Source organism: Flavobacterium sp. UBA4197 (assembly GCF_002379575.1).
Lineage (GTDB): Bacteria > Bacteroidota > Bacteroidia > Flavobacteriales > Flavobacteriaceae > Flavobacterium > Flavobacterium inviolabile.
Genome location: NZ_DFUB01000015.1, coordinates 195,512 through 253,182 on the forward strand (window position 1 = coordinate 195,512; position 57,671 = coordinate 253,182).

Sequence of the window (57,671 nt, forward strand, 5' to 3'; positions counted from 1 at the left end):
ATTTTCTGTGTTTTTCAAATCAAAAGCACCATTTTTAATCTCTGCAGCTAACTTTTTACAACCGGACAGGTATTCTGCCAGTTCTGTCGACAATTTATCGTTGTTTCTTTTGTCGATCATCTGGCCCACATCCTTGTTCTTTAACCGGATTACAAAACGGTCTTCTTCAACCGGATCCACCAAAAGAGTGTTGTCTTTACTGGTGTATAACGTTTTGTAGAAATAAGCATTGTTAAAACCCAATGACATCGCATTCGATAACTTTTTCATGGCATCCCCTTTTACTTTCATGCCCTGGTAACGGGTTTCAGTACCGTCTTCATTGATAACATAAAAAGTAGTGTTGTCTTTTGCCGATAGGGTAATGGTACGCTCTTTTCCTTTTTCATTCAGGTATTTAACCGAAACGTTTTTACCATAATTGTCAATAGCATCTACTACCTGGGTATCGCCGGTCTGGTTAATATCCAGTTTTTCAAACTGGGCGGTTAACGTACCGCTGTATTTTACCCCTTTTTCATCAATGGCATAACCTTTCACGTTGTAAATGTTTTTACTTCTGTCTTTCGCCAGCTTTATTTTTTCATTCATCAGGTTGCGGTTGTAGGTTTTCGCCTGATGTCCTAAAGTAATATCGCGGTAAACCAGTTCGCCTACAAGGTCTTTGATGAAAATGGTATTATCGGGTCCAAAACGCTTTTCTGCCTGATAGGTAAACTTACTGTCGTTAAACAGGGTTACGTTTACATCATTATTGGCATTACCGGTAGCATTAGCCGTCGCCACCAGAACGTTGTCCAGATCGTAAATGCTGATGGTGTTATTGCTGCCAAAAGCGGTATAGCCAGACGAAATTGCTTTTCCTACAATAGTGGTACCGGCTGTTCCGCCAAAAAGGATCGTACCGTCGTTTTTAACAAAAGGTTTGTATCGGGCTATTTTATCCTGTTTGTCTTTTTTGGAAGCCACCGCTTCTACTTTTGCTTTCAGGGATTTATCGCTGATGCTTTCTCTTTTCGTGGCAAAGAAAGCCTCTATTTTTTGTTTGTTGAAACCGTTAGCGTCAAATAAACCGTATTTAACAGTTAGTAAATGCAGTACTATTTTCGTTGGGCTCAACGAATTGATCAGTACCTCATAAGGGATTTCTGTTTGCTGGGAACCGTCGGCAGAAGTAACAAGCAGCCATTGGTTGATAATGGTTTGCCCTTCCGACATGCCTTTGTATTCCACGGTAAATTGTTTTGCGCCGTTTAAGTCGAATAATTCATACTGGTCACGAACCTGATCTTTCAGGATGGCAACTTCTTTTTCATCAATCAGAACACGGTCTTTTTTTGTTTTGATCTTTTGGGAAAAAGAAATCAGGGGGCATAAAAGAAGGAGAAGAATAATTTTTTTCATGTTTGGATTTTAGGATTAATTGAGGATAATAACTAAAGCACCAAATATAGGATATAAAATTTCATAACATATTGATTTATATGTAGAAATAACGAAAAAAAACACTCGCGAATAACGAGTGTTTTTTAATATTGTATTTTGAGTGGCCTTTATACCGCGCCGGCTATCGCTGCAAAATCGTCAGCTTTTAATGCCGCACCGCCAATCAGTCCGCCGTCTACGTCCGGTTTTGAGAAAATTTCTTTTGCATTTTCAGGTTTAACGCTGCCACCGTACAAAATAGATACGTTTTCTGCCACTTCCTTACCGTATTTGTCGGCTATGGTCTGACGGATAAACTGGTGCATTTCCTGAGCCTGATCCGGTGTTGCTGTTTCTCCGGTTCCGATAGCCCAAACCGGCTCATAAGCCAGCACAATGTTTTCCCAGGCTTTGGCATCCAGATGGAACAAACCGTCTTTCAGCTGGTTTTCAACAATATTGAAATGCTGTTTGCTTTGGCGGTCTTTTAGTTCTTCTCCAAAACAAAAAATAATACGCATGTCGTGTTTTAAGGCTGTATCGGCTTTATTGGCTAATAACGCATCCGTTTCATGGAAATAAGCACGTCTTTCGGAGTGCCCCAGTATCACGGTGCTCACACCGATGCTTTTTAACATGTCGGCAGAAATTTCGCCGGTAAAAGCACCGCCTTCTGCCTGGTGCATGTTTTGTGCAGCCACGCCAATATTGGTGAATTCTAAATGTTGCACGGCCGAAGCCAGGTTTACAAACGTTGGCGCAACAATAATCTCTACCTCTTTATCAGCAGGAAGTTTGTCGATTAATTCGTTTAATAAGTCTTCGGTTTCAAATGCATTTTTGTGCATTTTCCAGTTTCCTGCAACAATACTATGTCTCATTATTTTAAAGTTTTTAATGTCGTAATCAGCGTTTCATCGTCAGCTTCAATAGCTTTGAATAACGCAATTTTTCCTTTTTTGTCCACTACCATATAGCGGGGAATCCAGTCCAGTTTTATCGATTTGCCAAAAGCACCTTTCATACCGTCGGTTAAGAGGTAGTGTTCTCCTTTTACATTGTATTTTTCAATACCTTTTTTCCAGGCTTCCGGTGTTTTATCGGCAGAAATGAAAAGGTACACTACATCTGTAAATTCATTTTGTAGGTTCACCACTTTCGGCATGCCTTTAATACAGTCCGGGCACCAGGAAGCCCAAACGTCAACCACTACGGTTTTGCCTTTGTATTTCTTTAAAACATCTTTAAAGCTGATCTCGCTACCCTCCGGGGTAACCATTTTGTAATCCAGACTCTCTTTGGAGAATTCTTTCGGTGTTTGTGCATTGGTACAGCCAATTGTCATAAACAAAGTTAAAACGAAGGCAATTATGTTTCTCATAAAATGGGGTTTAAAATTTATTTCAGCTATAAAAGTATAAAATCTTATGTGAAGAAAATGTTATTGTAATTTGATTTTCGGATCCAGATAAGCATAAATGATGTCTACCAGGATATTGATCACGACAAAAGTTGCCGCAATAACCAGAACAGCGCCCATAATTACCGGTAAATCCAGGGTATTCAAGGCATCAACAATTTCTTTTCCAAGGCCGTTCCATCCGAAGATATATTCGACAAAAACGGCTCCGGCCAACATGGAGGCAAACCAGCCGGATATAGCGGTAACCACCGGATTTAAAGCGTTTTTCAGCGCGTGTTTCCGGATAATGCGGATTTCACTTAAACCTTTGGCACGGGCGGTACGGATGTAATCCTGGCTCATGACTTCCAGTAAAGAGTTTCGCATCAGCTGAATCACAACACCCAAAGGGCGGATTCCTAAAACAACAGCCGGCAGTATAATGTTTTTCCACTGAATATAAGTTCCGTTTCCAAAATCGTCTACTTCATATAGGCTTCCGGTCATGTTTAAATGCGTATAACGGTGCAGCAGAAAACCAAAAAACCAGGCAAATAAGATAGCACTGAAAAAAGAAGGAATACTCATTCCTAAAGTGCTCACCAAAGCAATAAAACGATCCAGCCAGGTATCTTTATAAATGGCGGAAACCACACCCAGTATGATCCCGATAACAATCGCGATCACAATGGCAAAGAAAGCCAGAACTGCCGTATTGGGCAGGGTATCTCCGATAACCTGCGATACTTTCTTACCGCTTTTCTGGAAACTTTCCCTTAAATAAGGGGTTTTTAAAACCACCTGGTTGCTGCCAATGGCAAACAGGGAAACAGCATTGTATTTTCCTTCGGAAAGGAAGGTGTACTCATCGCTGTTTTTGCTGTGAAACGAAATGGGGGACAAGTCGTTCAGGTAGTAAAGGTATTGTGTTCCAACCGGTTTGTTGAAACCGTATTTCTTTTTAACCAGCGCCAGCTGCTCTGAATTTTCATTCTGATCGAGCATCATTCGTGCCGGATCGCCGGGCAGGACATTGAATAAAAAGAATATGACTGTTATCACTCCGAAAAGTGTTAACAGTGCATATCCGATTTTATGGAACAGGTATTGTATCATGTAAATGCTGTTTTATTTCAAAACAACATCGGCAATGTCATTCCAGTGCAGTTTCTGTACGATGGTTCCTTTTTCGAGAACAACAATGCTCGGGTTTGCTCTTTCAATCGTTTTTAAAGCGGTACCGTCACAGAAATAATAGTCAAACGTTAATTTGTTATCGGCTTTTGCTTTTTGGATCGTTTCATCATTTGAAGCAGTCATACCAATAACTTTATAGCCTTTTGCTGCCGCTTCTTTAGAGAATGCTTCCACTCTTTTTAAGCCTTCCGCATTTGCTTTGGTCAGATCATAAGAAATAAACATAATCAGTTTTGGCTCGTTCAGCATGGCTTCGGTAAAATTCTCCCCGTCTTTTTCAATGGAAAAATCGTGAATAGGCGGCTCGTATCCTTTAGAGATCAGTTTATCGTCACGACGAACAAATTCGGCACCAGCCGGCAGGTTCATCAGCTGTTTGTCTGTAAAAGTCTGTTCCGCTCCGTTTACTTTGTATACAAAATTCATTTCATAGACTGATTGCGGAGCGCCTTCCGGAATTTCCATTCCTTTCTGAATGTTGGTTCCTACTTTATAGGCTCTGAAATCTTTTAACGGCAAATGGTTCAGTACGTAATACCCCATAAACAAACACAGCGAATAGCTCACAAATACGGTTAGTGCACCAACAGTACTGCTAAACAGCGGTTTGATCAGTTTCTGGTTAAAGAATAAAATCAGGATGAATACTAACAGTACAATATCTTTAGTAAAGGATTCCCACGGTGTCAGTTTCAGGGCATCTCCAAAACAACCGCAATCGGTTACCTTGTTGAAATAAGCAGAGTAGAAGGTCAGGAAAGTAAAGAAGACAATCATGAGCAGCAAACTCCACATGGTAAATTTCGGTTTAAAGCCCAGAAGCAGCGCGACACCCAGAACCACTTCAAAAACCACTACAAAAACGGCAATGATTAAAGCGTAGGGAATCAGGAAAGGCATATTCAGGACATTCTCAGCAAAATATTCTTCCAGCTTGAAGGAAAACCCCATAGGGTCGTTTAGTTTTATTAAGCCGGATATGATAAATAAAATGCCGACGAACAGGCGTGAAAAGGAAACTAAATATTTCATAACGGTATCTAAAAATTAGTGTATTCGGTTGGATTTGGAAGGCATTGTAAAGCCATCCGTTTTAAGCTGCTTTTCCCAAATGGATTAACGCAAAAACAGCATAGTTCAACATGTCCTGGTAATTGGCATCAATACCTTCGGAAACCAGTGTTTTACCTTTGTTGTCTTCAATCTGCTTCACACGCAGCAGTTTCTGTAAAATCAAATCGGTTAACGAGCTCACCCGCAAATCGCGCCATGCTTCACCATAATCGTGATTTTTGGCTTCCATCAGTTCTTTGCAGATCTTTACTTTTTCATCATACAGGACAACCGCTTTGTCAATATCCAGATCCGGCTGGTCGGCAACGCCTAAATCCAGCTGAATCAAAGCCATAATCGAATAGTTGATGATTCCGATAAATTCGGAGGTTTCATCTTCATTGACTTTTCGAACCTCATTTTCCTGAAGACTGCGGATTCGCTGGGCTTTAATAAAAATCTGATCGGTCAGGGAAGGCAAACGCAATATACGCCACGCACTTCCGTAATCTTTCATTTTATTGCTGTATAGATTTCTGCAAATTGTAATAACCTTATCAAATTCCTGAGAAGTATTGCTCATTTTCTGTATATCTTTGTATGATAATTTTTTCAAAAATAAGGATTTTTTTCAGACGAAAGGAAATACTAAATCCGGAACGGCCTTTCTTTCCTGAAATCAAATTGTAATTAAATGACAATCAACTGTAAAGGTAAACTTATTGATTTGACTTCCCCGAAATGTATGGGGATTTTAAACAGTACGCCCGATTCGTTTTTTGACGGTGGAAAATATAAAAGCGACGCTGATTTTTTAAATCAGGTAGATAAAATGCTTACTGAAGGCGCAACGTTTATTGATATCGGTGCGTATTCGTCCCGTCCGAATGCCAATTTTGTGACAGAACAGGAAGAAATTGACCGTATTGTTCCGGTGGTTCGTTTAATTACCAGCCGGTTTCCGGAAGCAATACTTTCGATAGATACTTTCCGGGCTAAAGTAGCCGAAGCAGGTGTGGCACATGGTGCTGCAATCATTAACGATATATCCGGCGGTTTGCTGGACGAAAAAATGCTGGAAACGGCGGCAGCCTTACAGGTTCCGTATATCATGATGCACATGCGGGGTACGCCGCAAACGATGCATTCGCTAACGGAGTATAACGATATTGTTAAGGAAATGCTGCTGTATTTTTCCGAAAGGATAGCCCGGGCCAGAAGTCTGGGTATAAACGATATTATTATCGATCCCGGTTTCGGTTTTGCCAAGACCGTGGAACAAAATTATGAAGTACTGCAAAAACTGGAATTATTCCGGATTTTAGAATTACCTTTAGTATCGGCAATATCCCGGAAATCGATGATTTATAAAACATTGGATACTACTCCTGCGGAATCACTGAACGGAACCACCGTTTTGAATACGGTTTCCCTGCTGAAAGGAGCAAAAATTCTGAGGGTTCACGATGTTAAAGAAGCAATGGAATGCATACAACTGGTTGGTAAAATACAATAAGATATGATGAAATACGGAATGATTTTAGCGTTTTTGATGTTGTTGTCCTGCGGTAAGGACAAAGAGATTTTGTTACCCAAATCGAATACAACACTGGTTAAGGATATCGAAGATATTTCTCCGATTTATATTTTATTCCAGAAGAAAGGCAACGATACGATAGCCGAAGTAGACAAACAGACCATTATTTCCACTACAAACTGGGTATTCAATGTAGACAAGCGTCTTCCGTTGAAACAGGTGCTGCCGGAAGTGATCAAACTGCAAAACAGAAAAGGGCAGCAAAGCGGTAAAGACAAAAAGGAAAACTATTATTCGTATGCCGACAGTATCGGTAAGAATATGGCGTTTATTCCTTTTACCCAAGTGGTTTATTCTCTGGAAAAGCAAAAAGAATTTGAAGACCAGCAGGCGGCTACTCTGATTGTAAGATTTGACAAACACAATAAGCTGACCTGTAACGGCAGTGATTTAAAACTGTCAACCTTTAAAGAAAGCCTGCAGCATTTTTACAGTGACAAACCCATTGTTATTTACCTGCATTTTGACAAAGAACTACCGTATGAATTTTATATAACCGATAAAATATTCCTGGCTGGTTTAAAACTGAACAATGTTACGTTTTCGGCTAAGGAGTATGTTTATTGATGGTGATACGGCTCGTTGCGTAAAATGGTAAAACCCCTGTACAATTGCTCAATAAAGAACAGGCGCACCATTTGATGCGAAAAGGTCATGGAAGAAAGCGATATCTTTCCCTGTGCTTTTTTGTAAACTGTTTCAGAAAATCCGTAAGGACCGCCAATAACGAATACTAAGGTTTTAACACCGGAATTCATCTTTTTCTGCAACTCTTCGGAAAAACCGACACTGGAAAACGTTTTTCCGTTTTCGTCTAATAAAATCAGCTGATCGGTTGCCGAAAGCCGCGCTAATATCAGTTCCCCTTCTTTTTCTTTTTGCTGGCTTTCCGATAGGTTTTTGACATTTTTGATATCCGGAATGATCTCCAGGTCAAATTTGATATAAAACGACAAACGTTTGATATAATCGTCAATTAAAATCTGCAGGGACTTGTTGTCGGTTTTGCCAATAGCAAGAAGCTTTATATTCATTTTAGCGGTATTTCTGCAAAAATATAAAGAAGTTGGTCTTGAACCATATTCCTGCTGTAAAATCGTTGGTTTAGTTCGTGATGTGAACTTTTCTGGCAGATTTTATCCATTTGCCTTTAACCAGTTTTTCCTCTGTTATCTCAAGGGTGTTATCTTCAGAAAGGGAAAAGGATTCTTCATAGAAGTACACTTTAACCAGTTCTCCGTTCCGGTATTTATAATGCTCTGTTCCGTGAGTTCCGGCACTGGCCCGGTAAAAAGATAGTATTGTTTTGGTTTTGCTGTCAATCTGCAACTGCGGTAAGTAGGAAAGGATTTCATCAAATTCGAACTGTTTGGTTTTGGGATTGAAGATAAAGATGTTGGAGGTATTGTTCGGGCCGGCTCCGCCAGTGTAAGCGCTGGTGAGGATGTCGGGATAACCGTCAAAATTACAATCGATTAAACGGATAAATCCGCTGATGTTCTCTCCGGAATAACTGATTCCGCATGCAATGTCGAACTGCTGTACCCGTTTGTTGGTTTTGGTATCCATTACTTTGATCGCAATAGGAAGCAGCATGCCTTCTTCGGCGGTATCTGTCGTGGTGTTGACAAAGAAATAATAATCGGCTGTTTTTTCATTTTGGATAACCCAGTGTGGCGGGTACATGTCATCTTTCAGGATATAGCCGTTTGTTTCCACTAAATAGCTGCGGTATTGCGGTTGCTGATCATATAAATATCGCCCTACCGGACTGTCATCCCATTCTGTTTTTTGCGTAAACGTACTCACGCTGAACCAATCGTCATCGGCTTCTTTTACAGCCATATAGTCACCGTATTTAAGACTGCCGATTTTAGGTCCGGTATTGCTGCGGTGCTGGTATACCGGCACTTGAAGAGTATCGTTATTTCTGAGGATATCAATAAAATGGTGATTGAAACCGGTATGTTGTTCGAATTTTTCGGTAGGCTGGTTGATCGTCAGGTGGTAACGCTGTTCGACCGTTTTGCCTTTTGGCGTGATAATCGTATCCTGAGTGATTGTCTGTACAAGTGTATTGTTTTGGTCGTAGTAGTCCCCTTTTTTCAGCGGAACCCGGCAGGCTCCGATCCGGAAAGTATTTGGATAAAGCCTGAAATAGCAGGCGTCGCGCCAATAGTGATAATTAAAGTTCTGGTCGGCGGAATAATTCGTTAGTGTGGTGTCTTTAAGTGTGGTATAAAGACCTCCCAGGGTGTAATGTAACTGCTCCCGGCTGCCGTCTTTTAGTGTGGCAAATCCCAGATCGGTCTGTCCGTCATACGAAACTTCAGGATCAATAATAAAAAGGATCTTTAATTGTTTTTTAAGGGAATCTACCGCTACTATGGCATGCTGAATGTTTGCTTCTGTAAAACCGGGAATGTGCATGGCATTATAGGTAACCGAAGTATAATCGCGATAGAGGGATTTTTTAGAGGGAACAGCACTTAATTCCTGAATGCGGTAAATCCCGGAAGCGGGTATTTGAGAAAAAGCGGAAAAGGCAATAAAAAGCAGGCAGAATGAGTATAAAAATGATTTCATGGCATTTACGGATATAGTACTATAAAGATACTAAAAAGGAATCTTTTAGTGTACTGTAAATGCTAAGAATTAGCGTTCCGCCTCAATGATAATCAGTCTTTTAACACGAAGGATCAGTTCTTTCGGATTGAATGGCTTGGCAATGAAATCGTCGGCTCCTAACTTGAAACCGTTGGTAACCGTATTTTCTTCTTCTCCTAAAGCGGAAAGGATGATAACCGGAATGTTTTTGTAGTTTTCTTTTACAAAATTAGTAACCTCAAGCCCGGATTTAAAAGGAAGCATTACATCGGTAATGACTAAATCGGGTTGTAAGGACGGGATTTTTTCAATAGCCTCAGCACCATCTTTGGCTATCGTCAGGCTGTAACCTTCTTTTCTGAGGATAAACTCAAGGATATTAATAGTAAGATTGTCGTCTTCGACAATTAAGATTTTCTTTACAGAACTCATGGGGTAAATCTGTTAAAAATAATTGTGGTTTTATTTTTTGCAAAAATATAGCTAATTAACGTAAAGGAGGGCGCTTTTTTGTTAATTAACATAATGTTAGTGCATTAAAAACGATATTGCAGGCTAAAATTGATTTCGGTTTCGTTTTGTTTCCGTCCCGGTGCATATTCCTGGTTGTTGTAATTTACCAGTATGCCGGTCAGGTAATGCTCCCCGAAAACGCGGTAATAGCCGGCTCCGATTCTATAGGAATTCAACGCAATCCGCTGTTCCAGCTGCCCCTGTATGGATCGTTCATCCGGAGAAGTGCCGTAACCCAGTAACACGGTGGCATAATCAAATCGCGTATTGAAATAGTAACGGGAAGTCAGCGTAAAAGCCGGGTATACTTTGCTGTCCTGGTTTTGAATATAGGTTCTTAAATTAAGCCAGTAGGAGCCCAGGTATTTGCCGACACCAATAACGGCAGCCTTTAGATTTTCGTCTATGGTCTGGGTGTAGCGGATGCCTAAATCAGCCTCCCAGCCTTTTTTAAAGTTGTAGTAAAAAGAATAACCCAGTCGCCATTTCGGAAAAACGATATCGTCGCTATAGGCCACTCCGGCATAGGAATAGGCATTCTTTCCGGTAAAGAAATAGGTTTCCCCTTCATATTGTACACCGTTGGCTATGGAAGCGCCTTCAGACAGACGATTGGCATAATTCACCCGTCCGATCAGTGAGCCCCATTTGCGTTCCCGGATGTATTGCAAACTTCCCAGGTGCCACGGACCTACACCGGCACGGTCAAAAACAGTCAGGCTATAATTCACGCCAATGCGGTCTGTATTGTTCTTGGTGTCCATCAGGAATAACTGCTGTCTGATACCGGCATCGGCAGGAAATTTCTTTTCCAGCACTTTCAGGTAATCATGAACTTTGTCGTCCTCTTTTTGTAACTGGTAGATGGCCAGTTTTTTTAAATAGTAATTTTTATTTTCCGGATACAGTTCGATTGCCCGGTCTGCTACTTTTTCGGCAGCGGTGTAATTCCTGGCATCGATCTCCAATTGCGTAAGGTAGCCGAAAGCCTCTTCATATTTTTCATTTTTGGCAAGCACGTGCTGATAGTAAAACCGGGCACTGTCAACTGCCTGCGTCAGCTGGTAAGCGCGTCCCAGTAATAAATGGAAATCGAGATAATCCGGCGCTAATTTGATTCCCAATTGCGCTTTTCGGATGGCTTCGGTATAATTTTTATTCGGATTGATTTCTTTGGCGGCACGCACCAGTAAACTGTCTGTATCGATTTTCTGTGCCATGGTTTTACCGGCTGTGAAAATAAAAACAGTTATAAAAAGTATCCTGAAAAATTTAGTTTGTTTCATGCTCTTTTGTTGTTTCACTTTTAAAACCCAGTCGGGGCATATCACCCCATTTTTGTTCTTTCTGTCTGAAAAATTGCCAATATCCTTTCAGGGAAGCATAAATGTTTACCGGATGGTAAGCAAAAGGCTCTATAAAAGCCATTCCGATCAGGATCAGTATTTCTTTTAAATTGGCATAATTGCGATACAATATTTCATCTAAAAAGATAGAAACCAGGGTTAGTATCAGATAGAATAAATATACAAATAAAGTAATGTAAAACAGAAAAATATAGTCAATATCCAGGATGTAAAAGCCTATTAATAATGAGAAAATACCCAAAACTTCGAGGATGGGAACCATGAACTCAAACGTAAAGAAATAGGGCAGTACCAGGAAAGCGGTTCTTCCGTATTTCGGGTTGAAAAACATGGTGCGGTGAATGTAAAGGGTCTGAACCAGTCCTCTTGCCCATCGGCTGCGTTGGCGGATCAACACCTTGGCAGAAGCCGGAACTTCGGTCCAGCAAAGGGATTCCGGAATGTATTTGATGGCAAATTTTTGTTTGGTGTCATACATATACTTACGCATACGGGTAATTAACTCCATATCTTCCCCCAGTGATTTGTGCCAATAACCGCCGGCTGCAACGGCAACTCCCTTGTCAAACATCCCCAGTCCGCCGGAAACAAGCAGCAGCCCGTTAATCTGGCTCCAGGCCATTCTTCCGAACAGGAATGCACGAACATATTCCAGCTCCTGGAAACGGGCGAACCAATTGGTCGGGAAATGGATTTTAACCAGAAAACCGTCTTTTACTTCGCAGGAATTGGAAATCCGGATACCGGCTCCGGTTGCAATCACTTTGCGCTTGCTTTCCATGAACGGTTTTGCCAGCTTGATAATGGTATCTTTCTTTAAAATACAATCCACATCGGTACACAGGAATAGCGGATGCTTGGCGGAGTTAATCCCGGCATTGGAAGCATCGGCTTTACTTTTTCCGTTCTTTTTGTCCACTACCAGCAGTTTGGAATAAATCGGGTTGGTAGATTTGTAATGACCGTAAACTTTCTGGGTTTTTATTTTTTCTTCATAGTAAAAATCGACCTTAACAAGCTGAAATTCACGGATGAGTTTTTCTAAGGTGTCGTCTTTACTGCCGTCATTCACAATGATTACCTCAAAATTCGGATAGGTAAGAGAAAGCAGGGATTTTACATTGGAAACAATGGTAGCCCCTTCATTATATGCCGGAGCCACTACCGAAACACCAATCATGTTATTGGATTTTACCAATAAATCGTCATGAATAAAATATTTGGCATTAAGGTGTTTCTTAATGGCAAAATAGGACAATATCGCCAGAAAGAGGTAAAACAGTATATAACTGGACGAAAAAACCGCGACAAATGTTTCGTAGAAATTTTCGAAAATCTCCAAATAAACTCTCGAAATCATAGGTAAGGATTTTTAACGTGTTTTTTAATTTTAATGACCTCAAAATTTTCTTTGAAGTTTGATTTCAGGTAAGAAGAATCAATCGCATCCAATGTCCTTACGGCGTGTATTTTTGTTTCGGCATTAATGGATCGGTGCAGGTAATCGTCTATAAAGGCAATGGTTTTGGAACTGCCGATAACAGCCAGAGTCTGCAAAATAGCAATTTTATTAGCATTATCCTCACTGCCGAACAGATCGATAAGCCTGGATTCGGCTTCAAGAAGATACAGTTCCTTGATGGCAATGATAACTTCCTGCCGGATCATTTTATTTTCGGAGTTCAGTAATTCCAATAATGCCTCCTGTTCTGCCGTATAGTTGTAATACACCATAAAACGGATGCCTAATTTCACGATAGAAGGGTTTTGGGCCGTAATCCAGTCCTTGATGTTTTTAGGAATCGGGAACTTTTTATGATGGAGCAGGTCCATTACTTTCAGCTCATCAATAAGCGAGATCTCGTATGGATAGGTGCTTAAAAAATCCAGTTTTTTTGAAGTCAGGGAAATAAAGGCGATAAAGGCATTCGAACGCAGTATCGTGTTTTTATGATCCAGGAATTTTTTAACGTAATTTTCTCCTTCTTCATATTCCAGGATCTGGTAATGGTAAATTCCTTTGCATTTCACATACCAGCGGCTACTGTGAATCAGCTTTTTGCTGAAATGCTGCAGGCCGAAACTTTTGTAAATATCCAGGATTGGAGCGGTTACTTCGCCTTTGATGTTTTGTTTCAGTTCAATGATACAGTTGGTCACCATACTTTTGCACCAGGCCTTGCGAAACGGGATTTCTTTTTTAAAAGCGGCAATCCGGCTGTCGTAGTTTTCGGCATCGGTAAAAAGCAGCTTCGTCAGGAAATCGTTTATCTTTTGTTTTATGGCTTTCCGGTACTGCCGGTTATAGCCATAGGCAATACGATCGCTTATCGTTACCGTTATTACAATAATAAGAAACAGAACTAAAACGGGGACTAAAAAGTTAATTAAATAGTATTTAAATACTTCCAAACTAATAATTTAGGTGAGCGGCAAAGATAGTTAATTTTAGCGTTTTCCGGCGTTAAAATTTTCTAAAAAGCCCTGAGTTATATAGCGGAATGCCCTATTTTACTGGAAATGAATAAGACATACTGCCGTTGGTGAAAATATGAAATTGAAAGATTTTACTTATTTGTGAATATATTGTGAGTTAAGAAAAGGCTTTGTTACAGATGAAACTGTTTTTTAGATATTACCACTTTTAAACGGATCAATATAGAGGCAATTCCGGAACATTTCAATTTGTTGTAAAGCAAGATAAATCCTTGATTGATCGTAATATTTATACAAATATAAGTACGAAAAATATTTATAAATAAAAGATGCCTTTTGATGAGTTCCATTTTTTTTTGAATATTTTTGGAACAATAAAACGCAGGAACCTTTATAAATCTATCGCACGGAATAGGTTTATTACAGGAAGCGTTGTTTGGTGTATATAAATTAGCTTCAATTTTAAAATGATGATATATAAATATCTGACATTTGGTATTGCCATAACGTTTATTTCCTGGATAGTGGGAATGGCTGTAAATGCTGTTTTGAGAAAAACGGAATACTACAATAAAAGCCTGTCAAATCTGAATTTCATTGAAAATGAAAAATGGAACAAGTTTATTGGACTTGGCATTTTCAAGTGGATTGTAAAGAATACATTTTTTAAATTTTTCAATCAGAAACTGAAGCTGAAAAAGAAAATTGAAAAGACCGAATTAAATAATTTACGGAATGAAATGACCATTTCTGAAATAGACCATTTAATCGGATTTGGTTTTGTCGCTGTTTTCGCCTTAGTGAAAGTCTGGAATTCCTACTACTTATTTGGCTTGGTTATTATGATCGTTAATATATTGATGAATTTATATCCGTCTTTATTGCAACAGGAAAATAAAAGAAGAATTGACAAACTGATGAAAAAACTGTAGCTGGCAGGAGGTAGGAGTACTTCTGTTAAGCATTTGTACAAATTAACACCGGTTTCCGCTACATTGCCAAACGGCAACGCTAACAATATTTATGAACCTTATAATATTAAAATAAAAAATGAATGATAAGATTAATGTATTAATTATTGTGACGATAATCTCCTTGTTCATTTCATTATTTCTTGTCTTTTTTCTGCTTACAGTGAAAACAAAGCACAAGATAAGTAACACTCTTTTTGCTGTTTTTTTACTACTAACCGCACTGGATAGCATTGATCCTTTATTAAGCTTAGTGGTTAATAATCCTTCAAATCCGGGCATGCTTAAAAATACATTTGCGTTTCTGCAGCTTCCTGTTTTTTATCTGTATGTGTTATCGGTTAGTTATTCCGATTTTAAGCTTAAACCAAAAGATGCAATACACCTGCTTCCGTTTTTAATTGTAAATGGAATTTTGCTGCCTCGTTTTTACACGGTAGACCTTGCTTCTAAAATCAGTTTTCTGAAGCATCGTCAGGATATGATCGAACTACAGCTCACGCATATTCTATTTCATATTCAGGTTGTGGTATACATGATTGCCGTTTTTATGATATTACGAAAAACCAAAAAACTATATCTTGAAAATAATGCCGGCACAAACATCAATTCCTATAACTGGTTGTTTCAGTTTACGATTGTACTGACTGTTTTATACCTGATTACCCTTGTAAAAAACATTTTTAAATTTTCGGATTATCCAAACATCTCCGAGTGGATCAGAATCGGACTCTTGTTATTCCAGCTGTTTATCATTTGCTGGTACTTATATAAAGCACTGAACAATCCCGGTTTGTTCCGGAATATAGATTCAAAACTAAAACTGGTCAAGGATATCATTTCGGAAGAAAAAAAGAGTGAGCAGGTAACGGTAAATGAAAAAGAGTATGATGAAGAGTTGCTTAAATTAAAGAAGTATATGCTTGAAAAAAAGCCATTTCTCAATCCTTCATTAACAATTCAGGATGTTTCTAAAGATATTGAAATTCCTGTCCGGGAGTTGTCGCTTTTAATCAATCATAAATTAGAACAGCATTTTTACGATTTTGTGAATACCTATCGCATCGAGAATGCGATGGAGATTTTAAAAGATGCTACAAAAAGTAAGCTGACTATTTTAGAAATTCTGTACCATGTAGGTTTTAATTCCAAATCTTCTTTTAATACGGCTTTTAAAAAACACACCGGTAATACACCTACGGCTTATCGTAAGGGTTTGTAAAACAGGTTTTTGTAATTATTCGTACGGTTGTTTTGAGTTACTCGTACTTATTTTTCCGGACAAATGCGTTCGACTGTTTTTATTCGGTCGCATAGTTTTCGTTTCCGTCACATATTTGTATCGAAATAAAATTTTAACTAAAACACGATACAATGAAAACAACTATTTATTTACTGACTCTCTTAGTAATAATTTCCGGATGTCAAACGACCCATATAGGATCCTCAAAAAAACGGGACTATAGCTTTCTTACCGATAGTTTGAAAATTGAACAGCAATTGGAGAAATATAAACTGGCAGGATTTAGCCTTGTTGTTTTTGAAAATTATAACATTGTCTATTCCAGTCAATTTGGGGTGAAATCAATTAATTCTAAAGAAAAGATCGATGAAAATACGGCATTTTCTACAGCATCAATTGCAAAACCAGTAACAGCACTTCTTTGTCATATACTGGAAGAGAAAGGATTAATTAATTTAGACACTCCTATAGACAATTACCTGAAACGCTGGCATTTGCCAAAAAGCAGGTTTACTGAAAATAATAGCCCAACCTGGAGACAATTTCTTAACCATACAGCGGGCACAAGTCAGAGTGGATTTGAAGACCATTATGAAGGGGAAACAATTCCAACCATAAAACAAAGTCTTTTAGGACAGATACCAAGGTATAATAAAGAAATTGAATTCCTGTTTACGCCCGGAACCGACTGGAATTACAGCGGCGGCGGTTATGTAATTATCCAGATGGCATTAGAAGACACTTTTGAGAAACCTGTTGCGGAACTTGCGCAAACCTATATTTTTTCACCTCTTGGTCTGAAAAATACAACAATGATACAGCCTGATGAGAATGGATTTCTGAAAAATGTAGCGATGGTTCACGATAAGGATGGAAAAGTTATTAAAACAGGCTTGCCAATCACGCCGCAAGTTGCAGCATCAGGATTATGGTCTACACCGGGTGATTTAGCAAAACTTGCTATTGAGATACAAAATGCTTTGCGCAATAAAAATAACAAAGTGATTTCTCATAGTATTGCAAAAAAAGTAACGGAAGTAACTGCTTTAAAAAATGCTGTTGGTGGCTGGGGATACGGCTGGCAAAAGTCCGGTGGTTATAATAATTACGATTGGTTTATGTGTAACGGTTCCAATACCGGAGTTGGAGGTAGTGTTTTTGCGACTATGACAGATGGAAACGGCTTTGTGTTTCTTGCGAATGGTGAAAAACCGAATCGTATTCCTGTGATGAATCATACTCAAAGAAAGATTCTGACACTGATGGACTGGAACAATAAAACGCCTGATGAAGCGACTCAGGAAATACCCTTGAGTTTAAAAGAAAAACTAATCGGAACGTATGACGATTTCCTTTACCAGCAGGGAATGGAAACCAAAATAGTAGAAAGAAATAACCGTCTTTATGTTGAATCGGCAATTTTAGAACATTTTAAAGGAAAAAATGATAATGAATTGCTTTATCTGAAAAACGGGTTATTTAAAATTGTAGATTATCCGAACGTATTAAAGTTCGAATTTAATAATGGAAAACCACATTCCGTTATTTTAACAAGAAATAATCTGAATGCTAAAGTTGAACTGGATGCTAAAGTAAAATAACTGTTGCACCAAGATTTGATAATGAGCGTTTTGTTATGTTTTTATGGCGTATAAAACGCTCATTGAGTGATTTTGGTTTTATTTCTAAAAGACTTGAACGTAATTGTTTAAGTCTTTTGTTGTATTGTTAAAACCCTTCAAAAACGCCTAATCCAAACAAAGCGAAATCATATTTTACAGGATCCAGAGGATCCATTTTTCGAAGATTTAAATCGAGTTCTGCTAATGCTTTACCGTCGTTTTGCTTTCGCGAAAGCAGGGCTAATTTCCGGGCTACGTTTCCTGAATGTACGTCAAGCGGACAGGAAAGTTTAGCAGGCGGAATATTTTTCCATATTCCTAAATCGACACCTTTATTATCCTGGCGAACCATCCAGCGCAGGTACATGTTGATGCGTTTGGCTGCGGAATTGTTTAACGGATCGGAAATGTGTTTTTGTGATCGTGGCAAATGTTCAATTTCAAAAAAAACTTTTTTGAATTCGTGTATGCTTTTTTGCAGACTGTCTTCTTCCTGATTTTTTGAAAAAACAGCTTCCAGACCGCCATGATTTTTATAGATGTGCTGCAATCCTTTTACAAAACTGCCAAAGTCTTTTCCGTTAAAGGTACGATGCACAAAGCTCTCAAGCCTTGCGATATCGTCATCGGTATGGCTCATGATAAAATCATACGGCGAGTTGCCCATCAGTTCCATCATGCGGTGCGCATTTTTAATGATCATTTTGCGGTTTCCCCAGGCAATGGTAGCACTCAGGAAGCCGGCAATTTCGATATCTTCTTTTAGCGAAAATAAATGCGGGATCTGCACCGGATCGCTTTCAATAAAATCAGGATTGTTGTATAAAGCCACCTTTTCGTTTAAAAAAGACTGCAATTCCAAAAAATCCATAGGCAATGTACCGGTATTGATTGTCGACATTTGAAGGCTATTTACTGATTAAACCGTCGACCATCACGAGTTTGCGGTCGGCCATATTGGCAAGCTCCTCATTGTGGGTAACAATAACGAATGTCTGTCCGAATTCATCCCGTAACTTAAAGAAAAGCTGGTGCAGGTTTTCGGCAGAATGGGTGTCCAGGTTTCCGGAAGGTTCATCGGCAAAAATAACGGCAGGCTTGTTAATTAACGAACGGGCCACGGCAACACGCTGCTGTTCCCCGCCGGAAAGTTCTCCCGGTTTGTGGTGCATGCGGTGGTACAATCCCAGATAGTTCAGCAATTTGGTCGCTTCTTCTTCCGTTTCCTGTTTGTTTTTTCCGGCAATAAAAGCGGGAATACAAACGTTTTCCAAAGCTGTAAATTCCGGCAGCAGCTGATGGAACTGGAAAATAAAGCCCAATTGCAGGTTGCGGAATCTGGAAAGTGCTTTGTCATTCATTTTTAAAACCTCCTCATTGTTGATAATCAGCGAAGTTCCGCTTTCAACGGTAGGTTTGTCCAGGGTGCCTAAAATTTGCAATAAGGTCGTTTTTCCGGCACCGGAAGCCCCAACAATGGAAACAATCTCTCCTTTTTGAATGTGTAAATCCACACCCTTCAATACATGAAGTTTATCGTAATATTTATGAATGTTTTTTGCCTGTATCATTTTCTGGAATTTGTACAAAGAAACAAAGATTTTGAGTAAAAAGAAATCTAAACAGGGATATTATTCCGTAGATATGGAAACCGGTAGCCGGCGAACATAAAGTTTCGTTAACAAACAAAATCGGATTTTTTAATTGGTTAATTTTGATAAAAAGTAACGTTATGAAAAGTATTTTTGCCTTATTATTTGCATTGACGGCGGTTTCGTGTCAATCCAAAGAAAAAAAACTTTCAGCAGAAAAAAACAAAGAAATTGAAATTATGGATGAACAAAAAGGATTAGAAGTGGCTACGGTAGCCGGAGGTTGTTTCTGGTGTACAGAAGCTGTTTTTCTGGAGTTAAAAGGAGTGAAAAAAGTGGTTTCCGGCTATACCGGCGGTACCCTTAAAAATCCAACCTATAAAGAAATCTGCACCGGAACAACCGGACATGCGGAAGCCATTGCAATTACCTTCGATCCTAAGCTGATTTCGTATGACGATATTCTGGAAGTGTTTTTTGCAACACATGATCCCACAACATTAAACCGTCAGGGTGCCGATGTGGGTACGCAGTACCGAAGTGAGATTTTCTATAACAGCGAAGCGCAGAAAAAGGCGGCTGAAAATTTTATAAAACTGCTGAATGACCAGAAAATTTATGGTAAAAACGTGGTAACTGCCATTTCCAAAGCCGGTATTTTCTATCCGGCAGAAGATTACCATCAGGATTATTACAACCAGAATAAGTCCCAGCCGTACTGTATGGCAGTCATTAATCCGAAGCTGGAAAAGCTCCGCAAAAACTATCCGTCGAAGCTGAAATAATTTTGGCACCGAATTTGCGTTATTAACTGTAAATTAATACTATAAAATGGCTGATATTCAGGTTAAAACGGCTTCCGACAGCAAACAGCAAAAACTAATGCTCAGTATTTTGTTTGATGCCATCGGCTGTATGACGTATTTACTTCCTTTTCTGGGAGAATTTGTAGACATCGCGTGGGCGCCTGTAGCCGGATTTTTGCTGGCAAGGATGTATAAAGGAACCGTGGGAACCGTTGGAGGTATCTTTGCTTTTGTTGAAGAGTTAATGCCCGGACTGGACTTTATTCCCACATTTACACTCACGTGGATTTATACGTATATGATTAAAAAACAGGAATAAAACAAAAGAGGCTGCAAAGCCTCTTTTTTATTGTTTGAAAAGGAACCCGAGTCCCATATGACGGAGCATTTTTTTTACAAAGTTCCAGAAAAAAGTAAACTGCCCGAAGAGCGTTCCGATGATCACTAACAGTACTTTATAAACCGGAAGTATAATGATAAGCCGCAAAGGCCAGTACAGCCAAGGCGTTAAATTGTCTTTGGTGATACCCAGCCATTCTACTAACGGTTTTGAAAGATAAGAAGCTGTTGACCCGGTTATCGCAAATACAATAAAGATGATGACTATCTGAAAGTTAGAGGAAACACCCCATCGCTGTTTTAATTTTTCCATGGCTATTAGAAATAGGCTCAAAAATACAACTTTTATGGTCGCGGAGCAAAGACTCCAAGCCGAATATTGTTTTTTAATTGGAAATAGACTAAATAATTATAAAGCATATAATTCACTTCATAGCCGTAATCGGTACCGCTTCTGTAATCAATAGCCATCTGGAATAAATCTTCCTGTCCTCTTCTGGGGGAAATCACATGGGTATTCCATTCGGTTACCCACGGAATGTTGCGGCTTTCCAGATAGCTTTGGGTGTAAAATCCTCTTGGTTTCGCTCTGCCGATCAGCCAGGAATTAAAGCCGGGATCAATAATGATGATTTCATACTGTAACTCGTCATTAGCAATACGAATCGTGTCGTTGTTCGCTGCAGCTGCGGCAGTTCCGGTTTGGGATATTCCGGTAGGCTGCCTGGGTGTACTGCAACTGAACACGCCAATGCATAAAACGATAATTCCGATGATACCAAAGTTTTTCATAAGACAGAATTTCCCATAAAGTTACCAAAAAGATGCCGGAAGCGCTATTTTTTTAACAAAAAAGCCTGGCGTATGCCAGGCTTTTGAAACGTATGTGTTTTGCTTATTTACCGAACAATTTTCCTAAAAGTCCGCCAATACCACCTTTTTTACTAACAGCTGCCATGGCATCGCTCATATCGACTTTTCCGTCGTTATTCTGGTCCAGGCCAAATTGCCCGCCATATTTTGAAATGGCGTCCATCAAACCGGAACTGCCGTTTCCGCCGGAAATAGCGTTAACAATATCCGAAATCTGAAACCCTTGTTCATTCGGATCCTTTGCCTTGTTCACTAAGGAGCCTAATACATTAGGGATCAAACTGCCTGCCACACCGGAAGCCGCTTTGGTACTCAAACCGAATTTCTGACCTAAATCGCCGGTTAACTGTTCGGATAATTTCTGAACAACAGGATTGGAACCGGACGAAGCATTGTTGCCCTGGAACAAACCGGCTAACTGGTCAATTCCGCCTTCGGAAGCAATTTTCTGTAATCCCGAAAAAATAGAACTGCCGGCTTCAGCCATCACGCTTTCGTTTAATTCGTTAGGAACGGCATTGTTTTTTACAATGGCATCGCCTCCGTATTGCTGTACTAATTGGGTTAATTGTTCAAGCATATCGTTTGATTTATAGTTGGTTATCAAATGTAAACAAAAAAACGTTCTGTTAAGATTGTGAATTTGTTTTTAATAAACTGATAATCTGTTCTGCCAGTTCGGTACCGATGCGTTCCTGCGCTTCAATGGTAGCCGCACCAATGTGGGGCGTCAGTGAAATTTTAGGATTCATCAAAACCTGGATAGCAGGAGTAGGCTCTTCTTCAAAAACATCCAATCCGGCAAAAAGCACCTTTTCATCATCCAAAGCATCAATTAAAGCGACTTCATCGATCACACCGCCACGGGCGCAATTGATGATGCCGACACCTTCCTTCATCAGGTCAAATTCTGCTTTCCCGATAACATAGGTATCCTGAGCCGGTACATGCAGGCTGATAAAATCGGAATGTTTCAGAACATCTTCAATCGGTTCGGTTTCAATGTCCACATTGATAAACTGACCGTTGTAAAAGTCCACTTTAATGGTCGCTTCATCCACATATTTATCGGTTGCGATCACTTTCATACCCAAACCTAAAGCCATACGGGCAACTTCACGGCCAATACGGCCGAAGCCGATAATACCGATCGTTTTGCCACGTAGTTCAATTCCGTTTGCATACGCCTTTTTTAGGTTATTGAACTGAGTGTCGCCATCCAGCGGCATGTTCCGGTTAGCATCGTGAAGAAAGCGAACGCCGGAAAATAAATGTGCAAATACCAGTTCTGCTACAGATTCCGAAGAAGAAGCGGGTGTGTTGATAACGTGTATTCCTTTTTCGCGGGCATAGGCAACGTCTATATTGTCCATACCTACACCGCCGCGGCCCACCACTTTAAGCGTCGGGCAATTGTCGATAATATCCTGGCGTACTTTTGTCGCGCTGCGAACCAGCAGTACGTCGATTTCGTTTTTATTAATGTAATTAGCAACCTGTTCCTGTGCAACTTTTGTTGTGATTACTTCAAAGCCTCCTTTTTCCAAAGCGTCAATACCGCTTTGCGAAAGGCCGTCATTAGCTAATACTTTCATTGTAAATAATGTCGTTAATTTTTTTAAGCGATTCTTTCTAATTCTTTCATGGCGTCTACCAAAACCTGTACGCTTTCCAGCGGAAGGGCATTGTACATGGAAGCGCGGTATCCGCCTACAGAGCGGTGACCGTTTAGTCCGGAAATTCCGGCTTCTTTCCACAGTTTGTCGAAAAGTTCTTTATGTGTGTCATTTTCCAGAAGGAAAGTCGCATTCATGATCGAACGATCTTCGGTAACTGCCGTTCCTTTAAATAACGGATTGCGGTCTATTTCGCCATATAATAAAGCGGCTTTGGCTTCATTTACTTTTTCGATAGCGCTGATTCCGCCCAGGTTTTTAAGCCATTGCAGCGTTAATAAAGAAGTGTAAATAGAAAAAACCGGCGGCGTGTTGTACATGCTTTCCTTGTCGATATGCTGCTGATAGTTCAGGATATTGGGAATGGCTCGGCCGGTATGGTTCAGGATACTTTCTTTAACAACAACCAGAGTCGTTCCGGCTGGTCCCATATTTTTCTGGGCACCGGCATAAATCAGGTCAAATTTTGAAAAATCGATTGTACGGGAAAAAATATCGGAACTCATGTCGCATACCACCGGAACCGATGTTTCCGGGAACGTTTTCATTTGGGTTCCGAAAATGGTATTGTTGCTGGTACAGTGAAAATAATCCGAATCGGCAGCAATAGTATAGTCTTTGGGAATATGATTGTAGTTTTCCGGTTTTGAAGACGCTGTGACAATCGTTTCTCCGAAAGCTTTGGCTTCTTTAATCGCGCCGCTTGCCCAGGTACCGGTATCCAGATAGGATGCTTTTCCGTTTACTTTCATCAGGTTATACGGGATGCGAAGGAATTCCATACTGGCACCGCCCTGTAAAAACAAAGCCTGGTAGCCTTTTCCCTGTAAGCCTAAAAGTTCAAGAGCCAAAGCCCTTACTTCTTCCATAACGGCAACAAATTCTTTACTTCTGTGGGATATTTCCAATATGGATAAGCCGGTATTGTTAAAATCTAAAACGGCTTGTGATGCTTTTTGAAAAACTTCTTGTGGTAAAATGCAGGGACCTGCGCTGTAATTGTGTTTTTTCATTGGGGAAACTAATCTTTAAAAACTTGAATAACGACTTCTTTGTCTACTAAATCGGTAAATTTACCATTGTAACGGGTGGCTTTAACCAGATGGTTATCAATCCAGTGATAATTACCGCCCCGGGGTTTGCCCATCAGGATACTGTGGTATTTAAAACCGTGCTTTATCAGCCATTTTTCCGTAACCTCACGGTGCTCTTCGGTGCGCGAGGTGAAAAAACAGATAATATGACCTTCATCATACCATTTGTTGATTGTTTCAAGAGCATCCGGGAAAGGAAGACAAGTTTCCATTCTTTCAGGTTCTTCATTGGGAATATCGTCGGTAATGGTACCGTCAATATCAATGAGATAGTTCTTAATCCCGTCTTTGAGTACAGGACTAACATTGTTTTTGTGTTCTAGTTGCATTGAGTGTGTTTAAGACTGTAAATTTCCTAAAAAAAATAATCTTAATCACAAAAGAAAACGAGAAAGTTAGATTTTTATTAAAAAAGCAATCGTGTCCACATTATCTGCATAATCCCAAAGTTTAGGCTTCTGGGTTTGCCCGAAAATAACACTATCCTCAATAATGCTATTTGATACAATGCACTGAAGCTGATCTTTTTCGGAGTTGAGTTTCTCTGTTAAAGCAGCAATGGAATCGTAATATTCATAGAAAACAGACGAAATAGGAGAGGCATAGCTGGAATCTTCCTTGATTGTCAGGAATTCATTGTCCAGAAGCTTGAAGCCGCTCATCAGAAAAACCGCCTTGTTATAATCGTAATTGTTGGTGTATTTTTCATAATAGATAACATCCCTGTATTCATACATGGCTTCAAAGAAAAGCGTGAAATCATAGTCTTTCGGCACAAATAATTTCGAAACGTTACGGCAGCCCAGGCCGAAATAACGGAAAATATCTTCACCAAGCCCGATCAGGTCTTCTTTGCTTTCCTTTCCGTTTAAAATAGCAACGGAATTTCTGTTCTTGCGAATGATGCTCGGCTTGTCTTTAAAATAGTATTCAAAATAACGGGCCGTATTGTTGCTTCCGGTAGCGATTACCGCATCGAAATTTTCCAGTTTCCCGTCTGTAAAAGTGATATAATCGGCTAATTCCGGCTGTATGGCAATCAGATAACCGGCTAAAAAAGGAAGCAGCTTCTGATCGTTGGATGATGTTTTAATCAAAACCTTGTGGCCGGACAGGATAACCGACAAGAAATCATGAAAGCCAACCAGCGGAATGTTTCCGGCAAGAATTAAGCCCACCGTTTTGGGTTTTACGGCAGTGAAATCATAGCGGGACAACCATTTGTCAAGCTGTTCTTCGGTCAGGGCTTCTGCCCATGACTGTATTGCAAAATAAACCTGCTCCGGAGTGAACCAGCCATTATGGGATTGCGATAATTCAATTAGTGTGATAAAGTTATCATAGAATAAGGCATTGTTCTTCACATCCGGTTTTTGCTCATTTCCGTTTATCGAAAACTGATTTAAAAACTTTCCTAATTCAATAAAACTTGTTTTTTTATCGCTTTGTGTCATGAGTGGCTTGTTTATGAATGGTTTTGATTGTAATTTTGTGCAAAAATAATAAAATTAGCTATGGCAATCATTATAACAGACGAATGTATCAACTGTGGGGCTTGCGAGCCTGAGTGTCCAAACACGGCTATCTATGAAGGGGCAGACGATTGGAGATATAAAGACGGTACCAAATTAACCGGTAAAATAGTGCTTCCGGACGGAACAGAAGTGGATGCGGAAGCAGCACAGACGCCCATTTCGGATGATATATATTATATTGTTCCGGGCAAATGTACGGAATGTAAAGGTTTTCACGAAGAACCGCAATGTGCGGCAGTATGTCCGGTGGATTGCTGTGTTCCGGATGATAACCATGTGGAAAGTGATGAAACACTTTTACAGCGACAATCCTTTTTGCATAACGAATAAAAAAAAGCCTCAAGATTTCTTGAGGCTTTTTTTTGTGCTTTCCGGATTAGTTACGAATGATTTCTGCTTTTTCAAACGTTACCGTATCGGCTTTTTCATCGTATGTTTCCATGATCAAATCACCGTTGGCATCAAAATGGCCAATGGAAATTTTGTTTTTATTTTTTACAATATACGTATTGTTAGACGTTTCTCTAAGAACTGCCAACTGTTTTTTGGTGTCCGGATTGATAATAGTGTATCCCACTTTATCAAGCAATACCTGGTATTTCTGTCCTTTGTAGGTGTAATAAGCAGAGCGGTCTACATCTACATAACGGGTAACACCGTCAACAGTAACTTTAACTTTAGAAACAACCTGAGTTGGTCCTAACTGCATTTCTTTGTTTAAAGATTTGGAATTGGCATCTTTTAATTCAACGTCCTGAACTTTTTCTAATTCCTCGGTTTTAACGATTTTTTTCTCGCCTTCAGAATCCTTTATTGTTCTTACGGTTGTTTTAACTTCAGACTGAACATTTGTGTTTTGGGCGTATATACCCGCAGAGAAGAATAGTATTATTAAACTTAAAATTGATCTTTTCATAATATTTTTTTATTTTAAGGTTACTATTTAACAAATATAAGCTTTAAAAACGGAAATATTAAACAATTTGTATTAAAAAATTTATAAAAAAACGTTTTTTTGCCAATAAAATGTTAAAATAAAAGTAGGTTGAAGTTTGGCTAATAATCAATATATTTGCAGACTTTTAAAAACTCATATACATGAAAGCTGGAATCGTAGGATTACCTAATGTTGGGAAATCAACCTTATTCAATTGTTTGTCGAATGCAAAAGCACAAAGTGCTAACTTTCCGTTTTGTACTATTGAACCGAATATCGGTGTGGTAAATGTTCCGGACCCGAGATTGGAAAAATTGGAGGAATTAGTGAAGCCGGAGCGTGTACAGCCAGCTACAGTGGATATTGTGGATATTGCCGGTCTTGTAAAAGGAGCCAGTAAAGGAGAAGGTTTAGGAAACCAGTTTTTAGGAAACATCCGCGAGTGTAATGCGATCATACACGTTTTGCGTTGTTTTGATAATGATAATATTGTTCATGTAGACGGTAATGTAAATCCTATCCGTGACAAAGAAACAATTGATATCGAATTGCAGCTGAAAGATCTGGATACCGTTGAAAAACGTTTGGAAAAAGTAAAAAAAGCGGCAAAAACAGGAAATAAAGAAGCGCAGGTTGAGGAAGCATTGCTATCCCGAATCCGTGAAACATTATTGGCAGCGAAATCTGCCCGTACAGTTGTACCGCAAAATCATGATGAGGAGGCTTTAATGGAAGGTTTTCAGCTGATTACGGCAAAACCGGTTTTATATGTATGTAATGTAGACGAAGGTTCTGCGGCAACAGGAAACAGTTATGTAGATCAGGTTAGAGAACTGGTAAAGGATGAAAATGCGGAGGTTATTGTTCTGGCAGTAGGAACGGAAGCGGATATTACAGAGTTGGAAAGCTATGAGGAACGCAAAATGTTCCTGGAAGATTTAGGTTTAACAGAACCGGGTTCGTCAGTATTGATCCGTGCGGCTTACAAATTGTTAAACCAGCAGACGTATTTTACGGCTGGTGTTAAAGAAGTACGTGCCTGGACGATCAACGTGGGTGACACGGCGCCAAAAGCAGCCGGAGTAATCCACACTGATTTTGAAAAAGGATTTATCCGTGCTGAGGTTATTGCTTATGATGATTATGTAGCCTTTGGTTCGGAATCAAAAGTAAAAGAAGCCGGAAAATTAAGAGTGGAAGGAAAAGAATATATCGTTAAAGACGGTGATGTAATGCACTTTAGATTTAATGTCTAATTAACGGAGTAAAATAAGATAAAAAGCGAAACAATTGTTTCGCTTTTTTTATGGCGTCTGCTGAAATCGGTATGGCTAATTTTAGTAATTTTAGACGGAAAAAAATATACCTATGAAAATTATCGCTTTCGCTGGCAGTAACAGCCATAACTCTATAAATAAGAAACTGGTAACCTATGTTGCAAATTTGTTTGAAGATGCAACTGTTGAGGTACTTGATTTAAACGATTATGCCCTGCCGGTATTCAGTGTCGATTTAGAGCAGGAAATAGGGAAGCCGCAACTGGCAACGGATTTTTTGGAGAAGCTGGCTTCTGCAGAAATGATCGTGGTTTCACTGGCCGAGAATAACGGTAATTATTCCGTAGCGTTTAAAAATATTTTTGACTGGAGTTCCCGGCAGCTTAAAGATGTTTTTCAGCAAAAAGCGGTTTTGCTCATGGCGACTTCTCCGGGTGCAAGAGGTGGGGCAAGTGTGTTGGAAATAGCCAAAAACAGCCTGCCGAGATATGGTGCTAATATCGTGGCAACATTTTCATTACCGGGTTTTTATGAAAATTTCGATGTGGATAAAAAGCAGATCTCCAATCCGTTGTTTGACAACCAGATTAAAGATATTGTAAAAGAATTCAGTTTTTAATAGAAATGGTCTTTAATTTGATAGTATTTCCTGTAATAGTGAAATAGTATTAACAAAACCGGATTTTTATCAGGAATGGTTGTATTTAAAAAATGCCTCAGGATTTTGGGCTGGACAGTTGCCGGAATCACAGGATTTCTATTGCTGTATGTCATAGCAGTATTGGTATTGTCCCGGATTACTGTTAACGATACGGAAGTGGCTAACGGACAGCGGGATATTGCTGTTTATATACTGACCAATGGGGTGCATACGGATGTCGTGGTACCGGTAAAAAATGAGGTCAGGGACTGGACAAAAGAAGTGCCTTTCCGGCAAACCAGATCTAAGGATAGTATTATGAATTACCTGGCTTTCGGATGGGGTGATAAAGGATTTTACCTGGATACGCCCGAATGGTCCGATTTAAAAGCCGGTACGGCTTTTAATGCTGTTTTTAACCTGGGAAGTTCGGCTATGCACACCACTTTTTATAAGAAAATGATGGAAGGGGAAGACTGTAAAAAGATAATGCTGTCCAAAGAAGATTATCGGCAGCTGGTTGCTTATATTGCCGGTAGTTTTCAGCGGGATGCAAACGAAAAAGTACTCTGGATACAGCATCGGAGCTATGGTAAAAACGATGCTTTTTATGAAGCTAACGGTGCTTACAACCTGTTTTATACCTGTAATACCTGGGCGAATAATGCTTTAAAAGCGGCACGGCAGAAGGCAAGCTGGTGGGCCGTTTATGACAAGGGAATATTTTGCCATTATAACTAATATACTATGAAATTTAAAAAAAATATCAGAAACATACTGTTGCTGTTTATAGCCAGTTTTATCGCGTATTTTCTGGGCGCAAATTTTCAATATAACATAAAGTACAACTGGATACATAAAACAGGTGTCTATTTAGGATATGCCTTGTTGTTTCTTTCGGTTTTTGCTTCCGTGACCACAACGCTGGAAATTGCAAAATCGGATGAGGTAAAACCTAAAATGCTATGGATTTTGCTCGCGGGAATTCCGATTTTATTCTGTTTTGTAATATTTATACTATCTTTAGTAGCGTTTGATTTGAAGCTTTTTTGATTGTCAGAGAATCAGTTGTTTACAAATTCTGTTTGATAACTTTATTGCTGCGCTCTTTCATTTTTTCGGCAGAAATGCTATATTAGCAGAAAATCCAAAATTTCTTTATGCTAGAGCAAAATCAGTACACCGAAGACAATATACGTTCACTCGATTGGAAAGAGCATATCCGTATGCGTCCCGGAATGTATATCGGAAAACTTGGGGACGGATCTTCACCTGATGACGGTATTTATATTCTTCTGAAAGAGGTTCTTGACAACTGTATCGACGAATTTGTAATGGGCGCCGGAAAAACCATTGAAGTCACGGTAAAGGACAAAATGGTAACGGTACGCGATTATGGCCGTGGGATTCCATTGGGTAAAGTGGTCGATGTTGTTTCGAAAATGAATACCGGGGGAAAATATGACTCCAAAGCGTTTAAGAAATCGGTAGGTCTGAACGGGGTCGGTACCAAAGCCGTAAATGCCCTTTCCAACTATTTCCGCGTGGAATCTGTCCGCGACAACCAGCAGAAAGCAGCCGAATTCTCTGCCGGAAATTTAACGCTGGAAGAAGAGATTGTAGAAACAACCAAACGCAAAGGAACAAAAGTATCCTTTATTGCGGATGAAACCATATTCAAGCATTACAAGTACCGTAACGAGTACATTGTTAAAATGCTTAAAAATTACTGTTACCTGAATACCGGATTAACCATTATTTACAATGGCGAAAAATTCTATTCGGATAACGGTCTGAAAGACTTACTGGAAGAAACCATTTCGGAAGAAGACATGATCTACCCGATCATCCACTTAAAAGGGGATGATATTGAAGTCGCATTAACCCACAGTAAAACACAATATTCAGAAGAATACTATTCGTTCGTAAACGGGCAGAATACCACTCAGGGAGGTACCCACTTAGGAGCTTTCCGTGAAGCTATTGTGCGAACGATCAAAGAATTTTACAATAAAAACTTTGAAGCGTCCGATGTGCGGAAATCCATTGTTTCGGCTATCTCGGTAAAAGTTGAAGAGCCGGTTTTCGAATCGCAGACCAAAACCAAACTGGGATCGACCGATATGGGGCCAAATTCACCGTCGGTACGTACCTATGTCAATGATTTCGTAAAAACAAACCTGGATAACTTCCTGCATAAAAACCCGGAAGTAGCCGATTTGTTACTGCGCAAGATTCTACAGGCGGAAAGAGAACGTAAAGAACTTTCCGGAATCCGGAAATTAGCCAAGGACCGTGCAAAAAAAGCCAGTCTGCACAACCGTAAACTACGCGATTGCCGCGTGCATTTAACCGATATTAAAAATCCGCGTTATCTGGAAAGTACCCTGTTTATCACGGAGGGAGATTCCGCATCGGGTTCCATCACCAAATCAAGGGATGTGAATACGCAGGCGGTATTCAGTTTGCGTGGAAAACCGCTGAACTCGTATGGGATGACTAAGAAAATCGTATACGAAAATGAAGAATTCAACCTGCTTCAGGCAGCCTTGAACATTGAAGAAGATATGGGCGACCTGCGGTACAACAACATTGTAATTGCTACCGATGCCGATGTCGATGGTATGCACATTCGTTTGCTGCTCATCACGTTTTTCCTGCAATTCTTTCCCGAACTGATTAAAGCGGAACACTTGTATATTCTGCAAACGCCGTTATTCCGGGTGCGTAATAAAAAGGAAACAATTTATTGTTACAGTGAAGACGAACGGGTAGCCGCGATAGAAAAATTAAAACCGAAACCGGAAATAACCCGATTTAAAGGATTGGGAGAGATTTCTCCGGATGAGTTTAAACACTTTATCGGCGAAGACATCCGTCTGGATCCGGTAATGCTGGATAAAGCAACATCCATAGAAAAATTACTGGAATTCTATATGGGAAAAAATACACCCGATCGTCAGGAATTTATCATTAAAAACCTGAAAGTAGAATTGGACGTGGTTGAGGATAAATAAAAATCGAGTTTCAAATTTCAATTTTGAATTAAGCATATAAATGGACGAAGAAAATTTAGATCCAATAGAAGAAGGGCAGTCACAAGGGGAACAGTTTTATAATAATCAGGAAACAACTGATAACGATACGATTACGAAAGTAACCGGAATGTATAAAGACTGGTTTCTGGACTATGCTTCCTATGTTATCCTGGAACGTGCAGTTCCGGCAATTGAAGACGGTTTTAAACCGGTACAGCGCCGTATCATGCACTCTATGAAAGAGCTGGATGACGGGCGTTACAATAAGGTTGCCAACGTGGTAGGACATACCATGCAGTATCACCCTCACGGAGATGCGAGTATTGGTGATGCGATGGTACAGATTGGTCAGAAAGATTTATTGATCGACACGCAGGGGAACTGGGGAAACATCCTGACCGGTGATGGTGCGGCAGCTTCGCGTTATATTGAAGCCCGTATCAGTAAATTCGGATTGGAAGTATTGTATTCGCCAAAAATTACCCACTGGCAGCTGTCCTATGACGGACGTCGTAACGAACCGATCAATTTACCGGTAAAATTCCCGTTACTGCTGGCACAGGGTGGTGAAGGTATTGCCGTAGGTCTTTCTACAAAAGTACTGCCGCACAACTTTAACGAACTGATTGATGCTTCGATAAAAATATTAAAAGGAAAACCGTTTACCCTGTATCCGGATTTTCCAACGGCAGGTATCGCCGATATGTCGGCCTATAACGATGGTGTTAGGGGCGGGCGTGTACGCGTACGTGCCAAGATTTCACAATTAGACAAACAAACACTGGTTATTTCCCAGATTCCTTTTTCGACCAATACCACAACGCTGATTGACAGTATTTTAAAAGCGAATGAAAAAGGGAAGATAAAAGTTAAAAAAATTGAAGACAATACGGCTGCCGATGTTGAAATATTGATCCATCTTCCGCCGGGTGTTTCACCGGATAAAACAATTGATGCGCTCTATGCCTTTACCGGCTGTGAAACATCTCTGGCGCCTTTAGGCTGTGTGATCCAGGATAACAAGCCATTATTTATCGGTGTTTCTGAAATGTTGAAAATCTCAACAAACAGAACGGTAGAATTACTCAAGCGAGAACTGGAAATCCAGTTGGAGGAACTTGAGGAACAATGGCATTTTGCTTCTTTGGAACGTATTTTCATCGAAAACAGGATTTACCGTTTAATTGAGGAAGAAGAAACCTGGGATGGTGTGATTAAAGCCATCGATAAAGGGCTGGCACCACACGTTACCCATTTGAAACGCGCGGTAACCGAAGAAGATATTGTTCGTTTAACGGAAATCCGGATCAAGCGTATCTCGAAATTCGATATTGACAAAGCACAGGAGAAGATCGAAGCTTTGGAAGGAGATATCGCACAGGTAAAATATGATCTGGAACACCTGATCGATTTTACGATTGCCTATTTTACCCGATTAAAAGAACGTTACGGAAAAGGAAGAGAACGCCAGACCGAGATTCGCAGTTTTGACACCATTGAAGCGACGAAAGTAGTGCTTCGAAATACAAAACTATACGTAAACCGTGAAGAAGGGTTTATTGGTACCGGACTTAAAAAAGACGAGTATGTTGCGGATTGTTCCGATATTGACGATGTGATTGTTTTCCTTCGCGACGGTAACATGATGATCTCCAAAGTAGACGATAAAAAGTTTATCGGGAAAGACATTATTCACGTGGCGGTATTCGACAAAAACGATAAAAGGACAATATACAACATGATTTACCGCGATGGTAAATCCGGACCTTCCTATGTGAAACGTTTTAATGTTTCCGGGGTAACCCGTGATAAAATGTATGATCTTACGAATGAAACGAAAGGATCGCAGGTGTTGTACTTCTCCCACAATCCGAATGGAGAGGCCGAAGTAGTGACCGTATTGCTGCGTCAGGTGGGCAGTATTAAAAAACTGAAATTCGATCTGGATTTTGCAACCCTGACCATAAAAGGACGGGGCAGTAAAGGAAATACCGTTACCAAATATCCGATTAAAAAAATAGAACTGAAAGAAAAGGGCATTTCTACCTTAAAACCAAGACGCATCTGGTTTGACGATACCGTACAACGATTGAATGTCGATGGCAGGGGAGAGCTTTTAGGAGAATTCCGTCCGAATGACCGGTTGCTGATCATCAATCAGTCCGGAAAACTAAAAACCATCGTACCGGAGCTTACCACGCATTTTGATGAAGATATGGTGGTACTGGAAAAATGGGTTCCTAAAAAACCGGTTTCGGCAATTTATTATGACGGCGAAAAGGAACGCTATTATGTGAAACGATTCCTGATTGAAAACGAAAATAAAGAAGAGGTGTTTATTTCCGAGCATCCTAACTCGCAGCTGGAAATTGTTTCGACCGATTACAGACCGGTAGCAGAGATTGTTTTTGCAAAAGTAAAAGGTGTTCAGAAAGAGAACCAGACGATCGACCTGGAGCAGTTCATTGCGGTAAAAGGTATAAAAGCCTTAGGGAACCAGCTAACGACAGATAAGCTTAAACAGGTTAACCTGCTGGAATCGCTGCCGTATGATCCGCCAGCGGAAGAAATCCCGGAAGAGATTGAAGTTCGCGGCGAAGAAGATTTATCGGATGAAAATGTACAATTGGAAGACGACGGTCAGATTACGCTGACGTTAGACTAATAAAAAAGCCCTCAATTGAGGGCTTTTATTTTTTATTTGCGTTTGCGGATTTTCATGTTGACAAATTCTACTGCCAGCGAGAAAGCAATGGCAAAATAGAGGTAGCCTTTCGGAACCGCACCAATGTGCTGTCCGGCTAATGTAGCCTCCGATAAGTGCATACTTTCCGTGATTAGCATAAAACCGATAAGGATTAAGAATGCCAGTCCCAGAATCTGAATGGAAGGGTTTGAGTTTACAAAGTTTCCAACAGGAACTGCGAATAGCATCATAACACCAACCGAAATAATTACCGCAGTAATCATAATAACTAAGGCACCGTTAAGACCGTTTGTCATTCCCACAGCAGTAAGGATACTGTCTACAGAGAAAATAAGGTCAATCAGTAATATCTGGAAAATAACATTTCCAAACGATTTGGCCGCAGCCGTTTTGATGTTGTGCTCTTCTTCCCCTTTATGGTCCACTTTTTCATGGATTTCTTTGGTACTTTTATAAATCAGGAATAAACCTCCTAATAATAAAATAAGTGCCTGACCGGTAAAATGCCCGTTAAACCAGCCCCAGTTTACGCTGAATAAAGGTTCTTTCATGGCAATTAGCAACGTGATCCCGAATAATAAGCCTATTCTCATGAACATGGCTAAGAACAATCCGATCCGGGTAGCTTTTTTTCGTTTCTCTTCCGGTAATTTTCCGGTAACGATCGAAATAAAGATAATGTTGTCAATACCCAATACGATTTCAAGGAATGTTAAAGTTAATAAAGCGATCCACGCATCCGGATTTAAGAATACTTCCATTTTAGTTTTTTGTTATTTGGTTTTGGTTTAAAATACAGCTGTTAAACGTAAATTAATCGATTTTTGTTACAGTTCCTTTCTGTTTTTTTGGGTCGCCCACAAAAGAGTACTCAAAAGTATAGCCTTTGTTGCTGGTAGTCAGTATTTTCATACTGATGGCTTTTTTATCCTGCATGTTCTTCGGATGCAGTTTTTGCAGGACAAATTCACAATCATTGGTCCAGCGAACGGAAGCCGTGTCGGTTTTTCCGTTAAAGGTCTCGATTTGCAGGCTGTCGGTTCTTTCAAATACGGATGTCATGTGTTTGCCGTCTATTTCCTGGGAAAATTCAAATTTTCCGGTTCGGAAATCCTTGCAGTTACGTTCCTGGTTGTAGCAGGAAACAAAAACAATAATAAAAGAAAGTAGTGCTGTTTTTTTCATTGTAATTTTTTTAACTCTTCGTCGGTAAAGTTTCGTATGGTTTTCTCTTTGGAGAATTTTTCGGCATTATAGGCGTTGGATTTGTTTTTAGGAATCGAAAGACTGTCCCAGTTTCCTTTTTTCAGCATTTTAGCATAAAAAACAATTTGTCCAACATGGTAAGGATAATGGGCTAACTGACGGTTGATCGCTTCCGTAACGGTATGCCCTTCATTGCGGATATAGATAATTTCCGAAAGCTGTTCCGGCTGCAGGCTGTTTAAAGTGTCAAGCAGGCAATTCCAGCCTTTGTCCCAGGCTGCCTGTAACTCCTCTTTGGTCATAACCGATTCTTCAAACTCTTCATCACGGTTGCGCCACGCTTTCTCCCCATCAGTGGTCAGGAAGTCGGTCCATCGGGAAAGCATATTGCCGGAAAGATGTTTGACAATCATGGCAATGGAATTGGTATCGTCATTTAAAGAAACAAAGAATTGTTCCGGTTCCAGCTGCTCCATGGCTTTTTCGCCTATAGTCTTGTAGTATAGAAACTGTTTTTTGACACTTTCCAGATAGTTGCTGTTGATTTCCATGATTATGATTCTTTATCAAACATGCTACTGGTAATGGTTCGCAGTCCCAAAAACATAAACCACATTGCGGTAATGCAAACTAAAATCCCCAAACCAAGTACCGGATAAAACAAGGGATTATTTTGATTTTTAAAAGAGCTGTTGATAATAACAGGTCCTAAAAACAGTAACGGTAAGGCTCCGGCCAGATACCGGATCCCTCTGCTTAATACTTTTTTGTTGGTATGCATGATTTTGTGTGTTAAGTTTCGCTAAATACGATTGTAATTGTCAATGGCTTTACGGACGTTCTGGTGTTCTTCCAGCAGTTTTTGCGCCTCTTCATAGGTAACATTAATCTCGCTCATAATCATCCGGATACCTCTGTCTACCAATTTGTGATTGCTCAGCTGCATGTCCACCATTTTATTGCCTTTCACTTTGCCCAGTTGAATCATCGTTGCGGTAGAAAGCATGTTTAAAACCAGTTTTTGTGCAGTACCGGCTTTCATACGGGAGCTTCCGGTAACAAATTCCGGCCCTACAACAACTTCAACAGGAAATTTTGCCGTTTCGGCTAAAGGACTTCCCTGGTTGCAGGTAATGCATCCGGTGGTAATATTCAGCTGATTGCATTTTTCCAGGCCGCCAATTACATAAGGAGTCGTTCCCGAAGCGGCAATGCCAATCACGACATCGTTTTCGGTCATGTTCCATTCCGACAGGTCTTTCCAGGCCTGTTCGCGGTCATCTTCGGCAAACTCCACCGCTTTCCGGATCGCAGTGTCGCCACCGGCTATTAATCCGATTACCAGGTCGAAAGGAACGCCAAAAGTTGGCGGACATTCGGAAGCATCCACAATTCCCAAACGGCCGGAAGTTCCGGCACCTATGTAGAACAAACGGCCGCCGTTTTTCATTTTGGCAACAATCTCGGTTACCAGAACTTCAATTTGCGGCAGGGCTTTTTCAACAGCCAAAGGAACGGTTTTGTCTTCGTTGTTGATGTTTGTCAGTAATTCCGAAACGGACATTTTTTCTAAATGTTCATATTTCGAAGCTTGCTCGGTGATGCGTGTAAATGACATTGGTGAAACGAAATTAATAGTATTGCTATATTTTATTGATCAGGCTAACAAGAGGGTTAATTGCCCTTTGCCTATTGCCTTTTATTTATTGCTTTTGCCTTTTTATTACCAGTTATCAAATTTACATAAAATAAGCCAGGATTATCCCTAATATAATGGCCGTTAACTTAGCCATATTGAATTTATGGCCTTCGCTGCTTTCAAAAATAATAGTGGACGAAATATGGAATAAGATACCAATTACAATAGCGGTAATCTGACTGTAATATTCGCTGATAAACGGTAAATATCCTGCTAAAAGGGTTCCCAGTGGTGTCATGGAGGCAAATACCATCATGAAAATAAAGATGGCCGTTTTATTCAGGTGCGAATTGATAAAAAAGGTGGTTAATATAATCGCTATCGGGAAATGGTGAATGGCAATTCCCCAGGCTAAATCATGGTGATGGCTTACCGGTAAACCTTCCAGTAAGGCGTGTAAACACAAACTGATGAATAACGACCACGGAATGTGGTGCATGGTTTCATGTCCGTGAACATGCCCGTGTTCGGCACCTTTCGAAAAATATTCCAGTACGATCTGGAAGACAATCCCGATCATGATAAAAATCCCGACAGGACTGTGGGCGTGATCGTGGCCTTCGTGGGCGTGATTGCTGGCTTCATAAACTTCCGGCAGCAAATGGGAAACCGTCAGCGCCAGCAGGAATGAGCCGCTGAACGCTAATAATAACTTTAGATTCTGTTTATTTTTCGGACGGAAAAAGGTTGCCGCAACATACCCTATAATTACCGATAGTAAAGGAATTAAGTATAGCATATTATTTGAAAATCATTATAAGTCGTTCGGAATCGTTTTTTAAAAATTTACGCAGTTTGTAATCGCCAAATACATCCAGTAAGAATATACCAGCCTCTTCCATCATGGCTTCAAAATCGGCAAGTGTAAGTGCCTTTACTTTTTCTGTAAAATGGAACTGTTCGCCATTGTCTTCAAAGCGGATTTCTTTATAAATATGATTGTCCTTTTCATAACGCTGAATGTGGAAATCGATGCCTTCCACTGTTTTTACTTCTTCCGGCACCAGGTTATTGACCACATGTGTTACGTTCATAAAATCAATAACGGCAAAACCATATTCCGATAAGCTGTCTTTAATTGCCTGTAGCGTAGTCAGGTTGTCGGCGTCACTTTCAAAATAGCCGAAGCTGGTAAAAAGATTAAAAATAGCATCAAATTTTTGTTCAAAAGGCAGACGCATGTCGTGTACCTGAAAATGCAGCGTGTCGTTGGTGTATTGGGAAGCGCTTTTAATGCTGTTTTCGGATAAATCGGCTCCAGTCACATCATAACCCAGCTGATTCAGATAAACCGAATGACGTCCTTTACCGCAGGCTAAATCAAGGATTTTAGCATTTTCCGGCAGGTTAAGGTAGTGGGTCAGGTTATCCATGAATACTTGCGCTTCAGAGTAGTCACGATCCTTATACAGTATGTGATAATAAGGGGTGTCAAACCAGGAAGCATACCAGGTAGTTGTATCTTTTTGCATTTTTTTAGAATTTCAAAATAGTTTAATCAGCGTACTAATTAAAATTAATAATTATTGAGTGTGGTAAACGAAAGTGTAATAAGTTTTACACAAGCCAACAAATTTAGTGTATTTTTGCGGATGTAATTCCAAAATTGCAGTAATTGCAGTATTTGATTTTGAAATTATGATTTGTTTATAGGAATTTTAGTAGAGAATGAAAGACTTTAAAATGGTAGCCAAAACTTTTTTTGGCTTTGAAGAAATATTAGCCAAAGAATTAGCGGTTCTTGGAGCGCAGAAAGTGGAACAAGGAACCCGTATGGTTAGTTTTGTCGGAGATAAAGGCTTCCTATATAAGGCAAACCTGGCGTTGCGCACGGCTTTAAAGATTTTAAAACCGATTTATCATTTTCGTGCGTTTAACGAACAGAGTCTGTACAAAGGAATTCAGGGTGTTGACTGGTCGCAGTATATGTCTGTTCACCAGGCATTTGTTGTGGATGTAACTCTGCATTCGGATTATTTTAACCATTCGCAGTTTGTATCACTGAAAGTAAAAGATGCTATTGTGGATCAGTTTCGTGAAAAATTCGGAAAACGTCCGAATATCAACAAGGATTTTCCGGATCTGAGAATTAATATTCACATTCAAAACGACCAGTGCTCGGTTGCTTTAGATAGTTCCGGGGATTCGTTACACCACAGAGGATACAAGACCGCAACGAATATTGCACCGATTAATGAAGTACTGGCAGCAGGAATGCTGTTGCTTTCCGGTTGGGAAGGGCAGGGCGATTTTTTAGACCCGATGTGTGGTAGTGGTACCATAGTGGCAGAAGCAGCAATGATTGCCTGTAATATTCCGGCAAACATTAACCGTAAGGAATTTGCTTTCGAACGCTGGAATGACTGGGACAATGATTTGTTCGATCAGATCATGAATTCTTTGATGAAAAAAACCCGGGAATTCCATTATACAATCAAAGGATACGACAAGGCGCCTTCGGCAGTTGCCAAAGCAAAAGACAATATTATTAATGCCAACCTGGATGATTATGTAACCATTTCGCAGGCAAACTTTTTTGAAACCGAAAAAGAAACCCGCGGACCGTTGCACATGGTGTTCAATCCGCCTTACGGCGAAAGACTGGATATCGACATGGAACGTTTTTACAGGGAAATCGGCGATACCTTAAAGCAAAATTATCCGGGAACACACGCCTGGTTTATCACCGCTAATATTGAAGCCCTGAAGTTCGTAGGTTTAAAACCTTCGCGTAAAATCAAGCTGTTTAACGGTAAGCTGGAAACCCGTTTCGTAAAATACGAAATGTATGAAGGCAGCAAAAGAACAAAATTTCAAAATCAGAATAACGAATAAAAACCTATAGTATGGCTATGAAACCACAAGTAAAAGCTTTTATATTTCAGTTAACAGGATTTGCTGTTTTGTTTATATTGTTTCGTTTTTTAATAGACGCCTATACTAACCTGCAGGGATTCTGGATTCCGGTTACGGCTTTTGTAGTATCAACTTTGCTGGCACCAAAATTTCAGGCTGTTAAAACCAATGACGGCGAAAAACTTTTTATGAAATGGATTTTTATGAAAGGTATCCGAGAGATTAAATAAAAAGCCAAGGCTTTTAAAGTTATATAAAATCCCGATAGTACTGCTGTCGGGATTTTTGTTTTTATCTTCAAAACTTTTTATAAATAGTTTGTAATTATATGTTGAAATGTTATTGAAGACAATCGAAATTATTCATTACTCTATTCAAACGAAAACCCCGATACTTTTTATAATCGGGGTTTTATTCTTAACCTGATTGATTTTAATACTGGCAGGAGGCGAATTGTTTTGTATCGCCCTCAACTTCATACAGACTGGTTACTATAGACACGTATAGACCGATATATCCGTTTTGCATTTTAAATTATTTCTTTTTAGAGCTAAACCGAAAATCCAGGTCATAAATACATAGTTTTATAGTATCAATATCCGTAAATAAAACACCAAAAGTCCGTAAGACGCATGCTTATAAATACGTATTTTTATACGTATTGCAATATTTTACGGAAAGCCATAAATATTTTTATCTGGAGAAACATAATATTTGCGATTATTAATAATTTAAGAAAATGAGCCATAGAAAATTACACGCCTGTTTTCCTGTAATGATTTTGATTGTATTTGTCCTGTTCGGTTGCGAACTGGAACGGGATGCAATCAACAAGAAAAGCTATCAGGAAAAGATAAGCATAAGAAACAGTACGTTTGATATGCTGCTGAAAGAAGAACAATTTAGTACAGCCCTTTCAAAACTAAATAAAGGGAAACAGAAAAAAGGAAGTATCGAAAAAACTGTTATGGAAGATACACACGGATTTTCGATTATGCCTGATATTGCTAAAGTGATTCAGGACGATGCATATACCACCTATACATTTCAGATCAAACGCGAAATCAGCAATCCCACTTTTTTTGAAAACCTTGTCATTAGTATGGATTCATTGAATCAGGCGAATGCGTATCTTGTCAAATACACACCTACAGTACCATTAACACCAAGTGAGGAACATCATTCTTTTCATTTCAAAGGCACGGTTAATATTAAGCAGATTGAATATGACATCACGCCAACTGCAAAAGAATTAAATTGCGTAACGGCAACTGTTTGGATGTGCAATCAGGCATGGACAGCAGGAGGGTCAACAGAACCGCATGTAGCTACACAGTATTGCAATGACTCAAGTCACCTTTTTTCAGTTACGACTGTGGATTGCAGTATGTCTATAGGCGGTGGTGGCAATAGTGGTGCGGGTGGTTCGGGGGACGGTGGTTTTGGCGGCGGCTTGGGTGGTGATGGCGGCTCAACAGGTGGAAATACTGGTGGTGGTCATTCCGGCGGCGGAAGCGGCGGTAGTAATAGCAATACAAATCCTCCAGTTGTAACAGCACCCATATTAGACGAAATTGAAAGTACTGCTCCACCGTCAGGATGCAAAACGATTACGAAGCAATTGGAAAAATTTCCGAACCTGAAAGAAAAACTTATCGACCTTGCAGGAACAACATCACAAAGTAACGAAAACGGCATATTTATTGATAAATCAGCAACAATACAAACATCCAATCCCGTACAGACAATTCCGCAGGGTATTGGCGGTATGATTGATATTAATATGAATCCAAGTCAAAAATACGTGATGCTGGCACATACGCATGATGCATACGGAGGAAATGGAAACGGCACATATTCTATATTTTCGTGGGATGATATGGCTGTTTTAAGTCGCTTGGTACAAAATGATAAAATTGATACAGGTGATTTTGTTTTCTATGTTATAACAGCAGATGGAACAAGATATGCTCTTACAATTGATTGCACACTCTGTATTGACAGTTTTAGGTATCCACGCACCAATGCACAAGGAACCATACTGGACATGAAAAAAATTGCAGAAATGGAAAAACTATTTAAAAAATATTATGGAGCCAATGGAACCATTAAAGTAAATTCAAATGTCGAAGATGATAAAAAATCATTTTTAGAGTTTATAAAAGAAGCCAAGTTAGGACTTAATTTATTTGAAGTTGATGCAACATTTTCAGATTTTCAAAAACTGGAATTTGATAGCAAAACATCAAATATTATTAAAAAGCCTTGTTCCAACTAAAATATTCAATTATGAAAAAAATATTTAAATTTAGTGTGTTGTTTTTTCTTTTTTCTTTGTCCGTACAGGCACAACAGGAAAAAATTGAAGCAATTAGCCAATATTTCAATCCCAATTTTAAAAAGAGTATTCTGCTCACTTATTACTATAAGGATATTAATGATTACTTTACTCCATTCATAGGTAAGTGGATTTATCAAAACGGCAGTCAAACCTTCGTTGTGCAATTCACTAAGCAGGAAAAGGTACTTTATCAATCCAGTGGTAATTCAAAATATTTCATGGATGAATTGATCGGACATTACAAACTGGTTCAAAATTATGGGGCTACAAATGAACAAATCATATATACATCTCAAATCAATGCAGGAAATTCAATAACCCCTTGGGTGACGATTATATTTGGTGCGCCATTACAACAATATCTCTTGGATGGTACTATTTATGACGTGAATACACCTTATACGGATGATAATCCACTTGGTTTAAAAGGCATACTTAAAATGAGTATCAGCCCATCCAATACAAACAGCGCGCAATGGAATATTACACTTCCGTCCGGTCTTCATAATTCGGCTAATACAGGTATATTCACAATACCAACCAATGTCACATTAACAAAGGTCAATTAGATATATAAAGTTAGCCCAAATTTTTTGAGCTATTTAAAGTTGATGAAATATTTCCAAAAACTGGAACTTGAAAGCAAGACATCAAACATAATTAAAAAACCATGTCCAAATTAAACATATACACCATGAGAAAAATATTCAGTCTTGGTTTGCTATTATTCGTTGCTTCTTTCTCTTATGGCCAAGTAGAAAAAGTGGAAGAAATGCGGCAACACTATAATCCAAACTTCAAAAAAAGCTCTTTATTCATTTATTACTACAAGGACATCAACAACTATTTTACGCCATTCATTGGCACATGGATTTACCAGAACGCCAATCAAACCTTTGTTATACGGTTCTGGAAAGAAACCAAAGTTGATTATACTGAGGAAGCCCCGAAATATTATACAGACGAATTGCGAGGGCATTACAAGCTTGTACAAAATTACGGTCAGCCGAACGAGCAGATAATTTATACCTCACAAAAAAACATTGGCAATTCAATTACACCATGGCCGACCATTGTGACAGCCAATCAACCAATCGAATCGTTTATAATGTCGGGGTTTGTTTACGATGTTGCAGGTGCTTTAAATCCGAATTACCCGACAGGAGTAATGGGAGATTTGGACATGAGAATAAATCCTGCTAATCCAAATACGGCACAATGGAAAGTTACATTACCCCAAGGAATGCGTGGGATGGATCAGCCAAGTACCTTTACAATACCAACCAACGTCACATTAACAAAGACCAATTAGAAATTCTTATTACTCCGGATGAAAAGATTACTATTTTTATTGGTATTGTTTTTATTTTCGTGTACATCACAGGAAAAAATCATTTCTATAAAAGAGAGTTATACTGTAGAGACCCAAAAAGACCGTAAAATACGTTACTACTTTAAGAGCACTCAAAATTATTTTGAACCGTTTGCCGGTACTTGGATTTAACAGGATTTGCTGTTTTATATTGTTTCGTTTTTTAATAGACGCCTATACTAACCTGCAGGGATTCTGGATTCCGGTTACGGCTTTTGTAGTATCAACCTTGCTGGCACCAAAATTTCAGGCTGTTAAAACCAATGACGGCGAAAAACTTTTTATGAAATGGATTTTTATAAAAGGTATCCGAGAGATTAAATAAAAAGCCAGGGCTTTTAAAGCTATATAAAATCCCGATAGTACTACTGTCGGGATTTTTTTACGGATTTAATATAACGTATTGTGAATTTATGAGGTGTTGTAAGCAAATACAACAGTTATTTTAACGGGTGTTTTATTTGTAATTATTAGTGATGATTTGTTGGTAGATTTAAAAAAGTATGAAAAATTTTAAATAATTTAAAATATATAAGAAAATTACAACAAAATAAATTAGATTTACGTTAAAATTAACAAATAACAAGTTGGCATGAAAAAGCTTCTTCTTTTTTTATTAATTCTTAACGGAGTGCTCTTAAACGCACAGAACGATAGAATACTTTTTACTTACGATGCGGCCGGAAACCAGATTAAACGAGCCATTTGTATTAATTGCAGTACAGGAAAACAAGCAATTAATAAATCGGATCTGACAGCTGCAGATTTAATTAAAAGCGATATCTCCGATAAAATTTTCTACTATCCGAATCCGGTTCAGGAGGAATTATATGTAAAATGGATTTTAATAGAAGATAAAAAAGTTGAGAATATTTCGGTTTACAACATGAACGGGGCATTACTTCAAAAATTCACTGATTTTAAGACCGATAATTTGCAGCGTATTCCATTTTCGGATTATCCGGGAGGAATGTATATAGTAGCAATACTATATAATAACGGCGAAAGGAAAGATTTGAAAATTTTGAAAAGATAAGTAATGAGAAAAATTATATTTACCACATTAAGTATTGTTTGTTGTTTGGCTGTTAATGCTCAGGATTTAGGCGGAACAAAAGTTGCCGGAACCAGGCCTATTGAAAGAAAATCCACTACTATCGAAGAGGGGCAGATGGATGCAACGACAACACTAACGCCAAGCTTTCCCGGACCTACTGGTAACTCAGCAGAAGTGGGAATTACTGAAGGAGCATTGTCGGTTTCATTAACAGGAGCGGCAACCTATAATATACCTATAGCAGTTCCGCCGGGAATTAACGGAGTGGTTCCCCAGATTAGTTTAACTTATAGTAGTCAGGAAGGAAATGGACTTGCTGGTTATGGCTGGAATATAACAGGGATTTCCAGTATTACAAGAATTCCTTCTAATAAATTTCATGACAATAATATTAGTGTAATTAATGGCGGTACCGGCGATCGGTTTGCATTAGATGGACAAAGATTAATCCCTAAAGATGGCGGAAATTATTATAAACCCGGAGGTGGACAGGGAGTAAAATATGAAACCGAAAATTTCTCCAATATTAAGGTTACTTCTTATAATATAACAAACAGTCCGGTAAGTGTGGCGGAGTTTAAGGTTGAATATCCTGACGGGTCTGTTGCCATATATGGTGGCTTTTCTACTCATGTGTCCACCACCACCTGGGCCTTGAAGTATTGGGAAAATCCACAGGGAGTACGCATTAGTTATAGTTATGTGCTGGAAAACAATAATTTAAGGATAGCCAGTATAAAATATGGAACTATGGGAACCATTGCTCCCATAAACGAAATACAGTTTGTATATCAAAACCGGCAGCGACCGGAACAAGCTTATATTGGAGGGCAAAATATTCTGAATGACAAAATACTTAAAGAAATTAAAGTTATTGGAAACGGGATCGGATTCCGAAACTATTATTTGGCTCATGATATTACCTCATTGGGGTATGAAAGACTGATCAGCATTACCGAAAAGTGCGGAGATAATTCAGCAGGTTACAATCCTACAGTTTTTAGTTATGATAATACACCTGAATCTATTGCATATAGTGCTATGACAACAAGTTTGTCTGTTGGTAGTATAAGAGTGGATAATTCGGCAACGGTTTCCGGAGATTTTGACGGTGATGGCAATATGGATTTTTTATTATATCCGACAAACGGGGATAATGCCAAGAAAAAATTCTGGCTTTTTACAGAAATAGCCGGCGGATCGTTAAACATGGGATGGGAGGTGCCTTGTGGATCTTTTGAAGAAATTTTTCCATCAACATGGTTAACATGGAACAACAAGCTGGCTCCGTTTCAGGGTATGACAGCAGTTCAGAGCGCACCGATGGTACCCTATATCAATAATCTGAATATAAATACGTACTATCTTGCTCCTTATGGGGTTTACCTGCAATATCAAAAAGCAATTCAATTTCCGGATTTATTAAAGCGAAAGTACCTTAGTGGCGATTTTAACGGCGATGGACTGACAGATGTTATTGCTGTAGACTGGAGTGGAACGTCATCCAATAGAAATGCTTATTTTATTGATTTAGACAGAAGGAAAACGACAAATTATATGAACCTTGCAGGGGTTATTGCCAATGTTTCATCTGAAGATAAACTTGAAACCGGGGATTTTAACGGTGATGGAAAAACAGATATATTGTTTATAGATGGCAATAATGCTAATTATTCTGCCAAGGTGTATACGCTGAATAGTGATAATCAGCTTGTATTGTTATGGAGTACAGTCATTAAAAATCCGACAAAAATAGTTTTATTCGGGGACTATAACGGAGACGGAAAAACGGATTTCATGCTTCCTAACGGGAATGCTTCGTCATCCTCATATTGGTATAAATATACTTCCACCGGAACAGCGTTTATTGAGGAAAATCAAAGTTATCCCGGATTAGAATATTGGACTCCTTATGGAATAGACATCTACCATTATATTCCATCGGATATTAATAATGATGGAAAAACAGATATACTTTATGTTACTTGTAGCGGCGATTCAACAAGCAGTTCCGGATTAGGAAATATAAGAGTTCGTCCTTTTATAAATAAAAATGGAGTCTTTGGTCAGGTATACGGGCAGTATTATGCCGGAAATACAGGAAATATACCAGGAATTAACAAATTTGCTCTTCCGATTTTTTATACATCAAATCAGCCCAATAAGAAATTGGAAATTGCCTTTGCAAATTATAATAAGCTGCATTATTTTAAATCTCAGAAAGATTTTGGTAAAGAACGGTTATTAAGAGCAATCACTACCGGAAACGGCGTTAAGGAGATTATTAGTTATAGTCCTTTGGTAGGAGCAACCACATCTCAAAACGGATATGACATTCCTTACAGAGCCAGCGGTTATACCGAAAATTATCCTAATACCGATATTATTATGGCTCCGACTTTTCAGATTGTATCACAACTTGAAAAAGTCAGTAAATCGGTTTATAAAAAGCAATTGTTCAAATATTATGGAGCAGTAACAAATCTTGAGGGACTTGGATTTCTTGGATTTCGTAGTGTAATGCGTACAAACTGGTTTGATGATAACGGTACGCAAATCATTTCGACTGTTTCTAAAAATGATATTGGTTTAAGAGGAACAAATATTGAAAACTATTCCCTGCCGGGTATTGTTCTTCCGGGTGATTTAGCACCCATAACAAATTATATCTCAAAAAGCAGCAATACATATAATATGGTCAATGGCGTATTTGAGGATCCATTACAGTTTAATAAAGTTTACAAATTAAAAAGTACCATTACTCAGAACTTTAACGGATTAGATAATACCCGTAGTGAAACGGAAACTACTTATGATGCATACAATAATCCTGTAACATCCGTAACAAAACTATACAAAGAAAATGTACACGAGCAAACAGCTGTAGGTTCAATAGCTTATAATGCTCCTTCCGTAACGCCTCATATTATCGGAAGACCCATGAGCAAAACTCAGGCGATAACCATATATCCCGGTCAGGGATTACCGAATGAAGATACCAGCAGTTCGGAAGAATTGTACACCTATACAAATAACCTGCTCACACAGGTAAAGAAAAAAATAAACAGTACGCCTCATGTTACTGAGGATAATGAATATGATTCTTTCGGGAACATCAAAAAGAAAAAAGTAACGGCTGGATCCCTTACTCCGAGGGAAACAAAATACGATTATGATCCGTCGGGACGTTTCCTGATAAAAAGCTATGATACGGAGAATCTGATTTCAGAATTTGAATTCAATACAAGTAATGGTGTCCTGAATTGGGAGAAGAACCCATATTTACTGCAAACGAAATTTTTCTATGACAAATGGCTTAAAAAAATAAAGACCACAGATTATTTAGGTGTTTCCAAGAATTATACCTATTCTAAAAATGCGGAAAAAACGTTTATAACTGAAACCAAAACACCTGATGATGGCAGTGCCAGTAATGAAGTTTATGACGATTTGGGAAGGAAAATTAAATCGGGAGCGAAAAATATAAACGGAAATTGGGCCTGTATCGATTATTTATATGATATCTACGATAGAAATTTCAAGGTGAGTGAACTGTATTTCGGAGACCCTGCCACCGGTAATTCCGGAGCAACGCAATGGAACGAAACGCAATATGACATGTATGGAAGAGTAAGTAAAAATATAGCCTATACCGGTAAAACGATTACGATGACTTATGCCGGTTTAACCACAACAATTAATGATGGGGTGAAAACCAAAACATCGGTTAAAAATGCCATCGGACGTGTGGTTGCTATGACTGATGCTCCGGGAGGAACGATTAATTACACCTATTTTGCCAACGGGAATTTAAAAACGTCAGATTACGGAGGGGTGATTACAACGATAACATTGGACAATTGGGGAAGAAAAAAGACCTTAACAGATCCGGCTGCGGGAACGTATGAATATACCTATAACGATTTTGGAGAAACCCTGACGGAGAAAACACCAAAAGGAATTACAACTTATGATCTTGATGCCGTTGGAAAAGTTAACTGGAAAACGATTGTAGGTATTAATGGGGATAATACCAATTCCAAAACCACAAATACGTATGATCCTGCTACAAAATTGCTGACAGCAGTGAAGTTTGAAAATCTTTCAGAAGGGTATGTGATAAATTATTCTTACGGTTATGACCAATACAAAAGACTGAACTTTAAGGATGAAAGCGGTTATCTGGCCTATTACCAGCAAGCGACCCAGTTTGATGCTTTTGGCCGTCCGGAAAAAGAATTATATACCGCAATCAATACTTCCGATTTAAAGCGTTCGGATAAATGGATCAAGAAAACCTATAAAAATGGCTATCATTACCAGATTGTAGACGATGCAACGCAGAAGGTTTTATGGCAGGCCAATACTGTAAACGAAAGAGGACAATTACTTACTGCACAGTACGGATATGATAACGGTAGCTTTGTTGGTCAGGAGACACATAGTTATGACACCTATGGACTACCGGCATCAACAAGTTACAGAACAGCAAATGGAAGTTATTCTTCGGCAGTTCCGTTCATGACGCTTACCACAGCATTTGATCCGCAGCGGGGTAATTTATTAAGCAGAACGAACAGTATGTTTGGCTGGAGTGAAGATTTTTCAAATGCCTACGACCAACAGGATCGGTTAATCAAGTATAAAGACGCTAATGGGGTTTATGTAACTCAGAGCTATGACGATCGTGGCAGGATAACAGCGAACAATATCGGAACGTATAATTACAATGTTATTAATAGCACAAGTGGTGTTTCAAGTCCGTATCAGGCCAGTTCCGTAACACTTGCAGATGCTGCAACAACGGCATATTATAATGGAAGGGAACAGAATATAGGGTATAATGCTTTTAAAAGCCCTGTTTGGATAACGGAAGAAGGAAAGGAAAATATAGATTACCAGTATAATGCCTTCGATGGCAGATGTACAATGTATTATGGCGGTTTAGAAGCTGATAAAACAGCAAGGAAATACAGGAAATTCTATTCTGCCGACGGCAGTATGGAGATAAAACGAAACCTGCTCACTGATACCGTTGAGTTTATAACCTATATAGGCGGTAATGCCTATACGGCTCCGGTAGTTTTAAAAAGTGACGGAACAACTCAAAATTACCTTTACCTGCACAGGGATTATCAGGGAAGTATTTTAGCAATAACAAATGCTAACGGACAGGTTCTGGAAAAACGACTTTTTGATGCCTGGGGTGCTTTGATAAAATATAACAATATAGCAGGTTCCACGACTGTTCCAACGACATCCGACGGACTGCTGCTGGACAGGGGATATATCGGTCATGAACACTTGTTAGGAGTGGGGCTGATTAATATGAACGCAAGGCTGTATGATCCTAGATTGCACCGTTTTCTGTCGCCGGATAACTACGTACAGGATCCCAATAATACGCAGAGTTATAACAGGTATGCCTATTGCTGGAACAATCCGTTAAAATATGCCGATTATAACGGAGAATGGTTCGGATGGGACGATTTAATAGTGGCTGCGGTGAGTTTTGTTGTTGGTTATGTTTCAAGTGGTATTCAAACCGGGCAATGGGGATGGAGTTCTGTACAATCCGGACTTATCAGTGCAGCTGTCGGCTGGGTTGCCTATAATACCGCCGGAAGCTCATCGGGGATTACCGCCGGAAGCGGCTCCCTGAATGCCCCGATGTGGGATTTCCTGGCCACATCTGCTGCCAGTTCGGCAATTAGTTTGCTGTATCCGCCTATAGGTATTCAGATCAATAATTTCTCATTTAGCATTTCACCGGCAATTGCTTTTGGAAATACATCCGGTGTGGGTGTTAATTTAAGCGCAACTTTCAGTAATGGCGATTTTAGCCTTTCGGGAGGGATTGGTATTATGAGTAATAGTAATTATAACGGATTAGGGAAAAATGGATATGAAATCAGAAAATCAATTTTAGCCAGTTATGATAACGGGAAAAACGGATTTAGTTTAGGATTTAATAAATGGGAAGGTGATTTTGCCCAAAGAACCGGCGTTGTAGGTCTTCATTTTGGCGATTTCAGAGTAATGTATGAAAATGACGGTTCAATAGGCGGTTTAGGAGATGGAGGAGATAGTTATAGGACTGCAGCACTGAATTTATCCTTGGGTGATTTTACAGCCGGATTTAATTTAATGACAGGATATCGGGATTATGAAGGAGAAGATGGCTCGGTAAAGACCCATAGAGACCCTTTGTGTGTAGACGATTTTGGCAGAAGAATGCCTAATGGATTAGCAAAAGAAGAAGGACCAAAATACAGACTTGGCGCGCTCACTGTAGGCTATAAAGGGTATAGAGTTGGAGTGAATAGCGAGCACATTCGTCATGCTATTCAGGATCAGGCGATACATAACCTTAGAATACCATGGTTTAACGGGAAATCTATTTTTGATAAAAGACAAATGGGGTTTGAAAACCAGTCATGGGACTGGAAAGGCTATGGTCAGTATAGAACACAAAATATATTTACATCATGGTAACCAGAGTGTCGGTGGCCTTTATACTGCTGTTGACTGTTTCAGGCTGTTGCTATAATGGCAAATTGTCGGATTATGGACTGCCGAGGAAAGCAATTGCTAAATTGAAAAATAGTACCATCGACTATAGTAAAATTGATACTATGGCTTTGTATAAAGCAGAAGCCGGTTTCAATATTAACAGCCTGACAAAAGAATACACATATTATGAAAAGGATGTAAATAATAGTTACCCTTATGTTTCCTATCTGAAATTTTACCAGGATGGTAAATTGGGAGTGTTTATTATTCCAAAGACAGATACATCGGCATTACAAAGAGACTTTTTTAATCCGGTAAAAGCAAAAATGGGCTATTATAATATGAACGGAAAGGTTCTCAAAATCAGGATAGCCACTATAGGGGATTGTACATTATATATTAGCGATAGCGAAGGAACAATTCAAAATGATACTCTGAAAATGCTGAATAAAAATTATTCGGGCAAAATTTATAAAAAAGTAACCGTACCCAAAAGCCTGTTAGAAAAATGGAAGCCGGATTGGTAAACCATTTATTGGTGTAGCAGGTAGATGAGGTAACTGTTCAGAGATTTTGATCTAAAAAAGGGGAATGTATTACCATTCCCCTTTTTAGTATCATCTGTACTGTAAACGCTGTATTATTTCTTTTTCGTTTCCGCAGTTTTCTTCGCCGTTTTATACAGCGGTATAAAATAGGAAACGGTATAATTAAATCCGGCGCCGAAATTCCCTTCATAGGTTCGGTTAAATCCGGGAATATAAAGGTTGTCGAATCCTTCCGGTTTTTTGTTTGATGCTAAATAGTTCAGTCGGACGCTGAAACCTAAAAACAGGTTATCAAAGATTTCGGCTTTAACACCGGCAACCACTTCCAGCCAATGTGCCGTCAGGCCGTCAAACTTCTGCCCCGGTGTTACTATGGTTTGTCCGAAATAAGGATTGGTGTCATAAATAGCATAGGTGTTTAATTCCTGGCTAAAAGTACTCACACTATAACGCACCCCTGCATAGATCATGTTTTCCATATCCAGCCAGTTCTCATAGGCATTAAAATCGAAACCAACTTTAAAATAACTGCCTTTAGTGGTATAATTCAACTGACTTTCGGCTTCCGTACGGTCTTCATTTCCGATTTCGCCGGCAAGGAATATCTTTTTTGACAAACGGTAATCGCCCACAATCTCAAAACCCCGGTAGTCTTTTTGGTAAAAAGAGCGGGCCAGCCTGTTTAAATCGGCTCCCACACGAATACCGTAACGCTCCGTTTTTTTAGGGATGGAATCCTGTGCAAATGATGCCAGTGAGGTCCACACAAAAAGAATACTAAAAATATATTTTAAGGTGTGTCTCATTTGGGTTTTCAATATTAGATTGTACAGTTACGATATTGGAGATCCATTTGTCGGTGTCTCCTTCCGGAATTACCGGATTATTAGGGGCCAGCTTGAACGTGGTTTTATATCCGCAGGCTCTCGATACATACTGGTCGGTTCTGGAATAATTAAAAACCATGTGGTCTTCATTGCTTATAGCGGGATTGGCCGCATTCTGGGTAAAATGATAGGACGTAATATCCTCGGTTGTCTTTAGCGGAATCTTGATCTTATTGGCAGTGGTCAGATACTTTGTATCTTCGTTTCCGGTAGCATTAAAGATTATCGGTTCCGTCATACCATCGGCTATTACTCTCAGGTTGGTAACGCTTTTTAAAACAGTAGGATCGTTTTTATCATAAAATTCAATTACAACGCTCGGTGTCGTTGGTGTTCCATCGGCACAGATATCATCCTTTTCGCAGCTCCAGAAAGCATTTGCGATGATAAAAGCAACTAATAATGTTTTAATTTTTTTCATCAAAAATTGATTAACGTTTTTCCAAAAGTACTACATTTTCCACATGGTGCGTTTGTGGGAACATATCAACCGGACGAACACGGGTAACCATATACATTTCATCCATTAAAGCCAGGTCACGGGCTTGTGTAGCCGAGTTACAGCTCACGTAAACCACTTTGTCCGGTGCGATTTTTAAAATTTGCTCCACCACATCTTTATGCATACCGTCACGAGGCGGATCGGTGATAATCACATCCGGTTTTCCGTGTGTAGCAATAAAGGTTTCGTTGAAAACAACTTTCATATCGCCCACAAAGAAATCACAATTCGTAATTTCGTTGCGTTTGGCATTTTCCTTAGCATCGGCAATGGCTTCCGGAACGGCTTCCACACCAATTACTTTTCGGGCCTGTCTGGAAACAAACTGTGCAATGGTTCCGGTTCCGGTATATAAATCATATACCAGTTCGTTTCCGGTTAGTCCGGCAAACTCACGGGTAATCTTGTATAGCTCGTATGCCTGATCGGAATTGGTCTGGTAAAAGGATTTCGCATTGATGCTGAATTTTAACCCTTCCATTTCTTCCAGGATATAATCCCTTCCTTTATAAAGGATGATATGCTGGTCGTATAAAGTGTCGTTGGCTTTACTGTTGATCACATACTGTAAGGAAGTAATTTCCGGAAAACGTTCGGCAAGGAAGTTCAACAACAACTCGCGCTGTGCCTGGTCTTCTTCAAAAAACTGTACCAATACCATGATCTCACCCGTCGAAGCGGTACGGATCATCAGCGTACGCAATAGCCCGTCGTGATTTCGGGGATTGAAAAACGGCATGTTGTGCTCGTTGGCAAATTGCCTGATTTCATTACGGATGGCATTGGAAGGATCTTCCTGTAAATGACATTTGCTGATGTCCAGGATTTTATCCCACATTTTCGGAATATGGAAGCCCAAAGCATTCTGATTGCTGTAGTCTTCTTCACTCTGAATCTCTTTTTCCGTTAACCAACGGGAATTGGAAAAGGAGAACTCCATTTTATTACGGTAGAAAAACTGCTTTTCCGAACCTAATATCGGCTCGAAATCGGGTAACTCAATTTTTCCGATTCTTTTCAAATTATTATAAACTTCCTGATTTTTGTAGAACAACTGGCGGTCATAGTTCATATTCTGCCATTTGCAACCACCGCAAGCACCAAAATGCTCACAAACAGGTTCCACACGGTGTTCGGAATATTCGTGAAAGTTTATGGCTTTTCCCTCATAATAGGATTTACGTTTTTTGAATGTCTGTACATCAACAACGTCACCCGGAACAACATTTGGAATAAAAATTACTTTTCCATCGGGAGCTTTCGCAACCGAAACGCCTTTTGCACCTGCATCAAGGACTTTTACTGTATCAAAAACGATTTTGTCTGTTCTTTTTCTTCCCATACGGCAAAAATAAGGATTGTTGTGTTTTGAAAAGTATAAAACTATATTTTTTTATCAAAGGGATTATCTTGTATGAATAAGATTACTTACATTTGAGTGGTAAACCTCCTAATATATTAAGGTATAAAATGAGATTGTATACGCGATTATCTAAGATACCCTTTTTAAGGAAAAGCTATGCCTTAAAATTCCTTTTTATAGCCTTTCTCGGGATTCATATTCCGCTGATTGGTATCGTCGTTTATATTCTTTTCGGTCCTAAAGACATCTCGGTAATAACCGTTTTTAGCGTTACACTAATATTAACCTTACTGGCAACCGGAGCCACCTTATGGATACTGAAAAAATTGGTTACCCCTATAGAAATCGCTTCGAAATCACTTTTGGACTACAGTGAAAAAGGTGTTATTCCGTCATTGCCCACAAAATATACCGATGAAGTAGGACTGCTGCTAAGCAATCTGCAAATGCGGATTAACGAAAATGAAGATTTGCTGAATGAAAAAAAGGATCTGATTTACCTGCTTTCACACGATCTGAGGAATTTTGCCACCACACCGCAGTTTTTATCAAAGTTTATACTGGAAGAAGAACCTTCGGAGAAAGTAAGGGGCTATGCCGAACTGATCCTGGAATCGACCACCCATCAGTTTGAGTTTCTGGAAAGCTTTATACTATTACTGAAAGAAGAAGAGCTGATTTCCAGATCCACGCTGGAATTACACGAATATGAGCTGGATGAAATTTTACAGCTTGTTGGGAAAGTACTGAATCAGAAACTGGACAATAAAAGAATCCACCTGATCATTAATAATGAAACGGATGCGGTGGCTTTGCTGATAAAAGAAGAATACCTGCAGCGGGTGTTGATAAACCTGGTGGATAATGCCATTAAATTTTCCTATCCGGATTCCGAGATCTATTTAACGGTCATGGAAGAAAACGACAGTGTTGTTTTTGTGGTTGTCGACAACGGAATGGGATTTGAACCGGCTAAAAAAGACGAATTGTTTCATAAATTCACCAAACAGGCGCGTGTGGGGACCCAAAAAGAATCATCCACTGGTATCGGACTATATTTGTGCAAAAAAATAATCGAACGCAATGGCGGTACCATTTATGCCGAAAGCTTAGGAATCGATAAAGGTTCCCGTTTTACCTTAATTCTCAAAAAAAGAAGCCAGCATGTATAATCATTTAGTTTTACTCAGAGGGATCAATGTTTCCGGGCAGAAGCTTATCAAAATGGAAGAGCTGCGAAACCACCTCACGGATAATGGTTTTCAGAATGTACAGACCTATATACAGAGTGGTAATGTTTTTGTAACCACTGCCGAAGCCGATCCGAATGTGGTAGAGCAACAGGTGGCAGCGCTGCTGTTGGATAAATACGGTTTTCAGGTTACGGTTGTGGCTATATCGGAAGCTGGATTGAAAAAGGTTTTTACGAATAATCCGTTTTTGGCCGATGCAGCTATCGGATTAAAACAACTGTATGTTGCTTTTTTATCGGAAGTGCCGCAACAAGAAAATGTTGGAAAACTGGATGCCTCTTTCGTACATCCCGATACGTTTACAATGGGCGACCGCGCGCTGTACCTATGCTATCACAATAATGCCGGTAATTCCAAAATGACCAATAACTGGATTGAAAACCGGTTAAAAGTAACGGCAACCTCAAGAAACTGGAATACCGTTACCAAACTGGTGGCACTTTTTGAAGCCAGAAAAGGTTAATGCTTCCGGGGCGTTAGCGGATTGTTTAACGTTTTCAGGAAAGCGGTCAGGTCTTTAATCTCTTCTTTCGTTAAATGCAATTCATCCGGTGGCAGGGTCTGGTTGTCAACAGTAATGCCAATTCCGGCACCACCGCCCCGGTTATAAAAATCAATTACTTCTTCCAGTGTGTTGTACACACCATTGTGCATATAAGGAAATGTGATCGCTGCATTCCGTACAGTAGGCGTTTTAAAAGCATACTTTTTTAACGGTGCTTTCGTGATCAGGAATTCTCCCATATCCGGATCGATTACAGCGTTTGCCGTAACGTTTCTCGACGGGACACCCAGAACTTCACTTTCTGTTTCATTATAAAAAGGAGGAACACTTCCGTTGAATAAAGGAAAGAAATGGCAGGTAGCACATTTTGCTTTTCCCATATAAAGATTAAAACCGTTTTTCTCGCTTGTGGTTAAGGTTGCTTTTCCTCTCAGGTAGTTGTCAAATTTAGCATCCAGTTTCGATAAGGAACGAACATAGGACGCTAACGATCTTAAGAGATTCTGCTCGCTGATTTCAGTAGTTTCCGGAAATACTTTTTTAAACCCGGATTGGTAAACCGTACTGTTCTTTACTTTCGCCAGGGCATTGGCAAAACTGCCATGCATTTCATCCTTGTTGTTGATTACATTCCTTGCCTGATCTTCCAGATAGGTAACGCGGCCGTCCAGGAAAAGTACATTCTGGTAAGCCGATTGTAATAAGGTAGGCGTGTTCCGGGAAAGGGAATTGCTTTCCACGGCTTTTGTTTTATGATCGGCATAAGCCTGATCCGGAATATGGCAGCTGGCACAGGAAACTTTATTGTTACCGCTTAATATAGGATCAAAAAACAACTGTTTTCCTAAATCTTTCTGGGCATCGGAAGGATTTTTGTTGGATGCCGGGGCAAAGAAGTTGACGTCAAAAGCGCCTTCATCAAAAACGGTAGGATTGTTAAAATTGAGAGCCGTTGGAGTAGGATTGTTCTTGATTTGCAGCTGTTTCTGGATGGTATGGATCTCTTTCGAAACCGGAATGCAGTACGTTACAATAAAAGTAGCCCTGTCAAAAAGATTAAAATCTGTGTTTTGGTCAATATAGGCTGTGCTTTTTGCGATAATGCTGTCCAGCTGCGTACTGTTGGTGTACAAGGCCATTATGGCATGAATACTTTGCAGTGTTGCTTTGGTTTCCGGTAACGAATGGAAGGCAACCGGCGAATCGAATCCGGTGATTCCCAGACTCATCATGCGGAGCAGCTGTAATTTCTGGGCTTCAAAAACATTGCTGTCGGTTAGCTCTAAATTGGAAAAATCATCCTTAAGCGACTGAACAATTCCGTTCAGGATCCCGATTTGTTTCTGAAGTTCCGGTTTGTTGATGGCGTCTGTAAACAGCTCTTCTTCTACTTTCTGGAAACCGGTGGCTTCTTCTACCTTTCTGCTGGTTTCGTGTACGTCGTTTTTATCAATCGCCGCCCCGTTTATTGTTTTGGAAGCTTCCGGATAATAGAAAGTTACCAGGCTTTCCACGTTTTTATAGCTCAGACGGGCTTTTTTGAATTGCTTTTTTAAGGCGTTAGCGCTGCTGTTTTTGAGTACCAGGTTTTGAAGTGCTTTTACATCGGTGGCAAAAACAGC

The 57,671-nt window shown here is 39.5% G+C and carries 58 protein-coding genes (2 of these 58 running past the window's edge); 25 read left to right on the forward strand and 33 right to left on the reverse strand.

Going from position 1 to position 57,671, the window contains the following annotated elements:
* The 6 genes from B3394_RS08330 to B3394_RS08355 form a co-directional block, all read right to left on the reverse strand.
* Window positions 1–1,404 carry the 5' portion of a hypothetical protein gene (locus B3394_RS08330; protein ID WP_286915089.1) on the reverse strand. It extends 39 nt beyond the left edge of the window, so 1,404 of the gene's 1,443 nt are visible here — the first part of the coding sequence; the start codon lies at window positions 1,402–1,404; the stop codon falls past the left edge of the window.
* A 149-nt stretch (window positions 1,405–1,553) separates the two neighbouring features.
* Window positions 1,554–2,306: a triose-phosphate isomerase gene (tpiA, locus tag B3394_RS08335; protein WP_273243803.1), complete on the reverse strand. Its 753-nt coding sequence runs from the start codon at window positions 2,304–2,306 to the stop codon at window positions 1,554–1,556.
* Window positions 2,306–2,806 (reverse strand): TlpA family protein disulfide reductase, encoded by a 501-nt coding sequence (locus tag B3394_RS08340; protein ID WP_177735784.1) that lies wholly within the window; start codon window positions 2,804–2,806, stop codon window positions 2,306–2,308. The genes tpiA and B3394_RS08340 overlap by 1 nt, the downstream gene beginning before the upstream one ends.
* Before the next feature lie 60 nt (window positions 2,807–2,866).
* Window positions 2,867–3,943 (reverse strand): ABC transporter permease, encoded by a 1,077-nt coding sequence (locus B3394_RS08345; RefSeq protein WP_286915096.1) that lies wholly within the window; start codon window positions 3,941–3,943, stop codon window positions 2,867–2,869.
* A 12-nt stretch (window positions 3,944–3,955) separates the two neighbouring features.
* On the reverse strand, window positions 3,956–5,056 hold the full coding sequence (locus B3394_RS08350; RefSeq protein ID WP_286915101.1) for a BT_3928 family protein: 1,101 nt from the start codon (window positions 5,054–5,056) through the stop codon (window positions 3,956–3,958).
* A 61-nt stretch (window positions 5,057–5,117) separates the two neighbouring features.
* Entirely contained in the window at window positions 5,118–5,660 is a 543-nt protein-coding gene (locus B3394_RS08355; RefSeq protein WP_286916013.1) for a DUF1599 domain-containing protein, read from the reverse strand.
* Between the two features lie 111 nt (window positions 5,661–5,771).
* On the opposite strand from B3394_RS08355, the gene folP reads away from it, so the two are divergent.
* Window positions 5,772–6,593, forward strand: a complete 822-nt coding sequence (gene folP / locus B3394_RS08360) for a dihydropteroate synthase (protein ID WP_286915106.1) — start codon at window positions 5,772–5,774, stop codon at window positions 6,591–6,593.
* A 3-nt stretch (window positions 6,594–6,596) separates the two neighbouring features.
* A complete protein-coding gene (locus B3394_RS08365; protein WP_246297010.1) occupies window positions 6,597–7,241 on the forward strand; it encodes a hypothetical protein in 645 nt (214 codons plus the stop codon).
* Here the strand turns inward: B3394_RS08365 and rlmH are convergent.
* The 6 genes from rlmH to B3394_RS08395 all read right to left on the reverse strand — a co-directional run bounded on the left by rlmH (window position 7,235) and on the right by B3394_RS08395 (window position 13,573).
* The gene (gene rlmH, locus B3394_RS08370) at window positions 7,235–7,708 is read right to left on the reverse strand and encodes a 23S rRNA (pseudouridine(1915)-N(3))-methyltransferase RlmH (RefSeq protein ID WP_177735776.1); all 474 of its coding nucleotides are present in this window, start codon (window positions 7,706–7,708) and stop codon (window positions 7,235–7,237) included. The two genes, B3394_RS08365 and rlmH, sit on opposite strands and share 7 nt — an antisense overlap.
* Before the next feature lie 70 nt (window positions 7,709–7,778).
* Window positions 7,779–9,260: an XAC2610-related protein gene (locus B3394_RS08375; RefSeq protein ID WP_286915109.1), complete on the reverse strand. Its 1,482-nt coding sequence runs from the start codon at window positions 9,258–9,260 to the stop codon at window positions 7,779–7,781.
* Window positions 9,261–9,329: 69 nt separating this feature from the next.
* The gene (locus B3394_RS08380; RefSeq protein ID WP_286915114.1) at window positions 9,330–9,713 is read right to left on the reverse strand and encodes a response regulator transcription factor; all 384 of its coding nucleotides are present in this window, start codon (window positions 9,711–9,713) and stop codon (window positions 9,330–9,332) included.
* A gap of 104 nt (window positions 9,714–9,817) precedes the next feature.
* The gene (locus tag B3394_RS08385; RefSeq protein ID WP_286915120.1) at window positions 9,818–11,080 is read right to left on the reverse strand and encodes a YaiO family outer membrane beta-barrel protein; all 1,263 of its coding nucleotides are present in this window, start codon (window positions 11,078–11,080) and stop codon (window positions 9,818–9,820) included.
* Window positions 11,067–12,521, reverse strand: a complete 1,455-nt coding sequence (locus tag B3394_RS08390) for a glycosyltransferase family 2 protein (RefSeq protein ID WP_177735768.1) — start codon at window positions 12,519–12,521, stop codon at window positions 11,067–11,069. The genes B3394_RS08385 and B3394_RS08390 overlap by 14 nt, the downstream gene beginning before the upstream one ends.
* Entirely contained in the window at window positions 12,518–13,573 is a 1,056-nt protein-coding gene (locus B3394_RS08395; RefSeq protein WP_286915131.1) for a HEAT repeat domain-containing protein, read from the reverse strand. The genes B3394_RS08390 and B3394_RS08395 overlap by 4 nt, the downstream gene beginning before the upstream one ends.
* Before the next feature lie 491 nt (window positions 13,574–14,064).
* Between B3394_RS08395 and B3394_RS08400 the strand changes: the two genes are divergently transcribed.
* The 3 genes from B3394_RS08400 to B3394_RS08410 all read left to right on the forward strand — a co-directional run bounded on the left by B3394_RS08400 (window position 14,065) and on the right by B3394_RS08410 (window position 17,412).
* Entirely contained in the window at window positions 14,065–14,529 is a 465-nt protein-coding gene (locus B3394_RS08400; RefSeq protein ID WP_246297009.1) for a hypothetical protein, read from the forward strand.
* Window positions 14,530–14,647: 118 nt separating this feature from the next.
* Window positions 14,648–15,790 carry a helix-turn-helix domain-containing protein gene (locus B3394_RS08405; protein WP_286915137.1) on the forward strand — a complete coding sequence of 381 codons (1,143 nt, stop codon included), beginning with the start codon at window positions 14,648–14,650 and terminating at the stop codon, window positions 15,788–15,790.
* 152 nt (window positions 15,791–15,942) lie between these two features.
* Window positions 15,943–17,412 (forward strand): serine hydrolase domain-containing protein, encoded by a 1,470-nt coding sequence (locus B3394_RS08410; protein ID WP_286915139.1) that lies wholly within the window; start codon window positions 15,943–15,945, stop codon window positions 17,410–17,412.
* 127 nt (window positions 17,413–17,539) lie between these two features.
* On the opposite strand, the gene B3394_RS08415 is transcribed toward B3394_RS08410, so the two are convergent.
* Window positions 17,540–18,304 carry a TIGR02757 family protein gene (locus B3394_RS08415; protein ID WP_286916029.1) on the reverse strand — a complete coding sequence of 255 codons (765 nt, stop codon included), beginning with the start codon at window positions 18,302–18,304 and terminating at the stop codon, window positions 17,540–17,542.
* A gap of 37 nt (window positions 18,305–18,341) precedes the next feature.
* Window positions 18,342–19,004 carry an ABC transporter ATP-binding protein gene (locus B3394_RS08420; protein WP_177735760.1) on the reverse strand — a complete coding sequence of 221 codons (663 nt, stop codon included), beginning with the start codon at window positions 19,002–19,004 and terminating at the stop codon, window positions 18,342–18,344.
* Window positions 19,005–19,165: 161 nt separating this feature from the next.
* Between B3394_RS08420 and msrA the strand changes: the two genes are divergently transcribed.
* Window positions 19,166–19,810: a peptide-methionine (S)-S-oxide reductase MsrA gene (gene msrA / locus B3394_RS08425; RefSeq protein WP_286915141.1), complete on the forward strand. Its 645-nt coding sequence runs from the start codon at window positions 19,166–19,168 to the stop codon at window positions 19,808–19,810.
* A 46-nt stretch (window positions 19,811–19,856) separates the two neighbouring features.
* Window positions 19,857–20,150 (forward strand): hypothetical protein, encoded by a 294-nt coding sequence (locus B3394_RS08430; protein WP_177735756.1) that lies wholly within the window; start codon window positions 19,857–19,859, stop codon window positions 20,148–20,150.
* Between the two features lie 27 nt (window positions 20,151–20,177).
* Here B3394_RS08430 and B3394_RS08435 read toward each other — a convergent pair whose 3' ends face one another.
* The 7 genes from B3394_RS08435 to B3394_RS08465 all read right to left on the reverse strand — a co-directional run bounded on the left by B3394_RS08435 (window position 20,178) and on the right by B3394_RS08465 (window position 25,267).
* The gene (locus B3394_RS08435; protein WP_177735754.1) at window positions 20,178–20,483 is read right to left on the reverse strand and encodes a DUF6787 family protein; all 306 of its coding nucleotides are present in this window, start codon (window positions 20,481–20,483) and stop codon (window positions 20,178–20,180) included.
* A gap of 32 nt (window positions 20,484–20,515) precedes the next feature.
* On the reverse strand, window positions 20,516–20,962 hold the full coding sequence (locus B3394_RS08440; protein WP_286915146.1) for a DUF6146 family protein: 447 nt from the start codon (window positions 20,960–20,962) through the stop codon (window positions 20,516–20,518).
* Window positions 20,963–21,065: 103 nt separating this feature from the next.
* The gene (locus B3394_RS08445; protein WP_286915148.1) at window positions 21,066–21,623 is read right to left on the reverse strand and encodes a DUF937 domain-containing protein; all 558 of its coding nucleotides are present in this window, start codon (window positions 21,621–21,623) and stop codon (window positions 21,066–21,068) included.
* Between the two features lie 49 nt (window positions 21,624–21,672).
* On the reverse strand, window positions 21,673–22,638 hold the full coding sequence (locus B3394_RS08450; RefSeq protein WP_177735748.1) for a D-2-hydroxyacid dehydrogenase: 966 nt from the start codon (window positions 22,636–22,638) through the stop codon (window positions 21,673–21,675).
* Between the two features lie 23 nt (window positions 22,639–22,661).
* Window positions 22,662–23,732, reverse strand: a complete 1,071-nt coding sequence (gene serC / locus B3394_RS08455) for a 3-phosphoserine/phosphohydroxythreonine transaminase (RefSeq protein ID WP_286915153.1) — start codon at window positions 23,730–23,732, stop codon at window positions 22,662–22,664.
* An 8-nt stretch (window positions 23,733–23,740) separates the two neighbouring features.
* Window positions 23,741–24,142, reverse strand: a complete 402-nt coding sequence (locus B3394_RS08460) for an LNS2 domain-containing protein (protein ID WP_177735744.1) — start codon at window positions 24,140–24,142, stop codon at window positions 23,741–23,743.
* A gap of 66 nt (window positions 24,143–24,208) precedes the next feature.
* Complete coding sequence (locus B3394_RS08465; RefSeq protein ID WP_286915158.1) at window positions 24,209–25,267, reverse strand: acyl-CoA reductase; 1,059 nt, start codon at window positions 25,265–25,267, stop codon at window positions 24,209–24,211.
* A 60-nt stretch (window positions 25,268–25,327) separates the two neighbouring features.
* Between B3394_RS08465 and B3394_RS08470 the strand changes: the two genes are divergently transcribed.
* Window positions 25,328–25,678, forward strand: coding sequence for a 4Fe-4S dicluster domain-containing protein (locus B3394_RS08470; RefSeq protein WP_177735740.1), 351 nt, complete (start codon window positions 25,328–25,330; stop codon window positions 25,676–25,678).
* Window positions 25,679–25,724: 46 nt separating this feature from the next.
* On the opposite strand, the gene B3394_RS08475 is transcribed toward B3394_RS08470, so the two are convergent.
* Entirely contained in the window at window positions 25,725–26,264 is a 540-nt protein-coding gene (locus B3394_RS08475; RefSeq protein WP_273243767.1) for a hypothetical protein, read from the reverse strand.
* Between the two features lie 182 nt (window positions 26,265–26,446).
* Between B3394_RS08475 and ychF the strand changes: the two genes are divergently transcribed.
* From ychF to B3394_RS08505, 6 genes are all read left to right on the forward strand, one after another.
* A complete protein-coding gene (gene ychF, locus B3394_RS08480; RefSeq protein ID WP_286915162.1) occupies window positions 26,447–27,541 on the forward strand; it encodes a redox-regulated ATPase YchF in 1,095 nt (364 codons plus the stop codon).
* A 112-nt stretch (window positions 27,542–27,653) separates the two neighbouring features.
* On the forward strand, window positions 27,654–28,181 hold the full coding sequence (locus B3394_RS08485) for an NADPH-dependent FMN reductase (protein ID WP_273243763.1): 528 nt from the start codon (window positions 27,654–27,656) through the stop codon (window positions 28,179–28,181).
* A 75-nt stretch (window positions 28,182–28,256) separates the two neighbouring features.
* On the forward strand, window positions 28,257–28,943 hold the full coding sequence (locus B3394_RS08490) for a TIGR02117 family protein (RefSeq protein WP_286915165.1): 687 nt from the start codon (window positions 28,257–28,259) through the stop codon (window positions 28,941–28,943).
* 6 nt (window positions 28,944–28,949) lie between these two features.
* Window positions 28,950–29,255 carry a hypothetical protein gene (locus tag B3394_RS08495; protein WP_286915166.1) on the forward strand — a complete coding sequence of 102 codons (306 nt, stop codon included), beginning with the start codon at window positions 28,950–28,952 and terminating at the stop codon, window positions 29,253–29,255.
* A gap of 107 nt (window positions 29,256–29,362) precedes the next feature.
* On the forward strand, window positions 29,363–31,219 hold the full coding sequence (locus B3394_RS08500) for a DNA topoisomerase IV subunit B (protein ID WP_177735728.1): 1,857 nt from the start codon (window positions 29,363–29,365) through the stop codon (window positions 31,217–31,219).
* A gap of 40 nt (window positions 31,220–31,259) precedes the next feature.
* Window positions 31,260–33,905, forward strand: a complete 2,646-nt coding sequence (locus B3394_RS08505) for a DNA gyrase/topoisomerase IV subunit A (protein WP_177735726.1) — start codon at window positions 31,260–31,262, stop codon at window positions 33,903–33,905.
* A gap of 32 nt (window positions 33,906–33,937) precedes the next feature.
* Here B3394_RS08505 and B3394_RS08510 read toward each other — a convergent pair whose 3' ends face one another.
* The 7 genes from B3394_RS08510 to B3394_RS08540 form a co-directional block, all read right to left on the reverse strand.
* Complete coding sequence (locus B3394_RS08510; protein WP_177735724.1) at window positions 33,938–34,708, reverse strand: TerC family protein; 771 nt, start codon at window positions 34,706–34,708, stop codon at window positions 33,938–33,940.
* A gap of 52 nt (window positions 34,709–34,760) precedes the next feature.
* Window positions 34,761–35,132: a DNA topoisomerase IV gene (locus tag B3394_RS08515; protein ID WP_286915172.1), complete on the reverse strand. Its 372-nt coding sequence runs from the start codon at window positions 35,130–35,132 to the stop codon at window positions 34,761–34,763.
* Entirely contained in the window at window positions 35,129–35,704 is a 576-nt protein-coding gene (locus B3394_RS08520) for a DUF1572 family protein (RefSeq protein ID WP_286915174.1), read from the reverse strand. The genes B3394_RS08515 and B3394_RS08520 overlap by 4 nt, the downstream gene beginning before the upstream one ends.
* A gap of 2 nt (window positions 35,705–35,706) precedes the next feature.
* Window positions 35,707–35,934: a DUF6095 family protein gene (locus B3394_RS08525; RefSeq protein WP_177735718.1), complete on the reverse strand. Its 228-nt coding sequence runs from the start codon at window positions 35,932–35,934 to the stop codon at window positions 35,707–35,709.
* A gap of 21 nt (window positions 35,935–35,955) precedes the next feature.
* Complete coding sequence (gene murQ / locus B3394_RS08530; protein ID WP_177735716.1) at window positions 35,956–36,771, reverse strand: N-acetylmuramic acid 6-phosphate etherase; 816 nt, start codon at window positions 36,769–36,771, stop codon at window positions 35,956–35,958.
* A gap of 121 nt (window positions 36,772–36,892) precedes the next feature.
* Window positions 36,893–37,591 carry a ZIP family metal transporter gene (locus tag B3394_RS08535; RefSeq protein WP_273243754.1) on the reverse strand — a complete coding sequence of 233 codons (699 nt, stop codon included), beginning with the start codon at window positions 37,589–37,591 and terminating at the stop codon, window positions 36,893–36,895.
* Between the two features lies 1 nt (window position 37,592).
* A complete protein-coding gene (locus B3394_RS08540; protein WP_177735712.1) occupies window positions 37,593–38,324 on the reverse strand; it encodes a class I SAM-dependent methyltransferase in 732 nt (243 codons plus the stop codon).
* Between the two features lie 196 nt (window positions 38,325–38,520).
* Here B3394_RS08540 and B3394_RS08545 point away from each other — a divergent pair, with 196 nt between their 5' ends.
* The 9 genes from B3394_RS08545 to B3394_RS08585 all read left to right on the forward strand — a co-directional run bounded on the left by B3394_RS08545 (window position 38,521) and on the right by B3394_RS08585 (window position 51,518).
* Window positions 38,521–39,687, forward strand: coding sequence for a THUMP domain-containing class I SAM-dependent RNA methyltransferase (locus B3394_RS08545; RefSeq protein WP_286915189.1), 1,167 nt, complete (start codon window positions 38,521–38,523; stop codon window positions 39,685–39,687).
* 17 nt (window positions 39,688–39,704) lie between these two features.
* Entirely contained in the window at window positions 39,705–39,938 is a 234-nt protein-coding gene (locus B3394_RS08550; protein ID WP_177735708.1) for a hypothetical protein, read from the forward strand.
* A gap of 509 nt (window positions 39,939–40,447) precedes the next feature.
* Window positions 40,448–41,986: a hypothetical protein gene (locus B3394_RS08555; RefSeq protein ID WP_286915196.1), complete on the forward strand. Its 1,539-nt coding sequence runs from the start codon at window positions 40,448–40,450 to the stop codon at window positions 41,984–41,986.
* An 11-nt stretch (window positions 41,987–41,997) separates the two neighbouring features.
* Entirely contained in the window at window positions 41,998–42,618 is a 621-nt protein-coding gene (locus B3394_RS08560) for a DUF6705 family protein (RefSeq protein ID WP_177735704.1), read from the forward strand.
* 125 nt (window positions 42,619–42,743) lie between these two features.
* Window positions 42,744–43,361 (forward strand): DUF6705 family protein, encoded by a 618-nt coding sequence (locus tag B3394_RS08565; RefSeq protein WP_286915200.1) that lies wholly within the window; start codon window positions 42,744–42,746, stop codon window positions 43,359–43,361.
* Window positions 43,362–43,518: 157 nt separating this feature from the next.
* Window positions 43,519–43,746, forward strand: coding sequence for a hypothetical protein (locus B3394_RS08570; RefSeq protein ID WP_414654266.1), 228 nt, complete (start codon window positions 43,519–43,521; stop codon window positions 43,744–43,746).
* A gap of 267 nt (window positions 43,747–44,013) precedes the next feature.
* Window positions 44,014–44,457, forward strand: a complete 444-nt coding sequence (locus B3394_RS08575) for a T9SS type A sorting domain-containing protein (protein ID WP_177735698.1) — start codon at window positions 44,014–44,016, stop codon at window positions 44,455–44,457.
* Window positions 44,458–44,460: 3 nt separating this feature from the next.
* A complete protein-coding gene (locus tag B3394_RS08580; protein WP_286915217.1) occupies window positions 44,461–50,973 on the forward strand; it encodes a polymorphic toxin type 23 domain-containing protein in 6,513 nt (2,170 codons plus the stop codon).
* Window positions 50,967–51,518: a hypothetical protein gene (locus tag B3394_RS08585; RefSeq protein WP_286915218.1), complete on the forward strand. Its 552-nt coding sequence runs from the start codon at window positions 50,967–50,969 to the stop codon at window positions 51,516–51,518. Before B3394_RS08580 ends, B3394_RS08585 begins: the two co-directional genes overlap by 7 nt.
* A 113-nt stretch (window positions 51,519–51,631) precedes the next feature.
* Here B3394_RS08585 and B3394_RS08590 read toward each other — a convergent pair whose 3' ends face one another.
* Genes B3394_RS08590 through rlmD form a run of 3 tightly spaced genes read right to left on the reverse strand, consistent with a single transcriptional unit; the run spans window position 51,632 to window position 54,270 of the window.
* Window positions 51,632–52,345, reverse strand: coding sequence for a DUF6048 family protein (locus B3394_RS08590; protein WP_273243742.1), 714 nt, complete (start codon window positions 52,343–52,345; stop codon window positions 51,632–51,634).
* Window positions 52,317–52,847 (reverse strand): DUF6452 family protein, encoded by a 531-nt coding sequence (locus B3394_RS08595; protein WP_273243740.1) that lies wholly within the window; start codon window positions 52,845–52,847, stop codon window positions 52,317–52,319. Before B3394_RS08595 ends, B3394_RS08590 begins: the two co-directional genes overlap by 29 nt.
* 10 nt (window positions 52,848–52,857) lie before the next feature.
* Window positions 52,858–54,270, reverse strand: coding sequence for a 23S rRNA (uracil(1939)-C(5))-methyltransferase RlmD (gene rlmD, locus B3394_RS08600; RefSeq protein WP_286915225.1), 1,413 nt, complete (start codon window positions 54,268–54,270; stop codon window positions 52,858–52,860).
* Between the two features lie 128 nt (window positions 54,271–54,398).
* Between rlmD and B3394_RS08605 the strand changes: the two genes are divergently transcribed.
* On the forward strand, window positions 54,399–55,463 hold the full coding sequence (locus B3394_RS08605) for a sensor histidine kinase (protein ID WP_177735688.1): 1,065 nt from the start codon (window positions 54,399–54,401) through the stop codon (window positions 55,461–55,463).
* Complete coding sequence (locus B3394_RS08610; RefSeq protein ID WP_273243734.1) at window positions 55,456–56,007, forward strand: DUF1697 domain-containing protein; 552 nt, start codon at window positions 55,456–55,458, stop codon at window positions 56,005–56,007. Before B3394_RS08605 ends, B3394_RS08610 begins: the two co-directional genes overlap by 8 nt.
* On the opposite strand, the gene B3394_RS08615 is transcribed toward B3394_RS08610, so the two are convergent.
* Window positions 56,004–57,671: the 3' portion of a cytochrome-c peroxidase gene (locus B3394_RS08615; protein WP_286915228.1), read on the reverse strand. Its footprint extends 117 nt past the window's final position; only the last 1,668 of its 1,785 coding nucleotides appear in the window; its start codon lies off the right edge, out of view; it ends in the stop codon at window positions 56,004–56,006. The two genes, B3394_RS08610 and B3394_RS08615, sit on opposite strands and share 4 nt — an antisense overlap.

Excerpts from the sequence above, each read along its gene's own strand:
- tpiA (WP_273243803.1), bottom strand. The coding sequence starts at position 2,306 with ATGAGACATAGTATTGTTGCAGGAAACTGGAAAATGCACAAAAATGCA.
- B3394_RS08340 (WP_177735784.1), bottom strand. The coding sequence starts at position 2,806 with ATGAGAAACATAATTGCCTTCGTTTTAACTTTGTTTATGACAATTGGC.
- B3394_RS08345 (WP_286915096.1), bottom strand. The coding sequence starts at position 3,943 with ATGATACAATACCTGTTCCATAAAATCGGATATGCACTGTTAACACTT.
- B3394_RS08350 (WP_286915101.1), bottom strand. The coding sequence starts at position 5,056 with ATGAAATATTTAGTTTCCTTTTCACGCCTGTTCGTCGGCATTTTATTT.
- B3394_RS08355 (WP_286916013.1), bottom strand. The coding sequence starts at position 5,660 with ATGAGCAATACTTCTCAGGAATTTGATAAGGTTATTACAATTTGCAGA.
- folP (WP_286915106.1), top strand. The coding sequence starts at position 5,772 with ATGACAATCAACTGTAAAGGTAAACTTATTGATTTGACTTCCCCGAAA.
- B3394_RS08365 (WP_246297010.1), top strand. The coding sequence starts at position 6,597 with ATGATGAAATACGGAATGATTTTAGCGTTTTTGATGTTGTTGTCCTGC.
- rlmH (WP_177735776.1), bottom strand. The coding sequence starts at position 7,708 with ATGAATATAAAGCTTCTTGCTATTGGCAAAACCGACAACAAGTCCCTG.
- B3394_RS08375 (WP_286915109.1), bottom strand. The coding sequence starts at position 9,260 with ATGAAATCATTTTTATACTCATTCTGCCTGCTTTTTATTGCCTTTTCC.
- B3394_RS08380 (WP_286915114.1), bottom strand. The coding sequence starts at position 9,713 with ATGAGTTCTGTAAAGAAAATCTTAATTGTCGAAGACGACAATCTTACT.
- B3394_RS08385 (WP_286915120.1), bottom strand. The coding sequence starts at position 11,080 with ATGAAACAAACTAAATTTTTCAGGATACTTTTTATAACTGTTTTTATT.
- B3394_RS08390 (WP_177735768.1), bottom strand. The coding sequence starts at position 12,521 with ATGATTTCGAGAGTTTATTTGGAGATTTTCGAAAATTTCTACGAAACA.
- B3394_RS08400 (WP_246297009.1), top strand. The coding sequence starts at position 14,065 with ATGATGATATATAAATATCTGACATTTGGTATTGCCATAACGTTTATT.
- B3394_RS08405 (WP_286915137.1), top strand. The coding sequence starts at position 14,648 with ATGAATGATAAGATTAATGTATTAATTATTGTGACGATAATCTCCTTG.
- B3394_RS08410 (WP_286915139.1), top strand. The coding sequence starts at position 15,943 with ATGAAAACAACTATTTATTTACTGACTCTCTTAGTAATAATTTCCGGA.
- B3394_RS08415 (WP_286916029.1), bottom strand. The coding sequence starts at position 18,304 with ATGGATTTTTTGGAATTGCAGTCTTTTTTAAACGAAAAGGTGGCTTTA.
- B3394_RS08420 (WP_177735760.1), bottom strand. The coding sequence starts at position 19,004 with ATGATACAGGCAAAAAACATTCATAAATATTACGATAAACTTCATGTA.
- msrA (WP_286915141.1), top strand. The coding sequence starts at position 19,166 with ATGAAAAGTATTTTTGCCTTATTATTTGCATTGACGGCGGTTTCGTGT.
- B3394_RS08430 (WP_177735756.1), top strand. The coding sequence starts at position 19,857 with ATGGCTGATATTCAGGTTAAAACGGCTTCCGACAGCAAACAGCAAAAA.
- B3394_RS08435 (WP_177735754.1), bottom strand. The coding sequence starts at position 20,483 with ATGGAAAAATTAAAACAGCGATGGGGTGTTTCCTCTAACTTTCAGATA.
- B3394_RS08440 (WP_286915146.1), bottom strand. The coding sequence starts at position 20,962 with ATGAAAAACTTTGGTATCATCGGAATTATCGTTTTATGCATTGGCGTG.
- B3394_RS08445 (WP_286915148.1), bottom strand. The coding sequence starts at position 21,623 with ATGCTTGAACAATTAACCCAATTAGTACAGCAATACGGAGGCGATGCC.
- B3394_RS08450 (WP_177735748.1), bottom strand. The coding sequence starts at position 22,638 with ATGAAAGTATTAGCTAATGACGGCCTTTCGCAAAGCGGTATTGACGCT.
- serC (WP_286915153.1), bottom strand. The coding sequence starts at position 23,732 with ATGAAAAAACACAATTACAGCGCAGGTCCCTGCATTTTACCACAAGAA.
- B3394_RS08460 (WP_177735744.1), bottom strand. The coding sequence starts at position 24,142 with ATGCAACTAGAACACAAAAACAATGTTAGTCCTGTACTCAAAGACGGG.
- B3394_RS08465 (WP_286915158.1), bottom strand. The coding sequence starts at position 25,267 with ATGACACAAAGCGATAAAAAAACAAGTTTTATTGAATTAGGAAAGTTT.
- B3394_RS08470 (WP_177735740.1), top strand. The coding sequence starts at position 25,328 with ATGGCAATCATTATAACAGACGAATGTATCAACTGTGGGGCTTGCGAG.
- B3394_RS08475 (WP_273243767.1), bottom strand. The coding sequence starts at position 26,264 with ATGAAAAGATCAATTTTAAGTTTAATAATACTATTCTTCTCTGCGGGT.
- ychF (WP_286915162.1), top strand. The coding sequence starts at position 26,447 with ATGAAAGCTGGAATCGTAGGATTACCTAATGTTGGGAAATCAACCTTA.
- B3394_RS08485 (WP_273243763.1), top strand. The coding sequence starts at position 27,654 with ATGAAAATTATCGCTTTCGCTGGCAGTAACAGCCATAACTCTATAAAT.
- B3394_RS08490 (WP_286915165.1), top strand. The coding sequence starts at position 28,257 with ATGGTTGTATTTAAAAAATGCCTCAGGATTTTGGGCTGGACAGTTGCC.
- B3394_RS08495 (WP_286915166.1), top strand. The coding sequence starts at position 28,950 with ATGAAATTTAAAAAAAATATCAGAAACATACTGTTGCTGTTTATAGCC.
- B3394_RS08500 (WP_177735728.1), top strand. The coding sequence starts at position 29,363 with ATGCTAGAGCAAAATCAGTACACCGAAGACAATATACGTTCACTCGAT.
- B3394_RS08505 (WP_177735726.1), top strand. The coding sequence starts at position 31,260 with ATGGACGAAGAAAATTTAGATCCAATAGAAGAAGGGCAGTCACAAGGG.
- B3394_RS08510 (WP_177735724.1), bottom strand. The coding sequence starts at position 34,708 with ATGGAAGTATTCTTAAATCCGGATGCGTGGATCGCTTTATTAACTTTA.
- B3394_RS08515 (WP_286915172.1), bottom strand. The coding sequence starts at position 35,132 with ATGAAAAAAACAGCACTACTTTCTTTTATTATTGTTTTTGTTTCCTGC.
- B3394_RS08520 (WP_286915174.1), bottom strand. The coding sequence starts at position 35,704 with ATGGAAATCAACAGCAACTATCTGGAAAGTGTCAAAAAACAGTTTCTA.
- B3394_RS08525 (WP_177735718.1), bottom strand. The coding sequence starts at position 35,934 with ATGCATACCAACAAAAAAGTATTAAGCAGAGGGATCCGGTATCTGGCC.
- murQ (WP_177735716.1), bottom strand. The coding sequence starts at position 36,771 with ATGTCATTTACACGCATCACCGAGCAAGCTTCGAAATATGAACATTTA.
- B3394_RS08535 (WP_273243754.1), bottom strand. The coding sequence starts at position 37,591 with ATGCTATACTTAATTCCTTTACTATCGGTAATTATAGGGTATGTTGCG.
- B3394_RS08540 (WP_177735712.1), bottom strand. The coding sequence starts at position 38,324 with ATGCAAAAAGATACAACTACCTGGTATGCTTCCTGGTTTGACACCCCT.
- B3394_RS08545 (WP_286915189.1), top strand. The coding sequence starts at position 38,521 with ATGAAAGACTTTAAAATGGTAGCCAAAACTTTTTTTGGCTTTGAAGAA.
- B3394_RS08550 (WP_177735708.1), top strand. The coding sequence starts at position 39,705 with ATGAAACCACAAGTAAAAGCTTTTATATTTCAGTTAACAGGATTTGCT.
- B3394_RS08555 (WP_286915196.1), top strand. The coding sequence starts at position 40,448 with ATGAGCCATAGAAAATTACACGCCTGTTTTCCTGTAATGATTTTGATT.
- B3394_RS08560 (WP_177735704.1), top strand. The coding sequence starts at position 41,998 with ATGAAAAAAATATTTAAATTTAGTGTGTTGTTTTTTCTTTTTTCTTTG.
- B3394_RS08565 (WP_286915200.1), top strand. The coding sequence starts at position 42,744 with ATGAGAAAAATATTCAGTCTTGGTTTGCTATTATTCGTTGCTTCTTTC.
- B3394_RS08575 (WP_177735698.1), top strand. The coding sequence starts at position 44,014 with ATGAAAAAGCTTCTTCTTTTTTTATTAATTCTTAACGGAGTGCTCTTA.
- B3394_RS08580 (WP_286915217.1), top strand. The coding sequence starts at position 44,461 with ATGAGAAAAATTATATTTACCACATTAAGTATTGTTTGTTGTTTGGCT.
- B3394_RS08585 (WP_286915218.1), top strand. The coding sequence starts at position 50,967 with ATGGTAACCAGAGTGTCGGTGGCCTTTATACTGCTGTTGACTGTTTCA.
- B3394_RS08590 (WP_273243742.1), bottom strand. The coding sequence starts at position 52,345 with ATGAGACACACCTTAAAATATATTTTTAGTATTCTTTTTGTGTGGACC.
- B3394_RS08595 (WP_273243740.1), bottom strand. The coding sequence starts at position 52,847 with ATGAAAAAAATTAAAACATTATTAGTTGCTTTTATCATCGCAAATGCT.
- rlmD (WP_286915225.1), bottom strand. The coding sequence starts at position 54,270 with ATGGGAAGAAAAAGAACAGACAAAATCGTTTTTGATACAGTAAAAGTC.
- B3394_RS08605 (WP_177735688.1), top strand. The coding sequence starts at position 54,399 with ATGAGATTGTATACGCGATTATCTAAGATACCCTTTTTAAGGAAAAGC.
- B3394_RS08610 (WP_273243734.1), top strand. The coding sequence starts at position 55,456 with ATGTATAATCATTTAGTTTTACTCAGAGGGATCAATGTTTCCGGGCAG.